This window comes from Enemella evansiae (assembly GCF_004362375.1).
In the GTDB taxonomy this organism is placed as follows: Bacteria; Actinomycetota; Actinomycetes; order Propionibacteriales; family Propionibacteriaceae; genus Enemella; species Enemella evansiae.
Genome location: NZ_SNXA01000013.1, coordinates 221354 through 278053, shown reverse-complemented (window position 1 = coordinate 278053; position 56700 = coordinate 221354). Strand labels below are relative to the sequence as shown.

Annotated in this window: 53 protein-coding genes and 2 tRNA genes (2 of these 55 only partly in view); 31 read left to right on the top strand and 24 right to left on the bottom strand. The window is 70.3% G+C overall.

The annotated features are described in order from the left end of the window. Window positions 1-107, top strand: partial view of a DEAD/DEAH box helicase gene (locus tag C8D81_RS18960; protein ID WP_094405650.1) — the 3' end only. 2437 nt of this gene lie to the left of the window's left edge; 107 of the gene's 2544 nt are visible here — the last part of the coding sequence; the start codon falls outside the window, past its left edge; the stop codon is at window positions 105-107. Here the strand turns inward: C8D81_RS18960 and C8D81_RS18955 are convergent. Continuing rightward, window positions 59-1306, bottom strand: a complete 1248-nt coding sequence (locus C8D81_RS18955) for a trans-sulfuration enzyme family protein (protein WP_133626611.1) — start codon at window positions 1304-1306, stop codon at window positions 59-61. The two genes, C8D81_RS18960 and C8D81_RS18955, sit on opposite strands and share 49 nt — an antisense overlap. A 108-nt stretch (window positions 1307-1414) precedes the next feature. On the opposite strand from C8D81_RS18955, the gene C8D81_RS18950 reads away from it, so the two are divergent. From C8D81_RS18950 to rsmA, 4 genes are read left to right on the top strand one after another with little or no spacing between them, the layout of a single operon-like run. Beyond that, on the top strand, window positions 1415-1930 hold the full coding sequence (locus C8D81_RS18950) for an Lrp/AsnC family transcriptional regulator (protein WP_094355971.1): 516 nt from the start codon (window positions 1415-1417) through the stop codon (window positions 1928-1930). Window positions 1931-1954: 24 nt separating this feature from the next. Then, on the top strand, window positions 1955-2788 hold the full coding sequence (locus C8D81_RS18945; protein ID WP_407644081.1) for a TatD family hydrolase: 834 nt from the start codon (window positions 1955-1957) through the stop codon (window positions 2786-2788). Continuing rightward, complete coding sequence (locus tag C8D81_RS18940) at window positions 2785-3387, top strand: nitroreductase family protein (protein ID WP_229119868.1); 603 nt, start codon at window positions 2785-2787, stop codon at window positions 3385-3387. Before C8D81_RS18945 ends, C8D81_RS18940 begins: the two co-directional genes overlap by 4 nt. Beyond that, window positions 3384-4238 (top strand): 16S rRNA (adenine(1518)-N(6)/adenine(1519)-N(6))-dimethyltransferase RsmA, encoded by an 855-nt coding sequence (gene rsmA, locus C8D81_RS18935; protein ID WP_094355973.1) that lies wholly within the window; start codon window positions 3384-3386, stop codon window positions 4236-4238. The genes C8D81_RS18940 and rsmA overlap by 4 nt, the downstream gene beginning before the upstream one ends. A gap of 70 nt (window positions 4239-4308) precedes the next feature. On the opposite strand, the gene C8D81_RS18930 is transcribed toward rsmA, so the two are convergent. From C8D81_RS18930 to C8D81_RS18915, 4 genes are all read right to left on the bottom strand, one after another. After that, entirely contained in the window at window positions 4309-6831 is a 2523-nt protein-coding gene (locus C8D81_RS18930) for an HYR domain-containing protein (protein WP_133626609.1), read from the bottom strand. A 163-nt stretch (window positions 6832-6994) separates the two neighbouring features. Further along, the gene (locus C8D81_RS18925) at window positions 6995-7438 is read right to left on the bottom strand and encodes an OsmC family peroxiredoxin (RefSeq protein ID WP_094355975.1); all 444 of its coding nucleotides are present in this window, start codon (window positions 7436-7438) and stop codon (window positions 6995-6997) included. Window positions 7439-7479: 41 nt separating this feature from the next. Then, complete coding sequence (locus C8D81_RS18920; RefSeq protein WP_133626608.1) at window positions 7480-9486, bottom strand: vWA domain-containing protein; 2007 nt, start codon at window positions 9484-9486, stop codon at window positions 7480-7482. Next, window positions 9486-10898, bottom strand: a complete 1413-nt coding sequence (locus C8D81_RS18915) for a sigma 54-interacting transcriptional regulator (protein ID WP_133626607.1) — start codon at window positions 10896-10898, stop codon at window positions 9486-9488. Before C8D81_RS18915 ends, C8D81_RS18920 begins: the two co-directional genes overlap by 1 nt. 42 nt (window positions 10899-10940) lie before the next feature. Between C8D81_RS18915 and C8D81_RS18910 the strand changes: the two genes are divergently transcribed. Together C8D81_RS18910 and C8D81_RS18905 are read left to right on the top strand one after the other, a co-directional pair. Further along, window positions 10941-11870, top strand: coding sequence for a 4-(cytidine 5'-diphospho)-2-C-methyl-D-erythritol kinase (locus C8D81_RS18910; protein WP_133626606.1), 930 nt, complete (start codon window positions 10941-10943; stop codon window positions 11868-11870). Between the two features lie 40 nt (window positions 11871-11910). Next, window positions 11911-12714 (top strand): LLM class F420-dependent oxidoreductase, encoded by an 804-nt coding sequence (locus C8D81_RS18905; protein WP_094355979.1) that lies wholly within the window; start codon window positions 11911-11913, stop codon window positions 12712-12714. On the opposite strand, the gene C8D81_RS18900 is transcribed toward C8D81_RS18905, so the two are convergent. After that, the gene (locus C8D81_RS18900; RefSeq protein ID WP_133626605.1) at window positions 12704-13492 is read right to left on the bottom strand and encodes a methyltransferase domain-containing protein; all 789 of its coding nucleotides are present in this window, start codon (window positions 13490-13492) and stop codon (window positions 12704-12706) included. The genes C8D81_RS18905 and C8D81_RS18900 overlap by 11 nt on opposite strands. Window positions 13493-13585: 93 nt before the next feature. On the opposite strand from C8D81_RS18900, the gene C8D81_RS18895 reads away from it, so the two are divergent. Continuing rightward, complete coding sequence (locus C8D81_RS18895; protein WP_133626604.1) at window positions 13586-14116, top strand: MarR family winged helix-turn-helix transcriptional regulator; 531 nt, start codon at window positions 13586-13588, stop codon at window positions 14114-14116. Between the two features lie 174 nt (window positions 14117-14290). On the opposite strand, the gene C8D81_RS18890 is transcribed toward C8D81_RS18895, so the two are convergent. From C8D81_RS18890 to C8D81_RS18875, 4 genes are all read right to left on the bottom strand, one after another. Beyond that, entirely contained in the window at window positions 14291-15673 is a 1383-nt protein-coding gene (locus tag C8D81_RS18890) for an MFS transporter (protein WP_094402073.1), read from the bottom strand. Window positions 15674-15685: 12 nt separating this feature from the next. Then, a complete protein-coding gene (locus tag C8D81_RS18885; RefSeq protein WP_094459346.1) occupies window positions 15686-16540 on the bottom strand; it encodes an SDR family NAD(P)-dependent oxidoreductase in 855 nt (284 codons plus the stop codon). 134 nt (window positions 16541-16674) lie between these two features. Beyond that, window positions 16675-17859: an MFS transporter gene (locus tag C8D81_RS18880; RefSeq protein ID WP_133626603.1), complete on the bottom strand. Its 1185-nt coding sequence runs from the start codon at window positions 17857-17859 to the stop codon at window positions 16675-16677. Between the two features lie 111 nt (window positions 17860-17970). Beyond that, complete coding sequence (locus C8D81_RS18875; protein ID WP_094356110.1) at window positions 17971-18576, bottom strand: TetR/AcrR family transcriptional regulator; 606 nt, start codon at window positions 18574-18576, stop codon at window positions 17971-17973. Between the two features lie 115 nt (window positions 18577-18691). On the opposite strand from C8D81_RS18875, the gene C8D81_RS18870 reads away from it, so the two are divergent. The 4 genes from C8D81_RS18870 (at window position 18692) to C8D81_RS18855 (ending at window position 21866) form a co-directional block, all read left to right on the top strand. Next, window positions 18692-18771: transfer RNA gene (locus C8D81_RS18870), tRNA-Gln, on the top strand. 33 nt (window positions 18772-18804) lie between these two features. Next, window positions 18805-20304 (top strand): bifunctional UDP-N-acetylglucosamine diphosphorylase/glucosamine-1-phosphate N-acetyltransferase GlmU, encoded by a 1500-nt coding sequence (gene glmU / locus C8D81_RS18865; RefSeq protein WP_267873220.1) that lies wholly within the window; start codon window positions 18805-18807, stop codon window positions 20302-20304. Next, the gene (locus tag C8D81_RS18860; RefSeq protein ID WP_094355986.1) at window positions 20301-21278 is read left to right on the top strand and encodes a ribose-phosphate diphosphokinase; all 978 of its coding nucleotides are present in this window, start codon (window positions 20301-20303) and stop codon (window positions 21276-21278) included. Before glmU ends, C8D81_RS18860 begins: the two co-directional genes overlap by 4 nt. Window positions 21279-21281: 3 nt before the next feature. Next, a complete protein-coding gene (locus C8D81_RS18855) occupies window positions 21282-21866 on the top strand; it encodes a hypothetical protein (protein WP_094355987.1) in 585 nt (194 codons plus the stop codon). 46 nt (window positions 21867-21912) lie between these two features. Here the strand turns inward: C8D81_RS18855 and C8D81_RS18850 are convergent, their stop codons facing one another. Further along, the gene (locus C8D81_RS18850) at window positions 21913-22509 is read right to left on the bottom strand and encodes an NADPH-dependent FMN reductase (RefSeq protein ID WP_133626602.1); all 597 of its coding nucleotides are present in this window, start codon (window positions 22507-22509) and stop codon (window positions 21913-21915) included. Between the two features lie 168 nt (window positions 22510-22677). On the opposite strand from C8D81_RS18850, the gene C8D81_RS18845 reads away from it, so the two are divergent. The 3 genes from C8D81_RS18845 (at window position 22678) to C8D81_RS18835 (ending at window position 24457) form a co-directional block, all read left to right on the top strand. Continuing rightward, window positions 22678-23367 (top strand): 50S ribosomal protein L25/general stress protein Ctc, encoded by a 690-nt coding sequence (locus C8D81_RS18845; RefSeq protein ID WP_094355989.1) that lies wholly within the window; start codon window positions 22678-22680, stop codon window positions 23365-23367. A gap of 16 nt (window positions 23368-23383) precedes the next feature. Beyond that, window positions 23384-24007, top strand: coding sequence for an aminoacyl-tRNA hydrolase (gene pth, locus C8D81_RS18840; protein WP_133626601.1), 624 nt, complete (start codon window positions 23384-23386; stop codon window positions 24005-24007). 93 nt (window positions 24008-24100) lie between these two features. Next, window positions 24101-24457: an ArsC/Spx/MgsR family protein gene (locus C8D81_RS18835; RefSeq protein WP_133626600.1), complete on the top strand. Its 357-nt coding sequence runs from the start codon at window positions 24101-24103 to the stop codon at window positions 24455-24457. Window positions 24458-24554: 97 nt separating this feature from the next. Here C8D81_RS18835 and mnhG read toward each other — a convergent pair whose 3' ends face one another. Genes mnhG through C8D81_RS18805 form a run of 6 tightly spaced genes read right to left on the bottom strand, consistent with a single transcriptional unit; the run spans window position 24555 to window position 30648 of the window. After that, complete coding sequence (gene mnhG / locus C8D81_RS18830) at window positions 24555-24887, bottom strand: monovalent cation/H(+) antiporter subunit G (protein WP_094355991.1); 333 nt, start codon at window positions 24885-24887, stop codon at window positions 24555-24557. Beyond that, on the bottom strand, window positions 24884-25231 hold the full coding sequence (locus C8D81_RS18825; protein WP_094355992.1) for a monovalent cation/H+ antiporter complex subunit F: 348 nt from the start codon (window positions 25229-25231) through the stop codon (window positions 24884-24886). The genes mnhG and C8D81_RS18825 overlap by 4 nt, the downstream gene beginning before the upstream one ends. Next, window positions 25231-25782 (bottom strand): Na+/H+ antiporter subunit E, encoded by a 552-nt coding sequence (locus C8D81_RS18820; protein WP_133626599.1) that lies wholly within the window; start codon window positions 25780-25782, stop codon window positions 25231-25233. The genes C8D81_RS18825 and C8D81_RS18820 overlap by 1 nt, the downstream gene beginning before the upstream one ends. Beyond that, complete coding sequence (locus tag C8D81_RS18815; RefSeq protein ID WP_094355994.1) at window positions 25782-27308, bottom strand: Na+/H+ antiporter subunit D; 1527 nt, start codon at window positions 27306-27308, stop codon at window positions 25782-25784. Before C8D81_RS18815 ends, C8D81_RS18820 begins: the two co-directional genes overlap by 1 nt. Then, complete coding sequence (locus C8D81_RS18810) at window positions 27305-27748, bottom strand: Na(+)/H(+) antiporter subunit C (protein WP_094355995.1); 444 nt, start codon at window positions 27746-27748, stop codon at window positions 27305-27307. The genes C8D81_RS18815 and C8D81_RS18810 overlap by 4 nt, the downstream gene beginning before the upstream one ends. After that, window positions 27745-30648: a Na+/H+ antiporter subunit A gene (locus tag C8D81_RS18805; RefSeq protein ID WP_133626598.1), complete on the bottom strand. Its 2904-nt coding sequence runs from the start codon at window positions 30646-30648 to the stop codon at window positions 27745-27747. Before C8D81_RS18805 ends, C8D81_RS18810 begins: the two co-directional genes overlap by 4 nt. 101 nt (window positions 30649-30749) lie before the next feature. On the opposite strand from C8D81_RS18805, the gene C8D81_RS18800 reads away from it, so the two are divergent. The 5 genes from C8D81_RS18800 to C8D81_RS18780 all read left to right on the top strand — a co-directional run bounded on the left by C8D81_RS18800 (window position 30750) and on the right by C8D81_RS18780 (window position 38777). Continuing rightward, complete coding sequence (locus C8D81_RS18800; protein ID WP_133626597.1) at window positions 30750-31331, top strand: TetR/AcrR family transcriptional regulator; 582 nt, start codon at window positions 30750-30752, stop codon at window positions 31329-31331. A gap of 79 nt (window positions 31332-31410) precedes the next feature. Further along, entirely contained in the window at window positions 31411-35016 is a 3606-nt protein-coding gene (gene mfd, locus C8D81_RS18795) for a transcription-repair coupling factor (RefSeq protein ID WP_133626596.1), read from the top strand. A gap of 320 nt (window positions 35017-35336) precedes the next feature. Beyond that, on the top strand, window positions 35337-37508 hold the full coding sequence (locus C8D81_RS18790) for a catalase (protein WP_133626595.1): 2172 nt from the start codon (window positions 35337-35339) through the stop codon (window positions 37506-37508). A gap of 100 nt (window positions 37509-37608) precedes the next feature. Further along, window positions 37609-38136, top strand: coding sequence for a hypothetical protein (locus C8D81_RS18785; protein WP_133626594.1), 528 nt, complete (start codon window positions 37609-37611; stop codon window positions 38134-38136). A gap of 2 nt (window positions 38137-38138) precedes the next feature. Next, window positions 38139-38777, top strand: a complete 639-nt coding sequence (locus C8D81_RS18780; RefSeq protein ID WP_094356001.1) for a MazG family protein — start codon at window positions 38139-38141, stop codon at window positions 38775-38777. A gap of 6 nt (window positions 38778-38783) precedes the next feature. Here the strand turns inward: C8D81_RS18780 and C8D81_RS18775 are convergent, their stop codons facing one another. From C8D81_RS18775 to C8D81_RS18760, 4 genes are read right to left on the bottom strand one after another with little or no spacing between them, the layout of a single operon-like run. Further along, window positions 38784-40595: an HlyD family efflux transporter periplasmic adaptor subunit gene (locus C8D81_RS18775; RefSeq protein WP_166646896.1), complete on the bottom strand. Its 1812-nt coding sequence runs from the start codon at window positions 40593-40595 to the stop codon at window positions 38784-38786. After that, window positions 40595-41824 (bottom strand): ABC transporter permease, encoded by a 1230-nt coding sequence (locus C8D81_RS18770; RefSeq protein WP_094432601.1) that lies wholly within the window; start codon window positions 41822-41824, stop codon window positions 40595-40597. The genes C8D81_RS18775 and C8D81_RS18770 overlap by 1 nt, the downstream gene beginning before the upstream one ends. Further along, a complete protein-coding gene (locus C8D81_RS18765) occupies window positions 41821-42561 on the bottom strand; it encodes an ABC transporter ATP-binding protein (RefSeq protein ID WP_098477275.1) in 741 nt (246 codons plus the stop codon). Before C8D81_RS18765 ends, C8D81_RS18770 begins: the two co-directional genes overlap by 4 nt. Further along, on the bottom strand, window positions 42558-43835 hold the full coding sequence (locus C8D81_RS18760; RefSeq protein ID WP_166646895.1) for an efflux RND transporter periplasmic adaptor subunit: 1278 nt from the start codon (window positions 43833-43835) through the stop codon (window positions 42558-42560). Before C8D81_RS18760 ends, C8D81_RS18765 begins: the two co-directional genes overlap by 4 nt. 121 nt (window positions 43836-43956) lie before the next feature. Here C8D81_RS18760 and eno point away from each other — a divergent pair, with 121 nt between their 5' ends. The 6 genes from eno (at window position 43957) to C8D81_RS18730 (ending at window position 47927) form a co-directional block, all read left to right on the top strand. After that, complete coding sequence (eno, locus tag C8D81_RS18755; RefSeq protein WP_133626592.1) at window positions 43957-45240, top strand: phosphopyruvate hydratase; 1284 nt, start codon at window positions 43957-43959, stop codon at window positions 45238-45240. 26 nt (window positions 45241-45266) lie between these two features. Further along, the gene (locus tag C8D81_RS18750; RefSeq protein ID WP_229117883.1) at window positions 45267-45929 is read left to right on the top strand and encodes an FtsB family cell division protein; all 663 of its coding nucleotides are present in this window, start codon (window positions 45267-45269) and stop codon (window positions 45927-45929) included. Continuing rightward, the gene (locus tag C8D81_RS18745) at window positions 45926-46444 is read left to right on the top strand and encodes a DUF501 domain-containing protein (RefSeq protein ID WP_094356006.1); all 519 of its coding nucleotides are present in this window, start codon (window positions 45926-45928) and stop codon (window positions 46442-46444) included. Before C8D81_RS18750 ends, C8D81_RS18745 begins: the two co-directional genes overlap by 4 nt. Before the next feature lie 208 nt (window positions 46445-46652). Then, complete coding sequence (locus C8D81_RS18740) at window positions 46653-46967, top strand: hypothetical protein (protein WP_098477273.1); 315 nt, start codon at window positions 46653-46655, stop codon at window positions 46965-46967. Between the two features lie 32 nt (window positions 46968-46999). Further along, window positions 47000-47072: transfer RNA gene (locus C8D81_RS18735), tRNA-Leu, on the top strand. 87 nt (window positions 47073-47159) lie between these two features. Continuing rightward, on the top strand, window positions 47160-47927 hold the full coding sequence (locus C8D81_RS18730; protein ID WP_094356008.1) for a Bax inhibitor-1/YccA family protein: 768 nt from the start codon (window positions 47160-47162) through the stop codon (window positions 47925-47927). 104 nt (window positions 47928-48031) lie between these two features. Here C8D81_RS18730 and C8D81_RS18725 read toward each other — a convergent pair whose 3' ends face one another. Next, window positions 48032-48706: an NUDIX hydrolase gene (locus C8D81_RS18725; protein WP_094356009.1), complete on the bottom strand. Its 675-nt coding sequence runs from the start codon at window positions 48704-48706 to the stop codon at window positions 48032-48034. Between the two features lie 85 nt (window positions 48707-48791). Here C8D81_RS18725 and ypfJ point away from each other — a divergent pair, with 85 nt between their 5' ends. Then, window positions 48792-49673, top strand: coding sequence for a KPN_02809 family neutral zinc metallopeptidase (gene ypfJ, locus C8D81_RS18720; protein ID WP_094356010.1), 882 nt, complete (start codon window positions 48792-48794; stop codon window positions 49671-49673). Window positions 49674-49689: 16 nt separating this feature from the next. Here the strand turns inward: ypfJ and C8D81_RS18715 are convergent, their stop codons facing one another. After that, window positions 49690-51354 (bottom strand): hypothetical protein, encoded by a 1665-nt coding sequence (locus tag C8D81_RS18715; protein ID WP_094356011.1) that lies wholly within the window; start codon window positions 51352-51354, stop codon window positions 49690-49692. Between the two features lie 80 nt (window positions 51355-51434). On the opposite strand from C8D81_RS18715, the gene C8D81_RS18710 reads away from it, so the two are divergent. The 3 genes from C8D81_RS18710 to C8D81_RS18700 are packed head-to-tail and all read left to right on the top strand — an operon-like array spanning window position 51435 to window position 54100. Continuing rightward, entirely contained in the window at window positions 51435-52526 is a 1092-nt protein-coding gene (locus C8D81_RS18710) for a DNA adenine methylase (protein WP_133626591.1), read from the top strand. After that, window positions 52523-53128 carry a DNA-3-methyladenine glycosylase gene (locus C8D81_RS18705; protein WP_133626590.1) on the top strand — a complete coding sequence of 202 codons (606 nt, stop codon included), beginning with the start codon at window positions 52523-52525 and terminating at the stop codon, window positions 53126-53128. Before C8D81_RS18710 ends, C8D81_RS18705 begins: the two co-directional genes overlap by 4 nt. Window positions 53129-53188: 60 nt before the next feature. Further along, window positions 53189-54100, top strand: coding sequence for a DUF2510 domain-containing protein (locus C8D81_RS18700; protein WP_166646894.1), 912 nt, complete (start codon window positions 53189-53191; stop codon window positions 54098-54100). Window positions 54101-54115: 15 nt separating this feature from the next. Here C8D81_RS18700 and C8D81_RS18695 read toward each other — a convergent pair whose 3' ends face one another. Then, entirely contained in the window at window positions 54116-55549 is a 1434-nt protein-coding gene (locus tag C8D81_RS18695; RefSeq protein WP_133626588.1) for a hypothetical protein, read from the bottom strand. A 90-nt stretch (window positions 55550-55639) separates the two neighbouring features. Between C8D81_RS18695 and C8D81_RS18690 the strand changes: the two genes are divergently transcribed. Beyond that, window positions 55640-56700, top strand: partial view of a DUF7847 domain-containing protein gene (locus tag C8D81_RS18690; protein ID WP_166646893.1) — the 5' portion only. 121 nt of this gene lie beyond the right edge of the window; only the first 1061 of its 1182 coding nucleotides appear in the window; it begins with the start codon at window positions 55640-55642; its stop codon lies off the right edge, out of view.

The window sequence follows — 56700 nt, the reverse complement described above, 5'->3', positions numbered from 1 at the left end:
ACCCCGAGGGCAACCACGACTGGCGGATCCTGGCCGAGGTCGACCTGCCCGCCAGCGATCAGGTCGGTACCGCGGTGGTGCGCACCCTCGCATTCGAACGGCTCTGAGCACCGGACGCACCCATCGCCTGCGCCAGATCGGCGATCAGATCGCTCGGATCCTCAAGCCCCACGGACAATCGGAGCAGATCGGCATGCGGCCGGGCCTCCGGTGCGACCGGGCGGTGGGTCAGCGATGCCGGATGCTGGATCAGCGAATCGACCCCGCCCAGGGACACCGCATGGGTGATCAATCGGAGCCCGGTCACCAACCCGGAAGCGGCCTCGAACCCACCGGTCATGGAGAACGCGATCATCGCCCCAGGTCCGCGCAACTGCCTGCCCAGCAGGGATTGCGGGTCCTGGCCTGCCAGTCCCGGATAGCAGACCCGGTCCACCTGTGGCTGCCCGGCCAACCACTGCGCGATGACCTGGGCATTGTCCTGCTGGGCCCGCATCCGTACCGGCAGGGTCTGCAACCCGCGATGCAGCTGGTACGCCGCCAGCGGATACAGCAGCGCCCCGGTCAGCGCGCGTACCCCGCGCAACCGCGTCGCCCACTCGGCATCGCAGGCCACCACACCACCGAGCAGATCACCGTGGCCGCCGAGATACTTGGTCGCCGAGTGCAGCACCAGGCGCACCCCCTGTCGGCGCGGCTGCTGCAGCACCGGGGTGGCGAAGGTGTTGTCGGCCAGCACCGGTACCGAACCGGCCTGCGCGACGATCGCGGCCAGATCGACCAGTTCCAACGACGGATTGGCCGGGGTCTCCACGATCACCAGCCCGGTCTGCGGGGTGATCGACTCGGCGACGGTGTCCGGCTCCGCCCAGGTCACCGTCGTGCCCAGCAGCCCGGTGGCCAGCACATGATCGGTGCCACCGTAGAGCGGCCGGACCGCCACCACATGGGGCGTACCGGCCTGCACCAGTGCCAACAGCACGGCCGACAGCGCCGCCATCCCGGAGGCGTACGCCACCGCCTCCTCGGTGCCCTCCAGGGCTGCCAACCCGCGCTCGAACCGATCCACGTTCGGGTTCCAGAGCCGCTGATAGACTAGGCTCTGCCCGGACCCGGGCCGGCCACCGCCGGCCAGCGTCTCGTAGGCCTCTCCACCGCTGTCCAGATCGCTCACCGGATAGGTGCTGGACAGGTCGATCGGGGACACGTGCACCCCGCGCGCGGTGAGGTCCTCGCGTCCCGCATGGACCGCCATCGTGTCCGGCAGGGAACTGTCCAGCTGGTAGGAATCATCATCGAAACGCATTCCCTCATGGTGCGGAATACGCGGCAGCACGACCAGAGTTCCGTGATATCCACGGCTCGAGATCGCCCAATCATGGATTCTGCGAAACCGGCCCGTTAGGCTGGCCGGGTGCCGAAGAAGCCGCAACGTCGCCGCCTCGACCCCGGTCCGGCCCCGCGGGAACGCCCCAGGTTGGACGAGATCGATGCCGCCCTGGTCCGGGAGCTGACCGCCGACGCCCGGATCTCCAACGCGGCCCTGGCCGCCGCCGTCGGGATCGCCGAATCCACCTGCAGCGCCCGCGTCCGCGCTCTGGTGCAGCGCGGCATCATCGAGGGCTTCACCACGGTCCTCGATCCGGTACGCCTCGGCGCCCCGGTCCGGGCGATGGTCGCGGTCCGGCTGGCGGGTCACGATATGGCGCAGGTCGACGCCTTCGGGATCGAGGTGGCCGAACTGCCCGGGGTGATCGAGGTCTGGAATGTCTCCGGCGCCGAGGACTTCGTGGTGCACGTCGCCTGCGCCACCCCCGACGAGCTGCGCGATTTCGTGCTCACCCACCTCACCGCCCGGGCGGGGGTGGTGCACGCGCAGACCTCGCTGATCTTCCGCAACCACCGGGGTCGCGGCGTCGCGGTGAACTGAGCGCGGCTCACTACACTGACGCGGGTGAAGGACGAACTGCCGCCGAGCCCGGACCCGCTGCCGCGACCGGTGATCGACTCGCACTGCCATCTGGACACCGCCGAGCAGGTCACCGGACTCGACCCGGCCGACGCGCTGGAGCGCGCGGCCGCGGTGAACATCACCCGGATCGTGCAGGTCGGCACCGATGTCGAGGGCTCCCGGTGGGCGGTCGAGGCGGCCCGACGCTTCGACACGGTGGTGGCGACGGTGTCCATCCACCCCAACGATGCGGCCCGCCTGGGGCGTACCGGACTGCCCGACGCGCTCGCCGAGATCGACCGGTTGGCCGGTGAGGACCGGGTACGCGGGGTGGGGGAGACCGGCCTGGACTACTTCCGCACCACCGAAACCGAGCTGCAACAACTGCAGCAGGAATCCTTCGCCGCCCACATCGCGATGGCCACCCGCCACGACCGCACCCTGGTGATCCACGACCGCGACGCCCACGACGACATCCTCGCGGTGCTGGACGCCGAAGGAGTGCCGGAGCGGGTCGTGATGCACTGCTTCTCCGGGGACGCGGATTTCGCCCGCGCCTGCCTGGACCGCGGGGCGTGGCTCTCCTTCCCCGGACCCGTGACCTACAAGGCGAATTCGGCGCTGCGGGAGGCGCTGCGGATCACCCCGGCGGACCGGTTGCTCACCGAGACCGACGCCCCCTTTCTGGTGCCGGTGCCGTGGCGCGGTTATCCGAACGCCTCCTACCTGATCCCGCACACCGTGCGTTTCATGGCAGCAGAACGCGGTGACGATCTGGACGAGCTCTGCGATTCCCTGACCAGCAACGCCTTTGCGGCGTTCGGGGGCGCGTGGTGAACCTCGACACCGCGATCCGGCGGCGGCGGATGGTGCGGGAGTACGCCGACGCGCCCGTCCCGCGCGCGCTGGTCGAGGAGCTGCTCGATCTCGGTGTCCGCGCCCCCTCGGCCGGATTCAGTCAGGGCGTCAGCCTGCAGACCCTCGACGGTGCCGCGGTGGACCGCTTCTGGGAGCTGACCGTGGACGCCGGAAGTCGTTGGTTGGAACGGATGCGGACCGCCCGGGTGCTGATCCTGGTCTGGGCCAGCAAGGCGGCCTATCTGGACCGGTACGCCGAACCCGACAAGGGCTGGACCGACCGCGACGAGACCCGCTGGACCGCGCCCTACTGGTATGTGGACGCCGGCATGGCCGCGGAGAACATCCTGCTCGGCGTGGTGGATCGCGGCCTGGGCGCCTGCTTCTTCGGTATCCCGCCGGGCAAGGTGGACGCGGTCCGCGCCGGTTTCGGCGTACCGGCCGAGCAGCTCAGCGTCGGGGTGATCAGTCTCGGTTGGCCCCGCCCGGGTGAGACCCGGTCGGGCTCGCCGCGTCGGCGCCAACGGGTCCCGCGGGAGCAGCAGGTGCACTGGGGGCAGTGGGGAGAACCGGGGTGAGCGGCCTGCTCGATGCGCGCACCGTGCGGGAGCTCGCGGCGAAGCTGGAGCTTCGACCGACCAAGCAGCGCGGTCAGAATTTCGTCATCGACGGCAACACGGTCCGTCGGATCGTCAAGGCTGCCGAGTTGTCCGGCGATGATGTCGCCCTGGAGATCGGGCCCGGGCTCGGTTCGCTGACCCTCGGGCTGCTGGAGGTGGCCCGGCACGTCACGGTGGTGGAGATCGAGGACTCGCTCGCCGCCCAGTTGCCGCTGACGGTCCGGACACGGATGCCGGACCGCGCCGACCGGCTGGACGTGGTGCACGCCGATGCGCTGCGGGTCACCGAGCTGCCCGGACCGGCGCCGACGACGGTGGTCGCCAATCTGCCCTACAACGTGAGTGTCCCGGTGCTGCTGCATCTGCTGGCGACTTTCCCTTCCCTGCAACGGGGTCTGGTGATGGTGCAGCTCGAGGTGGCGGACCGGTTGGTCGCCGCACCGGGGTCGAAGATCTACGGCGTGCCGTCGGTGAAGCTGGCCTGGTGGTGCGAGGCGCGTCGCGTCGGCACGGTGCCGCCGTCGGTGTTCTGGCCGGTGCCCAATGTCGACTCCGGCCTGGTCCGGATGGTCCGCCGGGAGCCGCCGCCCACCACCGCCACCCGGGAGCAGGTCTTCACCGTCATCGACCTGGCCTTCGCCCAGCGCCGCAAGATGCTGCGCTCCGCCCTGTCCGGGATCTGCGGTTCCTCGGCGGCGGCCACCGAGGCCCTGGAGCGGGCCGGGGTGGATCCGCAGGCTCGCGGTGAATCCCTGCTGGTGCAGGATTTCGCGCGGATCGCCGAGCAGGTCTTCGACACCACCGGCTGAACATCCGAAGGCCCGGCCCCCGCGGGGGACCGGGCCTTCGGGTGGTGGTTCAGCAGTCAGTCGACCGGCGTCACTTCACCAGCTGGACCGTGACGGTCCTGGTCTGGCCGTCGGCCAGCGTCGCGGTGAGCTGGTAGCTGCCGGTGCTGTAACCGGACTTCGTGCTCAGGTTGAAGATGTACTGCGGATCGCTGTAGCGGAACAGGTTCCCGGTGGTGGCGGCCGAGGTCGAGACGGCCTCCTGCTCCCCGGCACTGGTGCTGTCGCTCAGCTTCTGCACGGTCAGCTTGACCACCGCATCGGTGACCGGTTTGCCATCACAGGTCACCTGGATCTTCACCGGGATGGTGCTGCCCAGCTTGAACCGGCTGGACCCGTCGGCATTGATGGGTTGGGAGAAGGCGCTCATCGTGGCCGGCTTGGTCGCCACGGTGAAGCGGCGGGTCTGCTCGGCCCGGTTGCCGGCGTTGTCGATCGCCCAGGCGGTGTAGGTGTAGCTGCCCACCACACCGCTGGCCGGCGTGGTCCAGTTGTCACCCTGGTCGGCCACCCCGGAGAGTGCGTCGGTCGCGGTGAACGTCGGCCGCGCCGGCGCGGTCGGGGTGCAGGAGCTGATCGTGCTGCCGTTCTCCGGGCCGTTGACGGTCAGCACCGGGGCGGTCTTGTCGATGTTGATGCCGGACACGGTGTTGCTGGCGCTGTTGCCGGACTTGTCGGTGCAGGTGCCCGTCACCGACTGGTTGGCACCCTCGGTGCTCACCGTCTCGGTCACCGTCGAGGCGCCGGAAACGCTGTCGGTGCAGGTCCAGGTCACCGTCACCGCACCGTTGTTCCACCCGGCGGCATTCGGTGCCGGGGTGACACCGGTCAGTTCGATCACCGGGGCGGCGGTGTCGACGACGGTCACGGTGAAGCTGGCCGAGGTCTTGTTGCCGGAGGCGTCGGTGGCGGTGCAGGTGACCGTGGTCTTCCCGAGCGGATAGAAGGCCGAGTCGCCCGGTTCGCAGGTGACGCCGGGGTTGGCATCGACGACATCGGTCGCGGTCGGGGCGACGTAGGACCAGTTGGCGCCACCGAGGGTGTTGCCCTCGACGGTGGCGTCCTGCGGCATCCCGGTCAGCACCGGTGCGGTGCTGTCGGTCACGGTCACGGTGAAGGTGGCGGTGGCCTGGTTGCCGGACCTGTCCACGCTGGTGCAGGTGACGGTGTTCTCGCCCAGGTCGAAGAAGTCGCCGGAGTTCTTGCTGCAGCTGACGGTGGTCGCGCCGTCGACGATGTCGGTGGCGGTCGGCTGGTCGAAGGTGACGGTGGCGCCGCCGGTGGTGTTGCCCTCGACCGTGAGGTTCTTGGCCGAGATCACCGGGGCGGTGGTGTCGGTGACGCGCACCACGAAAGCCGCGGTGGCCAGGTTGCCCGCGCTGTCGGTGCTGGTGCAGGTGACGGTGGTGTCACCGACCGGGAAGAGGTCGCCGGAGCTCTTGTCGCAGGTCACGACGGTGCTGCCGTCGACCGTGTCGGTGGCGGTCGGCAGGGTGAAATCGACCGTGGCGCCGCCGCGGGTGTTGCCCTCGGCGGTCACATCGGAGACCGTGATCACCGGCGCGGTGGTGTCGACGACGTTGACCACGAAGCTGCCCGAACCGACCTGGCCGGAGCCGTCGGTGGCGGTGCAGGTGATGGTGGTCGAACCGACCGGGAAGGTGCCGCCGGAGGCCGGCGTACAGCTGACCGGGACGTCGCCCCAGACCACGTCCTGCGCCTTCGGAGTCTGATAGGTGTACGCCGCCCCCGCGGCCGAGGTGGCCTCGATGGTTGCGCTGGCGGGCAGCTCGGTGAGCACGGGTGCCGCGGTGTCGACCACGGTGACGGTGCCGGTGGCGGTCGCGGTCAGGCCGGCGCTGTCGGTGGCGGTGCAGCTGACCCGGTTGGCACCGAGCGGCAGCACCGAGCCGGTGGCCGGCATGCAGCTGACCGCGGGAGCGTTCTGATCCTCGGCGTCGGTCGCGCTGCCGATCTCACCGAAGACCAGCGTGCGCCCGCCGAGGGTGTTGCCCTCGAGGGTGACGTCGTTGACGATGATGGTCGGCGCGGTGTTGCAGTTCCTGGCGGTGCCGGTGACCGCGAGGGTCGCGGACCGGGTGATCGTGCCCTTGTCGGTGCTCGCTCCGGTCGCGTCGAAGGCGACGCTGCCGCTGAAGGCCCCGGCCGTGGTCGGGCTGAGCGTCAGAGCGGCCGAGACGGTCCCGGACTGGGTCCGGTTGGCCAGCTTCTCCCAGTTGGCCGGGAGCTTGATGGTGTTGGACCCGAGTGCGGCGGTGAGGCCGGTTCCGGTGGCGCTGGCGGTCACGGTGACCGTGCTGCCGTTGGCGAAGACCTGGCCCTGACCCTGGCGGGTCACCGAGACCAGGACATCCTTGGTGACCGACCCGCCGACACAGACGGTGCCGAGGTCGATGGTTGAGCCGCCGCTGACGGGGGTGACCCCGTCGCCGGTGAGGGTGGTGTCGTCCGCCATCGCCCTGATGGGCGCCAGTAACAGCATGGAGGCGGCGGTGAGCGCGACAAAACGGCTCACCACAAGGGTGCGTTGCATTGATTGATCCCCGATAGGAGCCCCCGTTGGCTCCACGGCGGAACTATGTCATGCCCGACACGTCCAGCACAGCATTTTCGAAAAACTTTATTGCGGTCAAATAATGAGACACGCCCCGCAGCCGGGTGGCGACGGGGCGTGTGACGGTGGTAATGCCGCCGAATCAGCTCTCCAGCGTGGACTCCATCGTGATGTCGACGCCGGTCAGCGCCTTGCTCACCGGGCAGTTGGCCTTGGCGAAGTTGGCCGCCTGATCGAACCCCGCGGCATCAAGACCGTCGACCTCGCCGCTGACCTTCAGGGTGATGCCGGTGAGCTTGAAGCCGCCGTTCTCCTTGTCCGGTCCGAGGGAGACGTCGGCGGTCACCTCGAGCGACTGCGGCGTACCGCCCTGCTCGGCGATCGCCGCCGACAGCTGCATGGCGAAGCAGGCGGAGTGCGCCGCGGCGATCAGCTCCTCGGGGCTGGTGGTGCCGTCGGCCTCGTCGGCGGCGCGCTTGGGGAAGGACATCTCGAAGGTGCCGAGGCCCGAGCTGGTCAGCTCGACCTGTCCGGACCCCTCCTGCAGGGTTCCGTTCCAGGCGGTACGTGCGGTGCGAGTGGGCATTGAGCGACTCCTGTCCGTGGTTCTGCTCTGGGAGCCCCACTCTAGAACTCGCGGTCGCGGCCGCCCAGATAGGACCCGACGACGGCGGCCCCGAGGTCGTCCAGATCCGGGGCGACGACCTCGCCCTCGACCCGGCGGACCAGTCCCTCGATGAAGCGGGTCAGCCCGGGATCGCTGCCCAGGCGGAAAAAGGTCACGTTGGCACCGAGCCGTCGGGAGGCGTCCAGTTCCTGCACGGTGAGCGCGATCGTGTAGGGCGACGGGGGATAGCCGAAGATCGCCTCGCCGTCCGGTTCCAGGTGCGCGGTCGGCTCACCGTCGGTGACGACCAGCAGCACCGGCTGGCCCGAGGGATGCCTGCGGAAGAAGCGGTTCGCGAGCAGCAACCCGTGGTGCAGGTTGGTGCCTTGGATGCCCCAGTTGGACTCCATCGCGGTGAGCTCACCGATGTCGAGGCGTTCGGCGTGGCGGCCGAACCCGATGAGTTCCAGCGAGTCCCCGCGGAACCGGGTGCTGATCAGCTGGTGCAGCGCCAGCGCGGTCTGCTTCATCGGCACCCAGCGTCCCTCGATCGCCATCGAGAACGAGGTGTCCACCAGCAGCGCCACCGCAGCCTGGGTGCGGTCCTCGGTCTCGGCGACCTCGATGTCGTCCATCTGCAGGCGGACACCACCGCCGGCGCGTGCGCTGCGCGCCTCGGCGCCACCTTCGGAGGCGGCGCGCAGCACGGCGTTCTGGACCGACCGGGTGACGTCCCACGGTTCGCTGTCACCGAACTCCCAGGCGCGGGCGGCGCCGGTGCGATCACCGGCCGCACCGGCCCGCCGGGTCTCCCGGGCCCCGGTACGCCCCGAGAGTCGCCGCGCGACCTGCCGCAGCAGCGCCCGGCCCAGGTGCCGCATCGCCTTCGGCGACAACCGCAGCGCCTGATCCGGGCCGCGGGTCAGATAGCCCGAATTCTTCAACGCTCGTTCGAGTTCTGCCAGGGTGCGGGCATCGACGGCGGCCTCCGGTCCGAGCTGGCCGGCCAGCTTCTCCAGATCCACATCGTCCAGCGACGCCCCGGCGTGCTGCTGGGCGAGCTGCTCGGCCAGCGCGTCCAGATCGGCCAGGTCCTGCATCATCCCAGCGGCCTCACCCAGCCCGACCCCCTGCTCGCCGCCGAACTCCTCCGATGAGCCCCAGTCCTCACCGGGGCGCAGCCCGCGCAGCGTGCTGTCCAACTGGGACAGGGATTGCATCAACTGCGGGGATCCGAACGCCTGTTGCGCCAGTGCGTCCAGCTCGGCCCGCTGCTCGGGGGAGAGCGAGTTGCGCATCCGCTGTGCGGCGGCCGCCCGCTGGGCGAGGGTGTCCAGCAGCTCGTCGATGGTCTGCGGGTTCTCCGGGAAGAATTCGCCGTGCCTGGCCATGAACTCGTCGAAGTCGGCCTGGGTGTCCTCACCGCGGGAATGCTTCTGCAGCAGGGAGTTCAGGTCATCGACCATCTCCTGCACCCGCGCTCGATCCTCATCGGTGGCATTCTCCAGGGCCTGCTTCATGCCGGCGAAACGCTGGTCGAGCTGCTCTCGGCCGAGCAGATCGGAGATCTTCTGGTACGCCTCCCGGGCCTCACTCGAGCGCCACTGGTAATCACGCAGTTCGTTCACCGCGGCGGCGGTCGAGGGCGGCAGATTCTCCAACTGCAGTTCGGAGAATCGGGCATCGTCGTCCAGGTCACGGGCCAGCTGCTTGCGTTCGGCGAGCACCGCCTGGTCGAGCAGCTCGCGTACCTCGTCGAGGGTGCCGTCGAGGCGATGCCGCTGCAGCAGCTGCTGCCGCTTCTCCGCGACCCGGCGGGCCAACTCGTCCAGGCCGGTACGGTTCCGATCGCCACGCCGCAGGAACTCCTGCATCGCCCGCTGCGGAGAGGTGCCCTCCATCACGTCGCGACCGATCTGCTCCAGTGCCTCGGCCAGATCCACCGGCGGGGCCAGCGGGTCCGGCCCGTCGTGATAGGGCCCGTACGCCGAACGGTGCGGGTCCGGACGCCTCCCGAAGCCGGCCATCAGCCGTACACCGCTCCCTGGTCGCCGCTCTCCTTGCTGATCCGTCGGGCCAGGTAGAGGCCCTCCAGTGCCAGCTCGGCCGCCCCGGCGCGGGCCCCGACACCGTCGGCCTGGACACGTTCGGAGATCCGGTCATAGAGGTCGGAATCCAGGCTGGGCAGGGAATCCAGCAGCTCGGTGGCGGTCACCCGGTCACCGGTGGTGACCAGCCGGGAGCCGTCCATCGCCGCCACCAGTTCGGCCAGATCCAGTCCGCGGAGCTTCTCCCGGACCGTGGCCGCGGTCGCCTGACGCAGCAGGTGGGTGAGGATCTCGGTCTCGCGACCCTCCTCGCCGACCTCGAACTCGATCTTGCCCGTCAGCACGTCGACCGCGGCCGACAGGTCGACCAACCGGGCCACCGCCTCCTGCTCGCCGCGCACCGTGGCGCGGTGCAGCGCGGCCGCCGCGACGGTCTCGGCACCGGCGATCGCGAAGCGGGCCGAGACACCGGAGCGCTGGTCGACCGCGGAGGAGGAACGCAGTTCGCGGGTGAAGCGGGCGAGCACCTCCAGCAGCACATCGGGCACCTCGGCGACCAGTTCCGCCTCCTGCCGGATCACCGCGATCTCGTCGGCGATCTCCAGCGGGTAGTGGGTGCGGATCTCGGCGCCGAAGCGGTCCTTCAGCGGGGTGATGATCCGGCCGCGGTTGGTGTAGTCCTCCGGGTTCGCCGAGGCCACCACCAACACATCCAGCGGCAACCGCAGCAGATAACCGCGGATCTGGATGTCGCGTTCCTCCATCACATTGAGCAGCGCCACCTGGATCCGTTCGGCCAGGTCCGGCAGCTCGTTGATCGCCACGATTCCGCGATGGGCCCGCGGCACCAGGCCGAAGTGGATGGTCTCCGGATCGCCCAGGCTGCGGCCCTCGGCCACCTTCATCGGGTCCACGTCGCCGACCAGGTCGCCGACGCTGGTGTCCGGGGTGGCGAGCTTCTCGGCGTACCGCTCGTCGCGGTGCCGCCAGGCGACCGGCAGGTCATCGCCCAGCTCGGCGGCGCGGCGCTGCGAGGCCGCGGTGATCGGCTCATAGGGGTGCTCGCTGAGTTCGGAACCCTCGATGACCGGGGTCCACTCATCGAGCAGACCGACCAGGCTGCGCAGCAACCGGGTCTTGCCCTGGCCGCGCTCACCGAGCAGCACGATGTCGTGGCCGGCGAGCAGGGCCCGCTCGACCTGGGGGATCACGGTGCCCTCGAATCCGTGCAGCCCGGGCCAGGGATCGGTGCCCGCGGCGAGTGCGGAGAGCAGGTTGGCGCGGAGCTCGGCACGCAGGCTCTGCTGCTGGTGGCCGCTGGCCCGGAGCTCGCCAACGGTACGGATCTCGGGCGCCCGATTCCGGGGCGTTTCGCGCGTCGTCGTCGTCACCCATTCGATGGTACGCGCGGGGTCCTGACTAGGGTGTGGCCCGTGGCGACACCTGTAGCTCCCGGACCTGCGACGATCCGCGTCCGCGTCCCGGCCAAGATCAATCTGGCGCTGGGTGTCGGCGGCGTGGACGCCGACGGCTACCACCGGCTGACCACGGTCTTCCAGGCGGTGTCGCTGCACGACGAGCTCACCGCCCAGTGGGACGAGCCCGGACTGTTCTCGATCGCGATGTCGGGGGAGGGCACCGATCTGGTCGCCGCCGACGACTCGAATCTGGCGATGCGGGCGGCCCGGCTGGTGGCCGAGCGGTTCGGCCCGGAGAGCGCCCTGGGTGTGCGGATGACGGTGAAGAAGTCGATCCCGGTCGCCGGGGGGATGGCGGGTGGTTCCGCGGATGCGGCCGCCGCGCTGCTGGCCTGTTCGGTGCTGTGGGATCTGGACGCCGATCTCGAGGAGCTGCGCGAACTCGGTGGAGAGCTGGGTGCCGATGTGCCGTTCTCGATGCTGGGCGGGACCGCGATCGGTACCGGCCGCGGCGATGAGCTGGTACCGGTGCTGACCCGGGGTGCACACCACTGGGTGCTCGCGGTCGCCGATGTCGGGCTCTCCACTCCGACGGTGTTCCGGCGCTTCGACGAACTCCAGCCCGGTGGCTGCGATCTGGCGATGCCGACCGAGCTGCTCAACGCACTGGCCTCCGGTGATTCGGTGGCACTCGGGCGGCATCTGCACAATGATCTGGCCGAGGCGGCCATCGACCTGCGCCCGCAGCTGCAGCAGACCCTCGACGCCGGGCTCGAGTTCGGGGCCCTGGGGGCCATCGTGTCCGGCTCCGGACCCACCTGTGCTTTCCTTTGTCGTAACGAGGAAGCGGCGGTCGCGCTGAGCGTACGCCTCGGCGCCGAAGGGGTGGCGCGGGCGGTACGCCGGGTGCGTGGGCCGGTGCCGGGGGCTCGGCTGATCAGCTGAACCCAGCAGTCGACGAGAAGCACTCAACGAGGAGAGCCAGATGGCCACAGACAACGGACAGGTTCGGATCGCGGTCCAGCTGCAACCGCAGCACGCCGACTACGCGGACATCCGCCGGGCGGTCGCCGCCGCCGAGGAGGCCGGGGTGGATGCGGTCTTCAACTGGGATCACTTCTTCCCGCTGTTCGGTGATCCGGACGGCAAGCACTTCGAGTGCTGGACGATGCTGGCCGCCTGGGCGGAGGCCACCGAACGGGTCCAGCTCGGTGCCCTGGTGACCTGCAACTCCTACCGCAACCCGCAATTGCTGGCCGACATGGCCCGCACCGTCGATCACATCTCGGCGCGCGACGGCGCGGTCGGGCGGTTGATCCTGGGCATCGGTTCGGGCTGGTTCAAGCGCGACTACGATGCCTACGGCTATGACTTCGGCACCGCCGGCGGCCGGTTGAACGCGCTCGCCCGGGATCTGCCGCTGATCAAGCAGCGGTGGGCCGAACTCAATCCGGCGCCGACCCGGGAGATCCCGGTGCTGATCGGTGGCGGCGGGGAGAAGAAGACGCTGCGGATCGTCGCCGAGCAGGCCCAGATCTGGCACAGCTTCGGCGATGTGGAGACCTTCACCCGCAAGAGCGGGATCCTCGACGAGCATTGCGCCGCGGTCGGTCGGGACTCCGCCGAGATCGAGCGCTCGATCGGGGTGGAGGCCGATGACCCGCAGGCCGACGCCGCCGCCAAGCACGCCGCCGGAGCCCGGTTGTTCACCCTCGGGGTGAACGGCCCCGACTACGACCTCGGCCCGGTACGCGACCTGGTCGCCTGGCGCGACGAGGTCAATCGCTGAGCGTCCCGGCCCGCCGGGCCACCACGAACGCGCGCGGGAAGCGCAGCACCGTCCCGAAGTCCTGTGCGGGGTAGGCGATCCGGAGCTTTTCCTTGTACGCCTGGCTGAACTCGGCACGCAGCGGTTCGGTCAGCCGGTCCAGGATCGGCCGCGCACCGGTGCCCGAGATCCACTCGAAGACCGGGTCGGGGCCCGGCAGAAGATGCAGATAGGTGGTCTCCCACGCGTCCACCGTGCACCCCAGCGCGGTGAGGACGGCGACCGCGTCGACGGTCGGATACTGCGCGGTCCGGGCGACACCCTCGACGTGGCCGGCGAAGCGCGGGTCGGCGGCGACCTCGCGGAGCAGCCGGTGGCTCGGCTCGTCGAAGTTGATCGGCACCTGGTAGGCGAGCCAGCCACCGGGGGCGAGCATCCCGACCAGCCTGGGCAGCAACCCCTGATGCTCCGGAATCCATTGCAGGGTGGCATTCGAGACGATCACATCGACCAGTTGTTCGGGCTGCCAGTCACGCAGATCGGCCCGCTGCCAGCGCAGTCGGTCGCTGTCGCCGTGGGTGGCGCGGGCGCGATCGATCATCGCCGCGGAGGAGTCGACGCCGAGCACCCTCGATCCCGGCCAGCGCTGCGCCAGGGTGCTGGTCAGGTTGCCCGGCCCGCACCCCAGGTCGACCACGGTGGCGGGATCGGTGGCACCGATCCGGGCGACCAGGTCGATGAACGGCCGGCCGCGCTGATCGGCGTACCGCAGATAGAGATCGGGATTCCAGTCACCCACGGCCGCTCCTCACCGAGCAGTTCCAAACTGTCTTGACATCAAGATACATGGGTCAAGATTCTCGATGTCAAGAGGTCGGCGTACGATGAGCGCATGAGCGCCCAGGACGACGTCGACCGGCTGCTCGCCGACTGGGGTCGCGAGCGGGCCGATCTCGACCTGTCGCCGATGGCGGTGCTGAGCCGGGTGACCCGGCTCAGCCGGCTCCTCGACCGGGCCCGCCAGGACGCCTTCGCAGCGCACGGGGTGGTCGCCTGGGAGTTCGACGTGCTGGCCGCGCTGCGCCGCGCGGGGGAGCCCTATCAGCTCTCCCCGGGCCGCTTGCTGCGCGAGACCTTGGTCACCTCCGGCACCATGACCAACCGCGTCGACCGGCTGGTCACCCGGGGTCTGGTGCGCCGCAGCCCCGACCCCAGCGACCGTCGCGGGGTGCTGGTCAGCCTCACCGATGCCGGCCGCGATGTCGTCGACGGGGCGCTGGAAACCCTGCTCAGACACGAATCCGAGCTGCTCGATGCGCTGGACCGGGGCGAGCGGGAACAGCTCTCCGGGCTGCTCCGGGCGCTGATGCTGCGCTTCGAGCAACCCGACGCCGGCTGGCCCCCACGTTCATCGAAGAGCTAGCTCAGCGAGCGTGTCGAGATGATCCCGCTCCGCCCGAGCCCGCGTTCGTGAAACCACCCTCCCTGGGGTGAAACCCCCACTGCAGCAGGGGTTTCGTGTCAGGAAGGGTGGTTTCAGGGACGTGGCTTCGACTCGCTGGCGCTCGCTCAGCCGACGTCAGTCTCGACCTGGGCGTCAGTGGGCGCCGTGGCCGCCCTTGACCATCCTGCTCGGATCGGGATCCTTGGGCGCCGGGGCGGCCTTCAGGATCAGGGTGATCACCGCGGCGATGATCATCGCGATGCCGATGGCGTACATGCCGGCCCGGTCGGTGCCGGTGAGGTCCTTCAGATAACCGGTGATGTAGGGGCCGGCGAATCCGGACAGGTTGCCGATCGAGTTCACCAGGGCGATGCCGGTGGCGGCCGATGCGCCGGTGAGGAAGGCGGTCGGCAGCGACCAGAAGGTCGGCAGGAACGCCATGATGCACATCGTCACCACACTGAGCAGTGCCATCTTCGACACCGGCCCCGGCATGTAACTGGTGATCGGGATCAGCAGCGCGCCGATGGTCAGCGGGATCACGTTGTGCCACACCCGTTCACCGGTGCGGTCGGATCTCCTTGACCAGAAGAGCATCGCGACCAGGCCGCAGACATAGGGGATCGCGGTCACCAACCCCTGCTCGACCACCGACCACTGCACCTGGTATTCGTTCTTGAACCCGGCGACGATGCTCGGCATGAAGAAACTCAATGAGTACAGGCCATACACGCCGCCGAAGTAGACGAAGGACAGCGCCCAGACCCGCGGCATCGCCAGCGCCTGACCCATCGTGACCTGATAGGTGCTCTCCTTCTCCTGGTGCTCCAGATCCAGCTGGGCCTGCAGCAGCTCCTGCTCGTTCGGCTTCAGCCACTTCGCCGCCCGCGGGTTGTCGGTGAGGAAGAACCAGCAGACCACACCGAGGATGACCGCCGGAATGCCTTCCAGCATGAACATCGAGCGCCAACCGGCCAGGCCGAAGATCTGCCCGTGGCTGTACTGGATGATCAACGACGAGACGGTCGCACCGAGGGCCGAGGAGATCGGGATCGCGGTCATGAACAGCGCGGTGTACTTCGCCCGGTCCCGCTGCGGGAACCAGTAGGTGAGGTAGAGGATGATGCCGGGGAAGAAACCGGCCTCGGCGATACCGAGCACCAGGCGCAGGATGTAGAGCCAGGTGGTGTTCGGTACGAACGCGAATGCCGTCGCGACGATGCCCCAGGACACCATGATCCGGGCGATCCAGCGCCGGGCCCCGACCTTGTGCAGCATGATGTTCGACGGCACCTCGAGGATCAGGTAGCCGATGAAGAACAGGCCGGAGGCGATGCCGAACTGGGTGGCGTTCAGCCCCAGGTCCCGGTTCATGCCGTTCGGGCCGGCGAAGGCGATGTTGGTGCGGTCGAGGTAGTTGATGAAATACAGCAGCCCCAGGAAGGGGATCAGCCGCTTGGCAGCCTTGCTCACCGTCGCGCGGAGCTCGGGCGAGTCCCCATCGGTGAGGTGGCCGGAGGATTGGGCCGTACTCATGGGCGTGCCTTTCTAGTGGATCGCACCGGAACCGGGCGAGGGGTCGGCTGGGGCCCGGGAATCGGGCGGGGTGGGCTCTGGGTTCTTCGGGGCGGGCAGCGGGGGAGTGAACCGGCCGTCGACCGCGGTCCAGCCGCCGTCGACGGTGAGCGCGGTCCCGCTGATGAAGCTGGCCGCGTCGCTGGTCAGGAAGACCACCGCGCCGGCGATCTCCTCGGGTTGCGCCCAGCGGCCCAGCGCACCCTTGGTGGCGTAGGCCTGGTACCAGTCGGGGGAGGCCTTGATCTGTTCGGTGAGCGGGGTCTCCACCACCCCGGGCAGCACCGCGTTCACGCGTACGCCCCGGGGGCCGAACTCGGCGGCGGCGGTCCGCACCAGTTGCACCGCACCCGCCTTCGCGGCGGCGTACGCCGACTGGCCCGGTTCGACGGTGAGCGCACGGACCGAGGAGAAGACCACGATGCTGCCCCGGCCCCGCTCGGCCATCCCCGGCGCGAACGCCTGGATCGCCCAGAAGGGGGCCTTCAGGTTGAGCGCGAGCACCTTGTCCAGATCGGCCTCGGTGTAGTCGGTGATCCGCTGCCGCACGTTCGCACCCACGGTCACCACCAGGGCGTCCACCGGCCCGATCTCGTCGGCCAGTGCCAGCACCGCGGCCCGGTCGGTGGCATCCAACCGGTACGCCGTCGCTCCCGGATGCTCGGCGGCGACCCGCTCCGCGGTCTCGGCGGACACGTCGGCGCAGAGCAGCTGGGCGCCCCTGCGGGCCAGCGCCTCCGCGACCTCGGCACCGATCCCGCCGACGCCGATCAGCAGGATGCGACGGTCCGCGAGTGAAAAGGCGTCGGAGCGGCCGGACTGCTCCATCGAGGCACCCCCTGGGCGTGCATCTGTGCACGCACGTGTCGTGTGGGGTAACTGTGCCCCCGGTGAATTGCGGCGGTCAAGAGTATGACGAATGACTGGACAGACTTCGTGGCAACCGGTTGGTCACCCGCCGCTCACCGGTTCAGGTCGCGGTCCTCCTTCGGCATCACCACGGCCAGGAACAGCAGGCCGGTGAGCAGTGCCGCGGGAACGAACATCGCGTGCTGGATCCCCAGCAGCTGGACCAGGCCGCCCATCACACCGGGGCCGGCGAGGAAGGTCGCGTACCCGAAGGTGACCACCATCGCCAGCACCCGGCCACCACCCATGTGCCCGGCGACGGCGTACACCTGCGGGGCGATCATGCCCATCCCCAGCCCGACCAGCGCCCAGCCGAGGACCAGCACCGGCAGCGGGGTCAAGGTGGCCACCAGCAGATAGCCGAGGGCGGCGCAGACGCCGCCGAAGCGGACGACGGTACGGCGGCCGAAGCGGGCCACCAGGGCGTCGCCGGTCAGCCGGATCAGGAACATCGCGCCCGCCACCGTGGTCAGGCCGAGGGCCCCGGTCGTCGGGGACACCTGCGCCACATCGGTGACGTGCACCGAGGACCAGTCGAAGGCGGTGCCCTCGCCGAGGCCGAAGGCGATCGCCATCAGGCCGAGCAGCCAGGCGGCCGCCGGGATCCTGGTGCGGCCGCCGGTCTGCTCGTCGTGGTGGGACAGCGGTGCGGCCGGCGGGGCGAGGCGGAGCAGCAGGACCAGCGCGACCAACGAGGACACCGCGGCGATCAGGCCGAGCCAGGGGAGGATGCCGGCACCGGCCAGTCCGGGGATCAGCGCCAGCAGCAGCACCAGCCCGGCGCCGGCGAAGTTGCCCAGCGACCACATCGCGTGCAGCCGGCTCATCACCGGCCGGTGCCGGGCCTGCTCGACCTGCACGCCGTAGGCGTTCATCGCCACGTCGAGGGCGCCGTTGCCGAGGCCGAGGACCGCCGCACCGATGATCGCGACCGGGTACGCCGGGCTCAGGCAGAGGATCAGGATGCCGGCCCCGAGCAGCGGCAGCGACCCGAGTGCCACCGCGCGGGCGCCGATCCGGTCGGCCAGCCGGCCACCGATCTGCATCGAGATGATGCCGAACACGCCGGCGGCGAACAGCACGCCCGGGAACTGCCAACCGGTCATCTGGTGCCGGTCGCGCAGCGTCGGGAGGGCTGCGGCGTACCCGCCGATCACCAGGCCGTTGACCAGGAACAGCAGGATCACCGAACCGAGGGCGGCGCGGCCCGCGAGACGGTTGGCGGTCAGGGTGGACACGGCGGCGCTCCCGGCGGTCGAAAGAGATGTGCTGTAACGATTCAGACGATGCGAACGAGTCTGCCGGTCACCGACTGGCGGTGTCAACCGATCGGTCAGATCTACCGTTGGTCACTTGTCGTGCTTGGCGCGCAGGCCCGGTTTCGGCTCCAGGTGCCGCAGTCCGTTCCAGGCCAGGTTCACCAGATGTGCGGCCACCGCCTGCTTGGACTGCTTGCGGTTGTCCAACCACCACTGGCCGGTCAGACCGACCATCCCGACCAGCATCTGGGCATAGATCGGGGCGGCCTTCGCGTCCAGCTTGCGGGTCTTGAACTCGCGGACCAGCAGATCGGTGACCTGGGAGGCGACATCGGAGAGGATGCTGGCGAAGGAGCCCGAGGTCTGGCCGACATTGGAGTCGCGGACCAGGATCCGGAAACCGTCGGTGTGGTTCTCCACGTAGTCGAGCAGCGCCACGGTGGCGTACTCGATCAGATCCCGCTGGCTGCCGGGGTGCTTCAGGGAGGAGCGGATCGACTCGAGCAGGGTGCGCACCTCGCGGTCGACGACGACCGCGTAGAGGCCCTCCTTGCCGCCGAAGTGTTCGTAGACGACCGGCTTGGAGACCTGTGCGCGGGCGGCGATCTCCTCGACCGAGGTGCCCTCGAAACCGCGGTCGGCGAACAGCGGACGCGCGATGCTGATCAGTTGCTCCCGGCGTTCCTGACCGGTCATCCGGACCCGGCGGCGGGTCGTCTCGCGTTCTGCTGCCACCCGGCCATCCTCGCAGAAAGGGCTGACTGAAGATCTGCCGACGGCACGCTAGTCTGGTGCGGCCGTAAGCGGTTGATCCCCGGTTGGTCTGTCGGCAGGGCCCGCCTGACTTTGAATCAGGATTGAGCGACGCAGGTTCGACTCCTGCCCGGGGAGCGAGAACGCCCGCCAGATGTGAGGGGAGCCCTCTTGTCAGACCCGTCCCAGCTGGAACAGCCCCAGCCGGTCGCCGCCGTGATCGTGCTGGCCGCCGGTGCCGGCACCCGGATGAAGTCGACCAGGTCGAAGCTGCTGCACGAGATCGGCGGCCGCTCGATGCTGTCCTACGCCGTGTCCGCGGCGGAGGCCTTGCAGCCCGAGCACCTGGTCGTGGTCGTCGGGCACCAGCGCGAGCAGGTGATCGAGCATCTCGCCGAGATCGCCCCCGAGGCGGTCACCGCGGTGCAGGACGAACAGCGCGGCACCGGGCATGCGGTGTCCTGCGGGCTGGGTGCGCCGGGCCTGGAGTCGCTGACCGGCGATGTGGTCGTCACCTACGGCGACGTGCCGCTGCTCAGCGGGGAGACGCTGCAGGAACTCGTCCTCGCGCACCGCGCCGCCGGGGCCGGGGCCAGCGTGCTCACCGGGCAGCTCGCCGATGCCGGCAACTACGGCCGAATCGTCCGCGACGCCACCGGCGGTTTCGAGCGGATCGTCGAGGCCCGCGACGCGAACGCCGAGGAACTCGCGATCACCGAGATCAACTCCGGCATCTACGTCTTCGACGCCCGGGTGCTCCGCGACGGCCTCTCCCGGCTGAACCCGTCGAATGCCCAGGGCGAGCTCTACGTCACCGACGTGCTCGGCATCGCCCGCGGCGACGGCCAGCGGATCGGCACCCTGACCATCGACGACCTGTGGCAGACCGAGGGCGTCAACGACCGGGTCCAGCTCGCCGCGATGAACGCCGAGCTGAACCGCCGGATCTGCGAACGCTGGATGCGCGAGGGCGTGACGATCATCGATCCGGCCAGCACCTGGATCCAGCCCGATGTCGACCTGGCCCGCGACGTCACCCTGCTGCCCGGCACATCGCTGGAGGGCGCGACCCTGGTCGGCGAGGGTGCGACCATCGGCCCCGACACCACGCTGCGCGATGTCGAGGTGGGCCCCGGAGCCAGCGTGGTGCGCTGCCACGGCGAGCTCGCGGTGATCGGTGAGCAGGCCAGCGTCGGACCGTTCGCCTATCTGCGCCCGGGCACCCGGATCGGGATGGGTGGCAAGGTCGGCACCTTCGTGGAGACCAAGAACACCACCGTCGGCGACGGCGCCAAGGTGCCGCACCTGTGCTACGCCGGCGACGCGGTCATCGATGCCGGCGCGAACATCGGTGCCGGCACCATCTTCGCCAACTATGACGGCGAGCAGAAGTGGCACACCCACGTCGGCCGGCAGGCCTTCATCGGTTCGAACTCGGTGCTGGTGGCGCCGGTCGACATCGGCGACGGTGCATTCGTGGCCGCCGGATCCGCGGTCACCGAGAACGTCCCGCCCGGGGACCTTGCGGTGGCGCGCGGTCGGCAGCATGATTCCGCGGACTGGGTACGCCGCCGCAAGCCGGACAGCAAGTTCGCCGCCGCCGTCGAGGCCGCTGCGGCGTACCGGGTGAACGAGAAGGTCGCCGACCAGCAGAAGGGCCAGGACCGGTGAGTGGGATCAAGGAGAACCGCGAGAAGCACCTGATGCTGTTCAGCGGCCGGGCCAACCCGGCGCTGGCCGAAGAGGTCGCCGAGCTGCTCGACGTCGAGCTCACCCCGACCCGCTCGGTGACCTACGCCAACTCCGAGATCTATGTGCGGTTCGAGGAGTCGGTGCGCGGCTGCGACGCGTTCGTCATCCAGGCCCACCCGGCCCCGGTGAACGAGTGGCTGATGGAGCAGCTGATCATGGTGGATGCGCTGAAACGCGCCTCCGCCGACCGGATCACCGTCGTCTCGCCGTTCTATCCCTACGCCCGCCAGGACAAGAAGCACCTCGGTCGCGAACCGATCTCGGCCCGGCTGATCGCCGACCTCTACAAGACCGCCGGCGCGGACCGGATCATGTCGGTGGACCTGCACGCCGCGCAGATCCAGGGCTTCTTCGACGGCCCGGTGGACCACCTGTGGGCGCTGCCGGTGCTCTCGGACTACATCGAGAGCAAATACGGCAAGGAGGACCTCGTCGTCGTCTCGCCGGACGCCGGCCGGGTCCGCTTGGCCGATCTGTGGACCGACAAGCTGAACTGCCCGCTGGCGATCATCCACAAGCGCCGCGACCCCGATGTCGCCAACCAGGTCGCGGTGCACGAGGTCGTCGGTGACGTCGAGGGCAAGGTGTGCCTGCTGGTCGACGACATGATCGACACCGCCGGCACCATCTGCCAGGCCGCCGACGCCCTGAAGGCGCGCGGCGCCCGGCAGGTGATCGCCGCCGCGACCCACCCGATCCTGTCCGGGCCAGCCGCCCAGCGGCTCAACGACTCGGCGTTCACCGAGGTGGTGGTCACCAACACCCTGCCGATCGCCGACGACGTCAAGGTCGACAAGCTGACCGTGCTCTCCATCGGCCCGCTGATCGCCCAGGCCATCCACGAGGTGTTCACCGACGGTTCGGTGACCTCGCTGTTCGGCGGCCAGAGCTGAACCGTGCCCGCTGCCGCCGCATCGCCCCGGATCCGCACCCGCACCCGGTTGGGGATCGGGTTGCTGGTCGTGGCGCTGATCGGGCTGACCGCCTGGGGGCTGTTCGCCGGTCGGCTGCCGCTGCCGGACAACCAGTTCCGTGCGCTCTCGGCCGGTGACTGCATCCGGCTGGTGGCGGTCGGCAACTCCGAACCGGCCCGCGACGGCTCGCTGACCGTCGGCCACGAGGAGGTCGCCTGCGATGCCGGGCCGACCCCGATGACCTACACGGTGGCGACCGTCGGGCCGGGGGAGCAGTCCTGCCCGACGACCGACTACGTGGAGTACTACCAGGTCGGCCAGACCTCGCGGGCCAATCCGACCGAGCAGCGGCAGTGGACCACCTGCCTGGTGCCGAACTACCGGCCCGACACCTGTTACGCCGACGACGACAGCACGCTGGGATACCAGGCGGTGCCCTGCGGGCAGGCCGCCTCGTTCCGGGTGGACTCGGTCACCGACCGGGCCGATGCGCAGTGTCCCGAGCCGGCCCGGGAGATGGTCTACCCCGAGCCGCCGCGCACCTTCTGCGTCCGCCCACCCGGCTGAGGTCGGCGTACGCGAGATTCGGGCGCGATCCAGGCGTACGCGAATCTCAGGCGTCGGCGGTGGCGGGCTCGCGACCCTCGACCTTGGTCAGCAGTTCGCCGAGGCCGCGGTCCAGGTCGGCGCCGTGCGAGCCGACGACGCCCGCCGGGTCGAGCAGTTGACCGTCGGGGCCGTAACCGTCGCGGGGGATGGTCAGCGCGACATTGGCGGCGACCGCGTCCGCCTGGGTGACCAGGAAGACATTCTTCAGTGCGTCGGCGGCCATCTGGCCACCGCGGCCGCCGTAGCTGACCACCAGGGTCGGCAGGCCGTTCCATTCGGCGTAGATCGTGTCGATCGCGTTCTTCAGCGGAGCGGGGATGCCGCCGTTGTACTGCGGGGTGAGCAGCACGACACCGTCGAGACGGTCGACCTGCTGCGCCCAGCGCCTGGTGTGATCGTGCTGGTAGTCGCCGAGGGCCGGCATCTTCGGTTCGTCGAGGAAGGGCAGATCCACCTCGCGCAGGTCGATGATCTCGACCTCGGCCCGCGGGTCGAGTGCGCTGATCCGGTTCGCCACCTGCTCGGCCAGCTGCGGGCCGATGCGGACGGGTCGGGTGCTGCCGATGATGACCCCGATGGTGTGCGTGTCGCTGTTGCTCATGGGTCATTGAACTCTCAACCACTTCGGGATATTCCCTGCGGGCCCGCGCGTTTGCTGGCCACGGGGGCGAGCGACTAGGATTCACAACCGTCTTGGCGAGGGACCGCTGGTCCGTGATCGACTGGAAACCTCCTCGTCCGTTCTGTGTCTCGACTTGAGGAGAAAATCGTGTCCCCGTCTTCCCAGACCAAGCTCAGCGGCGAACTGCGTACCGAGTTCGGCAAGGGCGCTGCCCGCCGGATCCGCCGCGCCGACAAGGTGCCCGCCGTGCTCTACGGCCACGGCATGGACCCGCTGCACGTCTCGCTGCCCGGCCACGAGACCCTGCTGGCGCTTCGCGTCAACAACGCGGTGCTGTCGATCAACATCGACGGCAAGGAGCACCTGGCGCTGGCCAAGCAGGTGCAGCGTGACCCGATCAAGGGCTTCATCGAGCACGTCGACTTCGTGATCGTCCGCCGTGGCGAGAAGGTCACCGTCGACGTCTGGGTCAACGTGACCGGTGAGGCCGGCCCGGAGACCGTCGTCGTGCTGGACGCCCAGACCGTGTCCATCGAGGCCCCGGCCACCAACATCCCCGAGAGCATCGAGGTCTCCGTCGAGGGCCTGGAGGCCGGTTCGCAGGTGCTGGCCAAGGACCTGGTGCTGCCCGAGGGCGCCACCTTCGCCGGTGACGAGGAGACCCTGATCGTCAACGTCACCCAGCAGCAGTCCGCCGAGGCGCTGGAGGCCGAGCTGGCCGAGGCCGAGGCCGAGGCCGGTATCGAGCGCGAGGAGACCGACGAGGAGAAGGCCGCCGCGGAGGCCGAGGGCGAAGACGGCGACGGCGAGTCCGACGAGGACAAGTCCGAGGAGTAAGGGTTTCATGCCGCCGATGGGCAGCGATCGAGGTATGCCCAGCGGCAGCTGGCTGGTGGTCGGGCTCGGGAATCCGGGCCCGACCTACCAGCGACACCGGCACAACATCGGCTATCTGGTGGTCGAGGAACTGGCCCGCCGGGCCGGGGGCCGGTTCGCCGCGCCGCGCGGGATGCGGGCCGAGGTGCTGCAGACCCGGATCGGACCGCTCGGGACCGGGGCGGTCGGTGCCGATGCCGAGCCGATGGTGCTGATGAAGTCCCGGACCTACATGAACGAGACCGGGGGACCGGTCGCCCAGCTCGCGGCGTACCACAAGGTGCCGCCCGAACGGGTGATCGCGATCCACGACGAGCTCGATCTCGAGCCCGGCGTACTCCGACTGAAACTCGGTGGTGGCGACAACGGCCACAACGGGCTGAAGTCGATCCGCAAAAGCCTCGGTACCGGGGACTTCCACCGGGTCCGCTTCGGCATCGGCCGCCCGCCCGGTCGGCAGGCCCCGGCCGACTTCGTGCTCTCCGACTTCCCGGCCGCACAACGGGCCGACCTGGCGGTCGACATCGACCGCGCCGCCGATGCCGTGGAGTCGCTGATCAACGACGGGCTCGCCGCCGCGCAGAACCGCTACAACGGTTGACGCGCGCTGACCTCACGCTGCCCGAGTAGCACCCATGCGCAGCGAAGCGGTGCAATGGGTGCGTGTCGAGGGCAACGCCCTAAGCTGGCCGGCATGGCCGATGTGACGCTCTATCACAACCAGAACTGCTCCACCTCCTGCGCCGCCAAGGAGGCGGTCGTCGACGCCGGCACCGAGGTGGAGATCGTGCAGTACCTGAAGAATCCGCTCGATGAGGCGGCCCTGCGCGAGCTGCTCGGCAAGCTGGAGGATCCGGCGACCGACCTGGTACGCCGGGACGGGCACTTCAAGGAGCTGGGTCTGACCGACGCCGATGTGGCCACCGAGGATCAGGTCGTCGAGGTGCTCACCGCCCACCCGAAGCTGATGCAGCGGCCCGTGCTGGTGAAGGGGAAGCGGGCGATCATCGGCCGCCCCAAGGACCGCGTACCGGCCTTCCTGGCGAGCTGACTCCTGCTCCCGCGATCCATCGAATCCACGGTCCATCCATCGCGTACTGCAGCGCGCGATGGATGCACCCAGGGATCGATGGATCGCGAGCGGCGGTTCAGTCCTTGATGTCCTCGCCGGTCTGCATGTCGATCTGATCGGTACGGGCGGCGGCCCGGCTCATCATCTGGGAGGCCACCGGGGCGGTGATCAGCTGGAACACCCCGGCCAGCGCGATCATCCCCAGCGCCGGTACCGAGCGCAGCCCGAGCGCGACACCGAAGAGCACCAGCAGCACCCCGAGCACCTGCGGCTTGGTCGCCGCATGCATCCGGGACAGCAGATCGGGGAAGCGCAGCAGGCCGATCGCGGCGAGCAGGCAGAGCAGGGCGCCGGCGAGCAGGCAGAGCAGCGCCAGCAGGTCGACGATCGCTGCCACGGTGGGACTCATCGCTCGGTGCTCCCTTCCTCGCTGCGGTCACCGGTCGACCGGCCACCCGGGTCCTCGCTGCGGTCGGTGTCGCGGGCCACGAACCGGGCGACCGACACCGACCCGACGAAGGCGACCAGCGCCAGCGTGACGATGATCGGCAGCGTGGTCTCGTGCCGGGCCAGGGTCGCCTCGGCTGCCACCGCGCAGATCAGGGTGGTCACCAGCACGTCGGTGGCCAGGGTCCGGTTCAGCACCGACGGCCCCCGGATGATCCGGATCACCGTCAGCACCGCGGAGGTGAACAGCAGCACCCCGACGATCCAACCGACGATCACCTGCGCCTGGTCGACGAACTCGATCATCACTGCACCTCCCGGGTCCAGGTGTCGTGGGCACCGCCGCAGCCCTCGGGAGCGGGCGCGCCGAACGCGCGGGCGACCTCGCGCTCGCGGCGGTGGATGTGCGCCACCTCGCGAGCCAGTCGCTCATCGTCGGTGTGGTCGATGAAGTGCACCAGCAGCTCGCTGCGTACCGGATCCAGATCCATCACCACCGAGCCGGGTACCAGCGAGGTGAGCTCGGCGACGACGGTGCGCCGGAAGTCGTCGTCATCGTGCAGATGCACCACCGCGATCCGGCCCGGCCGCAGCGGCGCCGGGCGGACGGCCAGCCAGGCGACGTGCACGCTGGCGATGGTCAGCTCGCGCAGGAAGTTGCCGACCAGCCACAGCAGCGCCAGCGGCCGGATCCTGATCCGGCTCGCCGCGCGCGGCATCGGGAAGACCGCCAGCACGGTCGCGGCAACGAACAACCCGAGGAAGAAGGTGCCCCAGCTGGGCCGCCCCCAGAGCAGCATCCAGACCGCGGTCAGCCCGAGCAGTGAGCCGAGCCGGATCTTGCGCAGGACCTTCATCACTGGCCCCCCGTCCCGAGGACGGCGGTCAGATACGGCGTACGCGCCAGCAGTTCCTGCGCGGCCCGGTCGGCGACCCCGTAGAGCGGACCGCCGAAGACGGTCAGCCCGAGACCGAACAGCACCAGCGCCAGGGTGGGCACGATGACACCCGGGGTGAGGCGCCGGGCGCCACCGGCCACCGCCGGTACCGGGGCCCGCCAGAACGCCCGCGACCAGACGCGGGAGACGGCGTACAGGGTGAGCAGGCTGGTCAGCACCGACCCGGCCATCAGCAGGTACGCCAACCAGCCGCCCTGTTCGGCGCCGGCCTGCAGCAGACCGACCTTGCCGATGAATCCCGACAGCGGCGGGATGCCGGCCAGATTCATCGCGGGCACGAAGAACAGCACCGCGACCACCGGGGCGGTGACCAGCAGGCCGCCGAGTTTCTGCAGCGAGGTGGTGCCACGTTTCATCTCGATCAACCCGACCACCAGGAACAGGGTCGTCTGGATGGTGATGTGGTGGGCGACGTAGTAGATCGCGGCGCCGAGGCCGATCACCGACCCCAGGGCGACACCGAAGAGCATGTAGCCGATGTGCGAGACCAGGGTGAAGGACAGCATCCGTTTGATGTCGTCCTGGGCGACCGCGCCCAGGATGCCGACCAGCATGGTCAGCAGCGCCGCCCACATCAGCAGCGAGTTCAGTCGGTCGTCGGGGAAGAGCAGGGTCCGGGTGCGGATGATCGCATAGACACCGACCTTGGTGAGCAGGCCGGCGAACACCGCGGTCACCGGTGCCGGGGCGGTCGGATAGGAATCCGGCAGCCAGCCGGACATCGGGAAGACCGCCGCCTTGATGCAGAAACCGAGCAGCAGCAGCGATTCCAGCAACAGCGTCGTCTGCGGCGAGAGGGTGTCCAACCGGCTCGCCACCCGCGCCAGGTTGACCGTGCCGGTGGCGCCGTAGACGAGCCCGATCGAGGTCAGGAAGACCAGCGAGGAGAGCAGGTTCACGATCACGTAGTTGATGCCGGCCCGGACCCGTTCCTCGGTGGCGCCCAGGGTGAGCAGCACGAAGCTCGCGAACAGCAGCATCTCGAAGCCCACATAGAGGTGGAACAGGTCACCGGAGATGAAGGTGGTGGAGACGCCGGCGGACAGCACCAGCAGGGTGGGGTGGAAGATCGGCAGTGGGGCGCCGCCGTCGAACTCGTCGTCGGAGCGCCGGCCCTGGCCGGAGGAATAGAGCATCACCGCGAAGGTGACGACGGTGGAGATCAGCAGCATCAGCCCGGACAGCCGGTCCACCACCAGGGTGATGCCCTCATCCAGCGGCCAACCGCCGACCCGCACCACCAGCGTACGCCGCTGATCGGCCGCCCAGAGCAGCGCCGCGGAGACCCCGACCACCGAGGCCAGCACGGTGCCGGAGATCCACCGCTGCAGGTGCTTGTGGGCGCCGGCGACCACGGTCGCACCGGCACCGCAGAGCGGCAGCACCACGACCAGCGGCACCAGGAACTCGAGGGTGAAGTTCACTTCTCGACCTCCTCGGTGTCCGGATCGGAGCTGTCGGTGAAGTCGGAGTCGGACATGTCATTGGCGACGGCCCGGTCGTGGGTGCGGACACCCTCGTCGTCGTCGGCCACCTCATCGGTGTTGCGCAGCTGCCAGGAGCGGTGCGCCAGCGCCAGGAAGTAGGCCGTCACCGCGAGGGTGATCACGATCGCGGTCAGCACCATCGCCTGCGGCAGCGGGTCGCTGATCCCACCGGGCCCGATCGGTGGATCGAGGTTGCTGCTGGACACGATCGGCGGCCGGCCGGGTGCCCCGGAGGCGACCATGAAGACCAGGTTGACGCCGTTGGAGACGAGCAGGACGCCGAGCAGCGAGCGGACCAGCGAGCGGGAGAGCAGCAGGGTGACACCGCAGGCGACGAGTACGCCGATCAGGATGCAGAGGGTGAGGTTCGCGATCATCGACCGCCCCGCTCTCCGGCCAGCGGATCGCTGACCACCTGTCCGGCGTGGGTCGGGGCGATCTCGGAGTCCAGCCCGGACCCCAGCGAGCGCAGGATGTCCAGCATCAGTCCGATCACCACCAGATAGACGCCGATGTCGAAGAACATCGAGGTGACGAGTTTGACCTCACCGATCAGCGGCACCTCGAAGATGAACGTCCAGGACTGCAGCACATCACCGCCGACCAGCATCGAGATCAACCCGAAACCGGCCGAGAGGAACAGGCCGATACCGAGCAGGGTGCCGGGCATCACCGGCAGCGCGGCGCGCAGCTCCTGGGCGCCACCGGCCAGATAGCGGATGGTCAGCGCCAGGCCGGCGACCAGACCGGCCGCGAAACCACCGCCGGGATCGTTGTGGCCGGTGAACAACAGGAACGCCGACCAGACCATCACGGTGTGGAAGATCAGCCGGGTGACCACCTCGAGCAGCAGTGAGCGGTGCTCGGCGGGGGTGGCCCGGATCGCGGAGAGCCAGCCGAGGTCACCGGTGGTCATGCCGCGCCGCTCCTTGCGCCGGGTGCGGCTGCGGCGCAGCCGCTGGCGCAGCTCCCGCATCCGATCGCTCTGCTGGAAGATCAGCGAGGCGATACCGGTCGCGGCGACCAGCACCACCGAGATCTCACCCATGGTGTCCCAGGCACGGATGTCGACCAGGATCACGTTGACGACGTTGTAGCCGCCGCCGAACTCGACCGAGCTGCGCGGCATCGTGACCGAGTCCGGGGTGGCGGTCCGGGCGGTGGCGGCGACCAGGCTGGCGCCGGCGACGACCACCCCGGCCCCGACGCCGAGCAGGATCCGGCGCGGCCGCCCGCGGCGCTCCTCGCGGGTGTCGCGGAAGCGGCCGGTGAAGCGGCGCAGCACCAGGATGAAGACGACCACCGAGACGGTCTCCACCAGCAGCTGGGTGAGGGCCAGGTCGGGGGAGCCCTGCAACAGGAACAGCAGCGCCACCCCGTAACCGGTGACCCCGACCAGGAAGACCGCCCGGAATCGGCGGCGGGAGCGTACCGCCGCGATCGCCGCGATCGAGATGACGATCGCCACCGCGACCTGGGCCGGGGTGTCGAACCAGCGCACCGGCCGATCGGGGCCGGACAGCGCGCCGTTGAGCGCGCGGACCATCGCCGCGCCCGGGCCGACCAGCAGCACCACCAGGATCAGTGAGAGCGACAGCGGCAGCGAGCCGCGGTGCAGCAGGCCGGTCACCTCGAGCGAGATCCGGTCCAGTCCGCGCATCACGAGCCGGTACGCCGACACCGCGGCCGGCGGATGGGGCAGCGCCTTCTGCACGGCCTCCACCCGGCTGCGCAGCGCGAACAGCCCGGCACCCAGTGCCAGGGTCACCAGCGACAGCAGCAGGCCGAGGTTGAGCCCGGGCCACAGCTCCAGATGCACGGTGTAGGCCGTGGGCGCGAGCAGGTCGACCCAGCCGGCGAACCAGGGCTCGGCCTCGGAGGCGAAGGGTGCGAGCACCAAGCTGGCGGCGCCGAGCAGCACCGGTACCGCGGTGACCACCCACGGGTTGGCATGCGGTTCGGCCATCTCGGTCGCACCCGCGCGCGCCGGGCCCCAGGCGCCCCAGACGAAGCGGGCGCTGTAGCCGAAGGTGAGCACCGATCCGGTCACCACCGCGATCAGCAGCGGCAGCGCCCACGGGCCGGGCTCGTTCAACAGGGCGGCGTAGGCGGCCTCCTTGGAGACGAAACCGAGCAGCGGCGGTACGCCGGCCATCGAGGCGGCGGCGAGGGTGGAGGCGACCGCGAGCACCGGCATCCGGCGGCGCAGGTTGTCCAGGATCCGCAGATCCCGGGTCCCGGTGGCGTGGTCGATGGCGCCGACGGTGAGGAACAGGCAGGCCTTGAAGATCGAGTGGGTGAGCAGCATCGCGATGCCGGCCAGCGCCAGATTCTTGGTGCCGCCGCCGACCAGCAGCACCAGGAAACCGAGCTGGCTGACCGTGCCGTAGGCGAGCAGCAGCTTCAGGTCGAACTGCCGCAGCGCGCGGTAGCCGCCGATCAGCATGGTCGCCGCGCCGAGCCCGAAGACCACCGGGTGCCAGACCGGCATGGTGGCGTAGCCGGGTGCGAGCCGGGCGACCAGATAGACACCGGCCTTCACCATCGCGGCGGCGTGCAGGTACGCCGAGACCGGCGTCGGGGCGGCCATCGCGCCCGGCAGCCAGAAGTGGAAGGGGACCAGCGCGGACTTGCTGATCGCGCCCACCAGCACGAGCACGATCGCGACCTGCACCACCGCGGTCGGCTCGGGCGGGCTGGCGAGCAGTTCGCTGAGCCGGTAGGAGCCGCCGGCGAGGCCGAGCAGGACCAGCCCGACGAGCATCGACAGGCCACCGAAGGTGGTCACCACCAGGGCCATGGTGGCCGCCCGGCGGGAGTCCTCCTGCTCGCTGAAATGGCCGACCAGCAGATAGGAGAGCACCGTGGTGAGCTCCCAGAAGAGGTAGAGCAGCAGCAGGTTGTCGCTCCAGACCAGGCCGAGCATCGCACCGGCGAAGGCGGCCAGGTGGACACCGAAGCGGTCCAGACCCGGTTCGTCGTCGGTGAAGTAACCCGCGCAGTAGGCCAGCACCAGCAGCCCGATCACCGAGATCACCAGGGTGAGCAGCCAGGACAGGGTGTCCATCCGCAGCTGGATCGTCAGGTCGATACCCGGGACCCAGGCGAAGGTCTGCTCCAGCGCACCCTCGCGTACCCGGCCCGCCTGCAGCAGGGCCCAACCGGCGGTCACCGCACTCGGCAGTGCCAACACCCAGAACGCCCGGCGGCCCAGCAGGCGCACCAGGGCCGGGGAGGACGCGGCCACTACGAAGTGGACGATCAGGAGTGTCAGCAAGGGCCCGCCTGGTCGATGGGTGAGATGGATGCGTGGTGGATCATCCGCATTCTACAGAATGTCGACAGCGCTTCTGAACCACTGGGGTGTACCATCAGTACATGCCGTTGCCGCGATTCTCCCGGCTGCCCGAGGCGAAGCGGGCCGCGATCCTCACCGTCGCCGCCCGACACTTCGCCACCGACGGGCCCGAGGCCGCCTCCTACAACGCGATCCTGGCCGAGGCCGGCATCTCCAAGGCCTCGGCGTATCAGTACTTCGACTCCCGCGCCGACCTGCTCGAGGCGGTGCTGCACGAGGTGGCCGGCGATCTGCTCGGGGTGCTCGGGGTGTGGCGGCCCAGCCGCGACGCCGCGGACTTCGCGGAGCAGTGGCGGGCCGGGGTGACCCGGTTGGCCGAGGCGCTGCGCGGCGATGAGGTGTTGCTGGCGCTGGCGCCGCACTGCCTGGCCCGCGGGGTGTCGGGGGAGGGGCCGCGGGTCTGGATGACCGCGCTGATCGCCGACGGCCAACGGATCGGGGTGGTCCGCGATGATCTGGACACCGGCCTGCTGATCGACGTCAGCCTGGCCGTGCTCACCGAGATCGACCGCTGGGCGTTGGCCGAGCTGGCCGCCGGCCGGGAACCGGATCCGGATGCGGCGTACGCCCTGCTGGATTCGCTGTGGCGGAATGGGGCCTGATCTCCGGCGACGCCGGCCCGCTGAGGGGGCCTGCCCGGTGCTGGAATTCCGGCTGGGGGTGAGCGAGTAGCCTGTTCCGGTGACCCTTCCGGGACTGGTCCAGCTCGTTGGCACCGACCCCGCCGTCGCTGAGGTCAGCGATGGCGCGCGCTCGCGTACCCTCTCGGCCGCCGATGTCACCGCCCCGCCCGCGCTGCGGCCCTTCCTCGCCGCGCTGCTGTCGGAGACCCGCACGGTGCTGCTGGTGACCGCCACCTATCGCGAGGCGGAGAACCTGACCACCGCCATCGGCGCGGTGCTCGGTGAGGACCAGGTCGCCTACTATCCGGCCTGGGAGACGCTGCCGCACGAGCGGCTCAGCCCGCGCTCGGACACCGTCGGGCGACGGTTGTCGGTGCTGCGTCGGCTGGTGGATCCGGATGCGCGGCCCCGGGTGGTGGTCGCCCCGGTCCGCGCGGTGCTGCAGCCGCAGGTGAAGGGGCTGGCCGAGCTCACCCCGGTCCGGATCGTGGCCGGTGAGGACTTCGATCTCGGCGACCTGGCGACGGCGCTGGTCGGCGCCGCCTACCACCGGGTCGACCTGGTGGAGCGGCGCGGCGAGTTCGCGGTCCGCGGCGGCATCGTCGATATTTTCCCACCCACGTTGGAACATCCGGTGCGGATCGACTTCTTCGGGGACACCGTCGAGGAGATCCGGCACTTCACCGTGGCCGACCAGCGCTCCACCGACCTGGTGCTGAGCGAGGTCGTCGCCGACCCCTGCCGGGAGCTGCTGCTCGACGACACGGTGCGTGCCAGGGCCGCGACGCTCGCGGAGCAGCATCCGGAGCTGGCCGAGATGCTCGAGCCGATGGCCCAGGGCCATGCGGTCGAGGGCATGGAGGCGCTCGCCCCGGTCCTGGTGGACGGGATGGAACTGCTCGTCGATGTGCTGCCCGCCGACGCCCTGATCGCGGTCTGCGATCCGGAACTCGTCCGCGGCCGGGCCGGCGACCTGGTCACCACCAGCGAGGAATTCCTGCAGGCCTCCTGGGCGGCGGCGGCCGGGGGCGGCCGCGCCCCGATCGATCTGGGCGCCTCGGCGTACCGGACCCTGGCCGATGTCCGCCATGCCGCGCTCGCCAACGGGCAGGCCTGGTGGTCGCTGTCCCAGTACAGCGCCGGGCCGGATGCCGGGCCGAGCGAGCCGATGCGGACTGAGGACGGCGAGATCATCGACCTCTCCTCGGCGCTGGACAATTCAACCCGGGCAGGGAATGCGACGATCCCGACCTTCACGGTCGCCGCCCATGCCACCGAGTCCTGGCGCGGGGACACCGAGGCCGCGGTGGCCGCGATCAAGCAGGCGATGGCCGACGGCTGGCGGGTGGTGCTGATCGCCGAGGGCAAGGGCATGGTCAAGCGGATGGTGGAGATCCTGCGCGAGCAGGAGATCGGCACCAAGGCGGTCCGGGTGCTGAACAAGCCGCCGGCTGCCGACCTGGTCACCGTCGCGCTGGCCGAGCTGCCGCACGGGTTCCGGCTGGATTCGGCGAAGCTGGCGGTCTGGACCTCCGGTGATCTGTCCGGTCGCGGTCCCGCGGACAAGTCGCTGCGCCGGATGCCGAGTCGCCGGAAGAACCAGATCGACCCGCTGGAGCTGACCGCCGGGGATCCGGTGGTGCACGAGCAGCACGGCGTGGGCCGCTATGTGGAGATGATCCAGCGGGCGGCGAAGGGCTCGGACTCGGTGCGGGAATATCTGGTCGTCGAGTACGCCCCCTCCAAGCGCGGGCAGCCGGGGGACCGGCTGTTCGTGCCGATGGACCAGCTGCATCTGTTGTCGCGTTACGTCGGTGGCGAGAATCCCAGCCTGGACAGGATGGGCGGCGCCGACTGGCATCGCCGCAAGGGCCGGGCGAAGAAGGCGGTCAAGGAGATCGCCGCGGAGCTGATCAAGTTGTACGCCGCCCGCCAGGCCTCCCGTGGGCATGCGTTCGCCACCGACACCCCGTGGCAGCGGGAACTCGAGGATGCCTTCGCCTATGTGGAGACCCCCGACCAGTTGGGCGCGATCTCCGAGGTCAAACACGACATGGAACAGGTCGTGCCGATGGACCGGCTGATCTGTGGGGACGTCGGTTATGGCAAGACCGAGATCGCGGTGCGGGCCGCGTTCAAGGCCGTCCAGGACGGCAAGCAGGTCGCGGTGCTGGTGCCGACCACGATCCTGGTGCAGCAGCATGCGAACACCTTCGCCGAGCGGTACGCGGGCTTCCCGATCCGGGTCGCGCAGTTGTCGCGATTCCAGTCGGAGAAGGAATCCCGCGAGGTGAAGGAGGCGGTGAAGGCCGGCAAGGTCGATGTCGTCGTCGGCACCCACCGGTTGCTGTCCGGTGAGGTCGAGTTCTCTGACGTCGGGCTGGTGATCATCGACGAGGAACAGCGGTTCGGGGTGGAGCACAAGGAGGCGCTGAAGAAGCTGCGGTTGAACGTCGATGTGCTGGCCATGTCGGCGACCCCGATCCCGCGGACCCTGGAGATGGCGGTCACCGGCATCCGGGAGATGTCCACCATCGCCACCCCGCCCGAGGAACGGCATCCGGTGCTCACCTTTGTCGGGCCCTACGACCGGGCCCAGGTCGGTGCGGCGATCCGCCGTGAGCTGATGCGCGAGGGCCAGGTCTTCTACATCCACAACCGGGTGCAGTCGATCGAGAAGGTGGCCGGCCAGTTGCGCGAACTGGTGCCGGAGGCCCGGGTGGTCACCGCACACGGTCAGATGGGGGAGCACAAGCTGGAGCAGGTGATGCTCGACTTCGCCGACCGCAAGGCCGATGTGCTGGTCTGCACCACGATCGTCGAGGCGGGACTGGACATCTCGAGTGCGAACACGCTGATCATCGAGCGGGCGGACCTGCTCGGGCTGTCCCAGCTGCACCAGTTGCGCGGCCGGGTCGGCCGGAGCCGGGAGCGCGGTTATGCGTACCTGCTGTATCCGCCGGAGAAGCCGCTCACCGAGACCGCCCACGACCGGTTGGCGACGATGGCGGCGAACGCCGAGCTGGGCGCCGGCATGCAGATCGCGATGCGTGACCTGGAGATCCGTGGCGCCGGGAATCTGTTGGGTGGTGAGCAGTCCGGGCACATCGCCGATGTCGGTTTCGACCTCTACATCCGATTGGTGGGGGAGGCGGTCACCGAGTTCCGCAGCGACGGCGAGGACGTGGTGGCCGAACCGGAGCTGCGGATCGAGCTGCCGGTGGATGCGCACCTGCCCGCGGACTATGTGGAGTCGGAGCGGTTGCGGCTGGAGATGTACAAGCGGCTCGCCGAGGTGCGGACCGCCGAGGATCTGGCCGAGGTGCGCGCCGAGCTGACCGATCGTTACGGTGCGCCGCCGGAGCCGGTCGAGGCGCTGCTCGCGGTGGCCGAGTTCCGCAACGCCGCCCGGGCGGTCGGGCTGACCGAGGTCGTCGCCCAGGGCAACTACATCCGCTTCGGGCCCTATGAGTTGCAGGAGTCGCGGATGCTGCGGTTGAAGCGGCTGCATCCGCGGACGGTGGTGAAGACCGGGCACCTGCTGATCCCGCGCCCGATGGCCGCCACCATCGGCGGGAAACCGCCCACCGACAGGGAATTGCTCGACTGGTGCAGCCAGGTCGTCGCCGACATCTTCGCTCTCGAACCCGCCCCCGTCGGCTGATCCTCCACGCTCATCGAGTAGGTCGCGCAGCGCCTCCGCCTCCACCCGCCATCCCCGTAACTTTTCTCGGTGGGTCGGGGTGGGGCAGGGCTGCCCGTAGAGGCTGACGAAGTGCTGCCAGGACGGCAGCACTTCGGTACACGTTCGCGGGGACATCTGAGATCTGACCGGCTCGCCCCGCGACGGATTCGCCCGATGCGCGGACAGCACCGTTTCCAGCTGCCCGGGGCTGGGTAGGAAGTCGTCGGGCGCGGTCTCGCCAGCCGGCGAGGCGACGGGGCGTACCCGTGAACTGCACAGATTTCGACCAGGAGGATGTCATGGCACGGCAGAAGGCCGATCGAAATGAAGCCGAACGAAGTGAGGCCGTAGAGTTGAACCCGCCGGCTGGTCCGACCTCGGAACCGCCCGCACTGGACGAGCCCACCAAGGCGCGCGATCCGCTGCCGCCCAAGCCGGATCAGGCCGGCCCGGCGAATGTGTCGCCGACCGGCGTCGACTACGGCTCGTCACCCGAGACCAACGCCCAGGCGGGGGCGTACCTGACCACGTCGACCGGAGTGCGGCTGCGCGACACCGATCACTCGCTGAAAGCCGGCCGCCGCGGCCCGGTCCTGCTGCAGGACCACCACCTGCGGGAGAAGATCACCCACTTCGACCACGAGCGGATCCCCGAGCGCGTCGTGCACGCGCGCGGAGCCGCGGCCCACGGCACCTTCGTCGCCAACGGCGCCGCCAGCAGGATCAGCCGCGCGGCCTTCCTCGCCGAGGGTGCGGAAACGCCGGTCTTCGTGCGCTTCTCCACCGTCCTCGGCTCCCGCGGGTCGGCCGACACGGTGCGCGACACCCGCGGGTTCGCGACGAAGTTCTACACCAGCGAGGGCAACTACGACCTGGTCGGCAACAACATCCCGGTCTTCTTCATCCAGGACGGGATCAAGTTCCCCGACGTGGTGCACGCGGCCAAACCGCAGCCGGATCGGGAGATCCCGCAGGCGCAGAGCGCGCACGACACCTTCTGGGATTTCGTCTCGCTGCACTCCGAGGCGCAGCACCACACGATCTGGAACATGTCCGACCGCGGCATCCCGCGCTCCTTCCGCACCATGGAGGGCTTCGGCATCCACACCTTCCGGATGGTGAACGCCGACGGTGGGACCAGCCTGGTGAAGTTCCACTGGAAGCCGCGCCAGGGGGTGCACTCCCAGGTCTGGGAGGAGGCCCTGCTGACCGCCGGCATGGACCCGGACTTCCACCGCCGCGACCTGGCCGACGCGATCGAGGCCGGGGCGTACCCGGTCTGGGACCTGGGCGTCCAGGTGATGCCGGACACCCCCGAGGAGACCTTCGAGGGCATCGACCTGCTCGACCCGACCAAGCTCGTGCCCGAGGAACTGTGCGAGGTGCAGATCATCGGCACGATGACGCTGAATCGGAACCCGATCAACTACTTCGCCGAGACCGAGCAGGTGATGTTCAATCCCGGCAACCTCGTCCCGGGTATCGACGTCACCAACGACCCGCTGCTGCAGGTCCGGCTGTTCTCCTACATCGACACCCAGCTCAGCCGGCTCGGCGGGCCGAACTTCTCCCAGATCCCGATCAACCGGCCGCATGCACCGGTCAACGATCTCCAGCGCGACGGCCACCACCAGGCCGCCGACCACGGGGGAGTCGCCCCGTACCGGCCGAACTCGCTCGACGGGGGTTGCCCCTTCACCGCCGGGACGGCCGAGGGGGCGTTCATCGACGTGCCGACCCCGGTGCAGGGCGAGAAGGTGCGGGAGCTCTCGGCCAGCTTCGAGGACCACTACAGCCAGGCCCGGTTGTTCTACACCTCGCTCACCGAGGTCGAACAGCAGCACGTGATCGACGCGTACACCTTCGAGCTCGGCAAGTGCTACGAGGAGGCCATCAAGACCCGCCAGCTGGGTTGCCTGGCCGCCATCGACACCGACCTGGCCGAAGCCGTCGCCACCGGCCTGGGTCTCTCGGTGCCGAAGGCCGACACCAAGCCGGCCAAGGTCGATCCGAGCCCGGCGCTCAGCCAGCTCGGCAGGAGCTGGCCGGTCACCGGCCGCAAGGTCGCGGTCATCGTCGCCGGGCCGGATGATGCCGCGGTCGCCGCGCAGACGGTCGAGGCGATCCGGGCCGCCGGCATGGTGCCCCTGCTGACCGCACCGAACGGCGGCACCCTGGGTGACCAGCCGATCGAGCGCAGCTACCCGACCGCGGCCTCGATCGAGTGGGACGGTGTCGTGGTGGCCGCCGACCCATCGGCCGGACCCAACCCCGCCGACGACGCCAAGATCATCCGGCTGCTGGATGAGGCGTACCGGCACGGCAAGGCGATCGCGGTTCTCGACGGCGTGGATCCCGCGACGCTCGGTCTCAACGCGGCGGCCACCGGTGTGGTCACCGGTGATCCCGCCACGGCGGTCACCGCGCTCGCCGAACTGCTCGCCGAGCATCGGGTGTGGGACCGGGGCTGACACCCCGGATCTCGGACCGGCAGTTGGCTCGACCATCGGAACCGACGCACTAGACTGACCGCGGCCCGGGACACCGGGGGTCGCGACAAGGAGTGGGTGCATGGCAGGGACAGGTTTCCGAGGTCGAGTGACTGCGGGGCTGGCCGCCGCGGCCGTCGTGGTCGCGATGGGGCTGGGTGGCTGCGCGAACAGCCCGTCCACCGCCGCAACGGTCGGGGACCGCACCATCACCACCAGCGAGGTCGCCGACACCTCCCGCGAGCTGACCGCGATCAACCCCAAGATCGCCGAGCCGGCCCTGGTGCTCAGCGTGAAGATGCGCGCCGCCGCCGCCGAACAGATCGCACAGTCCCGCAACATCAACCTGGACACCGAGACCCAGGCGCTGCTGCCGCAGCTGCAGATCCCGCCGGAGCTGATGGCCAACCCGGCCGGCAACCAGCTGGTGCGGGACCTGGTCAAGGTGGACGCGCTCGGGCAGAAGCTGGGCCAGGGTGAACTGGCCGCGGCGATGGGCTTCATCCCGGTCACCGTCAACCCGCGCTACGGGCTGCAGGGGCTGGAGGACGTCGCCAACGACCAGCAGGCGATCGGCAGCGGCTCGCTCTCCCAGCCGGCCGCCCGCTGACGATGAGCACCGGCGAGACCACACCGTCCGAGCTGGACCGGCTGGTCGCGGTGATGGCCCGGCTGCGGGTCGACTGCCCCTGGGATGCCCGGCAGACCCACCGCTCGCTGGTGCACTATCTGATCGAGGAGACCGGTGAGGTCGTCGACGCGATCGAGGCCGGTGACGACACCGATCTGCGCGAGGAGCTCGGGGATCTGTTGCTGCAGGTCGTCTTCCATGCCGCCATCGCCGCCGAGCAGCAGCGCTTCGACATCGATGACGTGGCCCGCGGGATCGGCGACAAGCTCGTCGGTCGGCACCCGTGGGTCTTCGCCGACACCGGCGTACCCGACGACCTGAACGCCACCTGGGAGGCCGGCAAGAAGGCCGAGAAGGGGCGCACCTCCAGCCTGGACGGCATCCCCACCGCACTGTCCGCGCTGGCCCGGGCGGACAAGGTGATGTCACGCAGCGCCAGTCACGGCGTACCGCTCGATCTGCCGGAGGAGCCGATCACCGCCGACGAGGTCGGCGCACAGGCGCTCGCCCTGGTCTCCCGGGCCCGGGCCAGCGGCATCGACGCCGAGCAGGCGGTCCGGGACGCGCTGCGCGGCCTGGAGGACGAGGTACGCCGCAGCGAGACCGATTCCGCGTCCTGACGCCGCTCAGCTCGGCTGGGCGCTCGGGGTCTGCTGCCCGCTCCCGTTCTGCCCGCTCCCGCTCTGGCCGCCGCGCAGGTTACGCAGCTGGGTCGTCGGCAGTGGCTGGGCGCCGTCGGCGAGCACGACCCGCTGCCCGGCGGTGAGCCCGCCGGTGATCTCGACCAGGCCCCCGCCGACCAGGCCTGTCGCGACGGTCGCATCGCGCACCCCGGTGCCGTCCAGCACCCGGACCGTGCCGGTACCGGTGGCCACCCGGGTCACCGCGGAGACCGGCACGGTGACCGCGTCGGCTACCCGCCCGACGACGATCCCGGTATCGGCCCGGCCGCCACTGGCCAACCCCGGTCCGGGGTCGGCGACCAGCACCGTGACGTTGTAGCTCGGGGTGCTCGCGGTCGCGCTGACCGGCAGCGGGGAGATCTCGGTGATCGTGCCCGGATCCGCGGTCAGGCTGCCGGGGGCGTTCACCCGGACCTCCTGGCCGAGCTGGACCTGCGGCCGGTTGGTCAGCGGCACCGGCACGGTCACCTCCGCGGCACCCCCGCCGACCACGGTGATCGCGGCATTCGGGGTGGCCGCGGTGCCGGCGGTGAAACCGATCGTGCCCACGGTGCCGGCGATCGGCGCCCTGAGGGTGGCGGCGTCGAGATTCGACCGGGCCTGTGCGATCGCCTGCTCGGCGGCGAGCACCGCGGCGCGGTCGGTGGCGACCTTCGCCTGGTCCACGGTCGGGGTGGCGGTCGGCAGCGCGGCGGAGGGTACGCCGGCGGGTACGCCGGCGGGCGGCTGGGGAACGGGCCGTTGCTGGGCCGGGGGCTGGGGTACGCCGGCGTTCACCGCGGGGGCGTTCAGCGCGGTGGCGGCCTCGGTGATCAGCGTCGCCGCCTGCTGCTGGCTGGCGACCAGCCGCTGCAGTGCGTCGCTGCAGGCGGTGAACTGCGCCGGATCGAGCCCGGGCGGGATCGGCGGCGGGTTGGTCAGTCGTTGCTCCCGGGGAGCGGCCGCCGAGGTGCTCGGGGTCGGGTCCGCGGTCGGTGCCGGCGTGGGGCTCGCGCTCGGGGCGGGGGAGGCGCTCGGGGCGGGGGACGCACTGCGGGTGGTGGGGGACGCGCTCGGGCCGGCCGACCGGCTCGGCGTCGGTGACCAGGTCCGGTTCGGGCTCGCGGGCGGCCGCTCGACCGGTGCCGGCCAGCCGTCGGTGACGGCGGTCAGGATCGGTCGGCAGGCGTCCTGCTGGGCGGCCAGCGCCTCGTGCACCGCGGTCATCGCGGCCGGCAGCCGGGTCACCGATTCCGGGGGCGTCGGCCGGGGCAGGTCGCTCGGTACCGGGACCTGCGGAACGCCCGCACCACCGGGTATGCCCGCACCATCGGGTACGCCCGGTGCGCCCGGGCGTACCGCCCCGGCACCCGGTTGGGGCAACCGGGGCGGGGCGGTCGGATTCTGGTCGCTGTCCAGCTGGGCCTGCGCCTGCGCGAGCTGTGCCCGGGCGTCCAGCAGCGCCGTCTGCAGCGGCAGCGGATCCATGGTGGCGAGCACGTCACCCTGCCGCACCTGATCGCCGACGGCGACGTTCACCCCGCTGATCGTGCCGGCCACCGGGAAGCTCGCCCGCACCTGATCGACGCGACGCACCGACCCGGTCAGCGGCAGCACCTGCTGCACCGTGCCCCGCGAGACCACCGCGGTCCGCAGCGACGCGTTCGGGTCCGCGGGCCGGGTGAGTGCCCGGGCCACGCCGACCCCACCCGCGGCGAGGACCGCCAGTCCGAGGACGGCGCCGCCGACGCGGATCGCGGTTCGTCGATCCTGCATCATTCGCTCCTCAGCGCGTCGATCGGGGCCAGCCGGGCGGCCCGCGAGGCCGGGTAGACCCCGGCGACCGTGCCGATCAGCAGCGACACCCCGAGTGCGATCGCGGTGGCCGGCAGGGACACCGCGACCGGTTGGTCGAGCAGCTTCGGCAGCGTCAGCGCACCGGCGATGCCGAGACCGACCCCGAGCATCCCGCCGATCAACCCGAGCAACCCGGCCTCGACCAGGAACTGCCGCAGGATCACCAGCGGGGTCGCACCCAGGGCCTTGCGCAGCCCGATCTCCCGGACCCGCTCGGAGACCGAGACCAGCATGATGTTCATCACCCCGATACCACCCACCAGCAGCGCGATCCCGGCGATGCTGGCCAGCAGCAGCGTCAACGTCGCGGCCGTGGACTGCACCGTGTCGACCAGCGACTGCTGGCTGCTGACCTGGAAGTCCTGGTCGGCGAGCGTCGTGCCGTGGGTGTTCAGCAGGGCGGTGGTGACCTCCTGGTACGCCGCCGAGAGACTGGCCTGGTCGCGGGCCTCCAGATAGATCGCCGACACCTGGCGGGTGTTGGCGCTGCTGGACAACCGGGTGGCGAAGGTGGTCCGCGGCACCACCAGCTGGTCGTCCTCGTCGGTGATCATCGAGGCGCCGACCGGGTCCAGCACGCCGAGCACGGTGAAGCTCTGCCCGTTCGCGGTGACCTGTTGGCCGATCGGATCCCGGCCGCCGAACAGCTGCCCGGCGGTGGTGGCGCCGAGCACCGCGACCAGCCGGCCGTTGTCCAGATCGTCGGTGGTGAAGAAGCGGCCCTGGCTGACCGTGCGATTGCGCACCCCCAGCCAGTCGGGGGTGGTGCCGACGACATTGCTGGTCCAGTTGGTGGTGCCGACGGTGAGGGAGAGCTGGGACTGGTTGACCGGGGCGACCCGCAGCACGTCGGGGGCGACCCGCGGATCGGCGAGCACCTGGGCGTCGTCGGCGGTCAGCGTGGTCGCCGACCCGCGGCCGCCGCGGAGCCCGGAACTGGTGGTGGCCGAGCCGGGGGTGACGATCAGCAGGTTGGTGCCCAGCTTGTTGATCTGATCGGTGATCTTGGCGGTGGCGCCCTGGCCGAGGCCGACCACCAGCATCACCGAGGCGATCCCGATCAGGATGCCCAGCATGGTGAGGATCGACCGCATCTTCCGTGCCCACAGGGATTCCACGGCGGTACGCAGGGTCTCGGCGAGATTCATCGGGGCGCCGATCCCGGGGCCTCGGTGAGCTCCCCGTCGCGGATGGTGACGACCCGGGAGGCGTGGTCGGCGACCTCGCGTTCGTGGGTGATCAGCACGATCGTGCGGTCGGCGGCGTGCAGTTCGGCGAACAGTGCGAGCACGTCCTCGGTGGAGTGCGAATCCAGATTGCCGGTGGGCTCGTCGGCCAGGATCAGGGTCGGATCGGTGACCAGGGCACGGGCCACCGAGACCCGCTGCTGCTGGCCGCCGGAGAGCTCACCGGGGCGATGGTCGACCCGGTCGGCCAGCCCGACCCGGTCCAGCGCGCGCAGCGCCCGGCGCCGGCGCTCGGTGCGGCCCAGACCGGCATAGATCAGCGGCAGCTCGACATTGCGCAGCGCCGACAGGCTGGGCAGCAGGTTGAACTGCTGGAAGACGAAACCGATCTCGTTGTTGCGGACCTCGGCGAGCTGCCGCTCCGACATCGCGGACACATCGGTGCCGGCCAGGTGGTAGCTGCCGCTGCTCACCACGTCGAGGCAGCCCAGAATGTGCATCAGGGTTGACTTTCCCGAACCCGAGGGGCCCATCACGGCCAGGTAGTCGCCGCGCTCCACCTCCAGATCGACATCGCGCAGGGCCTGCACCCGCAGCGCCCCGGAGGCGTAGGTCTTGGACACCTGGCGCAGGCTGATCAGACCCCGCGGTGCGGGGCCGTCGGTGTCCCGGCGGTCCGGGTCGATCACCTCGGTCATCCACCGCCCTGACCGTGGTTGCCGCCCAGGCCGCGGTTCGCGCTGGGGCTGGCGGAGCGCTGGAAGCTGCGACCGGTGACCTGGACCTCATCGCCGTTCTGCAGGCCACCGGTGATCTCGGAATCGGTGCCGAAGACCTGGCCGACGGTGACCTCGGTGGTCACCGGCTGGCCGCCGACCAGCTTGCGGACCACGGTCTTCCCGTTCTCGGTGAGGATCGCCGCGGTCGGCACCGTCAGGATGTCGTCGTACTGCCGGACCACGATCGACACGCTCGCCGAGCCGCCGGCGTACAGGCCCGCCGGGTTGCCGGCGACGGCCACGGTGACCGGGAAGGTGGCCGCCCCGCCGCTGCTGCTGGCGGCCATCACACCGACCTGGGCGACCGTGCCGGCGGCCTTCTGCGAGCTGCCCGCCGGGGTGATCTCGACCGGTTGATCGGTCTTGATCCGGGGCAGGTCGGCGGCGCTCACCTGCGCGTTCACCAGCCAGGCGTCGGTCGCGATCACCACCAGCTGGGCGGTGGACCCGGTGGCTCCCGACCCGGCCGATCCGGACACCCCGGACGATCCCGCGGAGCCTGCCTGACCGGCCGCACCCGCCTGACCCGCTGCACCTGCCTGCCCGGAACCGGACTGCCCGGAACCACCCGACCCGGTGGCGGAACCGGTGCCGGTGGCGGAGGTGCCGAGACCGCTCGAACTCGACTGGCCGGCGATCACCCGGTCCCCGGCGGCGATGGTGACCAGCGCGACCGTGCCGTCAATGGGGGAGACCAGGTCGGCGTCCCGCAGCGACTGCTGGGCCTGATCCCGCTTGGCGGTGGCCGAGGTGACCTGCGCATCGGCCGAACTCAGCTGGGCGCTGGTCGCGTTCCCCGAATCGCGCAGCTGGCTCGCGCTGGCCGAGGCCGCGTCCAACTGGGCCTGGGCGAGCTCGAGCGCGGCCTGCAGCTGGGTCCGATCGACCTGGGCCAGGATCGCCCCTCGGCTGACCTGCTGGCCCACCGACACCGGTACCGCGGTCACCGTGCCGGCGACCGCGAAGTTCAGATTCGCCTGGCTGCGCGGCGCGATCGTGCCGGTGGCCGAGACCGTCTGCCGCTGGGTGCTCAGCGTCGCGCGGACCGTCTGGGTGGTCGGGGTGGCGGCATCGGAGGCGGACCACCCACCGGTGCCCGGTCCGAACGCGAACCACGCCCCGACCCCGGCGGCGAGGACGACCAGCACCACCAGTACACCGAGCAGCACCCGGCTGCGACGAGGTGTCGCCATCAGTTCTCCGATCTGTGAATCGGGCCGTGGGCGAAGCGTACGCCGGAGGCCAATAGGGTGGGGTCGTGGTCGGGAAGCAAGCCGGCCCGACGGACGCACAGCTCTTTCGAAAGGCACGACCGTGGCAACCATCGAATTCGTCGACGCCCGCGAGATCCTCGACTCCCGCGGCAATCCCACCGTTGAAGTAGAGGTCCTCCTCGACGACGGCTCCCAGGGGCGGGCCGCCGTTCCCTCCGGTGCCTCCACCGGCGCCTTCGAGGCCGTCGAACTGCGCGACGGCGGCGAGCGGTACGGCGGCAAGGGCGTACGCAAGGCCGTGGAGAACGTGATCGAGCAGATCGGGCCCGAGGTGCTCGGCTTCGAGGCCAGCGAACAGCGCCTCGTCGACCAGGCGATGCTCGAGCTCGACGGCACCGACAACAAGGGCAAGCTCGGCGCCAACGCGATCCTCGGGGTCTCGCTGGCCACCGCGCACGCCGCCGCCGAGTCGGCCGAACTGCCGCTCTACCGCTATGTCGGCGGCCCGAACGCGCACGTGCTCCCGGTGCCGATGATGAACATCCTCAACGGCGGCTCGCACGCCGACTCCAATGTGGACATCCAGGAGTTCATGATCGCCCCGATCGGTGCGGCCAGCTTCGCCGAGGCGCTGGAGATGGGCACCGGGGTCTATCACGCGCTGAAGAAGGTGCTCAAGGACAAGGGCCTGTCCACCGGTCTGGGCGATGAGGGCGGTTTCGCGCCGAACCTGGACTCGAACGCCGAGGCCCTCGATCTGATCCTGGTCGCGATCAAGGCCGCCGGGTACGAGCCGGGCAGCCAGGTCGCGCTCGCCCTGGACGTCGCCGCCAGCGAGTTCTTCGAGAACGGCTCGTACGCCTTCGAGGGCAAGCAGCTCTCGGCCGCCGAGATGACCGACATCTACGCCGAGTGGGTCGGCAAGTACCCGCTGGTCTCGATCGAGGACCCGCTGAACGAGGATGACTGGGACGGTTGGAAGACCATCACCGACAAGCTCGGTGACAAGGTCCAGCTGGTCGGTGACGACCTGTTCGTGACCAACCCGGAGCGGCTGCAGCGCGGTATCGACACCGACACCGCCAACGCCCTGCTGGTCAAGGTGAACCAGATCGGTCCGCTCACCGAGACCCTGGATGCGGTCGAGCTGGCCCAGCGCAGCGGCTACCGCTGCATGATGTCGCACCGCTCCGGTGAGACCGAGGACGTCACCATCGCCGACCTGGCGGTGGCCACCAACTGCGGCCAGATCAAGACCGGTGCCCCGGCCCGGTCCGAGCGGGTCGCCAAGTACAACCAGCTGCTGCGGATCGAGGAGGACCTCGACGACGCCGCGACCTACGCCGGTGCGTCCGCGTTCCCGCGGTTCGCTGCCAGGGGCTGAGGGTCGGCGCCTCTAGACTGGAACCGATGCCGGACAAGCCACGTACACGACGCGCGGGAGCCGGTCCGGGGCGCGGTAAGCCGCGATCCCGGACCGGCTCCCGCGCGTCCCGTACCCGGGACACCGCGGCGCCGGTCACCGAACGGCTGGAGACGCGCACCGGTGCACCCGCCGAGCCCGCCGCCGAGGATGGCCGGCAGTTCCGCCGCTTCGGGTTGACCCGGCGCGCGGTCGCGCTGTTCGTGGTGCTCGCGGTGCTGGTGCTGTCCTACGCCTCCAGCCTGCGGATCTATCTGGACACCGAGCGGCAGAACGCGGAGAACCAGCAGGCGATCCAGCGCTCCCAGGCCCGCATCGACGACCTGAACAACCAGCTGCAGCGCTGGGACGATCCGGACTACGTCCGGGCCCAGGCCCGCGAGCGGCTCGGCTGGGTGGTGCCGGGGGAGACCGGTTACCGGGTGATCGGGCCCGACGGCCAGCCGGTCGGCACCCGGATCGAATCCCAGCCCCGGGACCCCAAGAAGCCGCCGGAGGCGACCTGGTGGCAGAAGATGTGGGGCTCGGTCGGTGCCGCGGACCAGCCGGCGCCGCCACCGGTCCCGCCCTCGGCCAAGCCGCCGATCACCGACGGCACCCGGACGCCGACCCCCTCGCGTACCCCGACTCCCAAGAAGACCACCCGATGAGCCGAGAGCCTTTCACCCCCGCCGACGAGCAGGCGGTGACCGAGCAGCTGCAGCGCACCCCGCGCGGGGTGGCCGCGGTCGCGTACCGCTGTCCCGAGGGCCACCCGGGGGTGCTGATGACCCGGCCACGGCTGCCGGACGGGACGCCGTTCCCGACCACCTACTACCTGACCTGCGCCCGGGCGATCTCCGCCTGCTCGACGCTGGAATCCGGCGGCCTGATGGCCGAGATGACCGAGCGGCTCGGTCAGGACCCCGAGCTCGCCGAGGCGTACGCCGCCGCCCACCGTGCCTATCTGGCCGACCGCCAGGAACTCGGTGAGGTGTCCGAGATCGAGGGCATCTCCGCCGGCGGGATGCCCGATCGGGTGAAGTGCCTGCACGTGCTGGTCGCCCACTCGCTCGCCGTCGGGCCGGGGGTCAACCCGCTCGGCGACGAGGCGGTCCTGGCGCTCGCGAGCGTCGGCGATCAGCCCTGCCTGACGCAGGCCGCCGCACGATTCAGCAAGAGCTGAAAAGCGGCTCAGGAAAAGTTCAGACCCCCGAGAAGGTGCGGAGTCATGCGAAAACATGACACCCTGACCTGAGAGAAGCTTGAGATTCCGGGATGGCCCTGACACGCATCTCCGGTACCATCCGGGGTGGAAATCGGTCCACGACGACCACCGAGCAGAGTTAGTCTGATGGGACTGACCCGCAGGACGCAGGAGGACACGAGCAGCAATGGCAACCTGGCAGTGGTTCGTGCTGGCCATTCCGGCGCTGGTGCTCGTCGTCTCCATCGTGATGATCATCCGCCTGTTGCTCGGGGCGACCCAGTCGCCCGCCGACGAGCAGGAGGCGGCAGCTCAGCCGGCGCGGGAACAACCGGCCGAGGAGTCCGATCCGGTGGAGCTCGGCGCCCCCTTCGATGCACTGTTCATCGGTGAGGACGAGGTGGCCCCGGAGCGGGCCGCCGACGATCAGTACCGTCGTCCGGTGAGCCCGGCCGAGCCGGAGACCGTGGTGCCGCGCCGGGTGACCGAGTCGCCGTCCTGAGCAGGCCGGGCCCGGCAGCAGGCCGGGCGTACGCCCCCGTAGCCCAACGGCAGAGGCAGGCGGCTTAAACCCGCCCCAGTATGGGTTCGACTCCCATCGGGGGCACCCCTGAGCCGACCCCGAGCAGGGGCGGATCGGTGGTCCGGTTGGCTACCATGGGGTACGCAACACTCCTGCGATCCGGAGGAATCCATGCGCACTTCGAACCCCGTTCTCTCCCGCGACGACGCCTTCTCGCCGTACCTGCAGCAGGGCGGAACCCGACAGGGCGCCCCGCAGCAGCAGGGTGGGCGGATGACGATCGACGACGTCATCGCCAAGACCGCGGTCACCATGGCCGTGGTCATGCTGGTGGCCGCCGCCACCTTCTTCATGATGCCGGATCAGCTGATCTTCCCGGCTGCCATCGGGGCCTCGCTGGCCACCATCGTGATCACCTTCATCGTCGCGGCCCGTCGGCACGTGCCGGTCGGGCTGGTCATGGTCTTCGCCGCGCTCGAGGGCGTGATGGTCGGTGGCATCTCCAAGATCTTCGAGACCATCTATCCCGGGATCGTCGTCCAGGCCGTCTTCGGCACCTTCGTCGCCGCCGCGGTGACCCTGGCGACCTACAAGTTCTTCAACATCAAGGTGAGCGGCCGGTTCGCCAAGATCGTCGGCATCGCGACGATCGCGATGGCGGTCGCCCTGCTCGCCAACTTCGGGCTGTCCTTCCTGGGCATCAACCTGGGTCTGCGCTCGGGTGTCACCGGCCCGGTCGGCCTGCTCCCCATCCTCATCTCCGCGATCGCGGTGGTGCTGGCGGTGCTGAACCTGATCCTGGACTTCGACTACATCGAGCGCGGCGTCGCGATGGGTGCGCCGGCCAACCAGTCCTGGAAGGCCGCCTTCGGCCTCACCGCGACCCTGGTCTGGCTCTACGTCGAGCTGCTGCGCATCATCAGCTACTTCCGGCGATAGTCGGAGGCCCCGCCCGAGCTTCGCGATCCAGCGAATCCACCGTGCACCCCGCGAGCCCTGCAGGGCTGGGGGTATGCACCCAGGATTCGCTGGATCGCTGGCGTTCAGAGGTTCTTGTCGAGCAGGGAGCGGGCGCCGGCGGTCCACCAGACGCGGCGCCAGGCGGCCAGGTCGACCCACTGGGCCGCTGAGGTCGTCCCGCCGACGTCGTGCACGACCGGATCGGTGGGTTCGGCGCAGGTGCCGGCATAGACCAGGCGCACCGCGTGAAAATCCTCCAGGGTGCCGTTCGGCGCCCGGCCGATCCAGTGGTCGGACTGCACCGCGACCAGGTCACCGATCTCGATCCGCTGCCCGGACTCCTCCCAGGCCTCCCGGACCACCGTCCGCGGCGGCTCCTCACCCGGATCCACCCCGCCGCCGGGCAGCCCCCACTGGCCGGGCACATGGGTCCGGTCGGAGAACTGGGTGGCCAGCAGGCCGCGGGGTGAGGTGACGATCCCGTACGCCGCCACCCGCTGCCGGACCTGGGGCACCTCACCCGGTTCGGTGTGCAGATCCGGATCCAGACCGCGCGGGCGGCGCAGCCGGACCTGACCGTGGGAATGCGGTGCGCCCTGCACGGTGAGCACGATCTCCTCACCGTCGCGGGTGGCCGACAGCGGGCGGGTCAGGCTGAGCCCGTGCTGCCAGACCGCGACGTGCGGATCCTCACCGTGGCCGAGGTCGCTGGCGAACAGCTCCCTCCCGCCAGGGGTCGACACGCACACGATCCGCATCCGTCCATCATGGCGCGTTGATCAAGGTGTAGCGAGCCGCCGGGCAGGCGACGCTACACTTTTGCCGATTCCCTCGGAGGTGCGGATGCAGTACAACGACAACGCTCGGCTCGATCCCGGACAGGTGTCCGGCGGTGGTGGCGGAGGCGGCGGCGGCCGGATCGCGGTCGGCGGTGGTATCGGCATGATGATCGTGCTGTTCCTGCTGTCCCAGTTGCTCGGGGTCGATCTGACCAGCATGGCCGGCGGCACCAGCAGCCAGCCGCAGGAGGATCCGAACGCGCCGAACCCCTACGCCAACTGCCGCACCGGTGGTGACATCCAGACCAACCGCGACTGCCGCTTCGTGGCGTACACCAACTCGATCCAGGGCTACTGGTCGCAGACCCTGCAGGGGTACCAGACCACCCAGACCCGAATCTTCACCGGCCAGATCTCCACCGGCTGCGGGACCGCGAGCTCGGCGGTCGGGCCGTTCTACTGCCCGGCCGACCAGTACATCTACCTGGACACCGGCTTCTTCGACCAGCTCTCCGGCCAGCTCGGCGCCCAGGGCGGCGACGGCGCCGAGGCGTACGTCATCGCCCACGAGTACGGCCACCACATCTCCAACCAGATCGGCACCATGCAGCAGGCCCAGTCGGCCGGCAACGTGACCGGTCCGGATTCCCCGCAGGTACGCCTGGAGCTGCAGGCCGACTGCTTCGCCGGGGTCTGGCTGAAGAACGCCACCGCCGACCCGCAGGGCCCGATCTCCGGGGTCACCCAGGACGACCTGAACCGTGCGGTGGATGCCGCGATCGCCGTCGGTGACGACCGGATCCAGCAGCAGACCCAGGGCCGGGTCGACCGGGAGTCCTGGACCCACGGCTCCTCGGCGATGCGCAAGCAGTGGCTGTCCACCGGCTACAACTCCGGCAATCCGAACAGCTGCGACACCTTCGCCAACAACGCCCGGGTGTCCTGAGCGGTACGCCCGGGGCTCAGCGGCGCGGGCAGATCACCAGGCCGTCGGCCGCCCAGATGCGGCGTTCGCAGTCGAAGTTGTTGGTCAGCGCGGCCGTGACCAGCGGGTTCGCCTTCTCCACGTCGAACCAGCTCTCCTCGATCACCACGTAGCGGGCCCGCGGATTGCTCAGACAGGCCAGGTTCTCGGCGAAGCTCTGGGTGGCCTCGATGGCCGCCGCCTGCTTGCCGGTGGCGCGTTGCAGGAAGGTGGGGGAGGCGTACCGGCAGGGCGTCGGGTTGCGCAGCACCCATTGGGTGTTGAAGGCCAGATAGATCACCTGGGAATCCGGCGGCAGCACGTGATGCACCCGCTCGGCGGTGGCGCCGGCGTACTTGGCCGCGGTCAGGTTGACCGCCGGGGTGACGGTGCGGTGCGCCAGCGAGAACGAGTAGGTCGCCCGCGGTGACAGCGTCACCACCAGCGGCAGCAGGCAGCACATCGCCATCCAGCCCCGGCCCGAGGAGATCCGTTCGGAGAAGATCTCCCGAAACGCCGACGGCTGCCAGTAGACCAGCAGCACCCCGACCGCGACCACGGCCAGCTCACCGGCGAGCGCCAGCCAGGAATTCCGGGTGCGGAAGCTGGTACCGGGCACGAACAGCAGGCAGGAGACGGCGAAGCCGAGCGCGGCGGTGATCGGCAGTGCGATCGGTACGCCGTCGCCGGCGCGGATCGCCCGGTGCGCGATGGTGGCGACCGAGACCGCCGAGAAGACCGGCAGCGCCGCCAGGTGGTAGAGGAAGTTCTGGTGCTGCACCAGGAACGGCACGGTCAGGATCGCCATCACCAGCAGGTTGCCGAGTGCCCAGCGGCGGTGACTGCCGCCGCGGTGCCACAACCAGACCTGGGCGACCAGGGCCACCACGATGATCGGCGAGACGACCAGCTCGTTCACCAGCCCCTTGCCGCTGGCGGCCAGTGCGGCGGCGGTGAGCGGCGGGTTGAGCGCCGGCATGTCCTGCAGCCATTGCCATTCGCGCGGTTCGACCGCGACCGTGATCCCGAACAGGGTGAGCGTGCCGACCGCGGTGACGACCGCGGTCCGCAGCGCCAGCCGGCGATCCAGCGCGGCCAGCAGCAGGATCGCGGCCAGCGCGGTCGCTGCCGTGGTGAACTTCAGCAGCACCACCACCGCGAGCAGCAACCCGGCCAGCAGCGGCCCGAGGAACCGGCTGCGGTCGCGGGCCAGCGCGACCCCGATCGCCAGCACCGCGAGCGCTGCGGCGTACCACTCGGGTTCGGCGAAGTCCCACCCGGGTGCCCAGGCCAGCGCGGCGGTGGCCGCCAACCCGATCCACTCGGCCCCGCGGACGCCCGCCCAGCGGCGCAGGCTGCGATACAGCAGCACCCCGGCACAGACCGCGAGCAGGATCGAGACGAGCCGGACCATGATCTCCTCGGTCCAGTACTCACCGGGGGAGAGGGCGCCGATCAGCGCCATCAGCCCGCGGCTGAGCAACGGCCGGTGCACCCAGGTCTCGCTCCAGCCCAGACCCGCACCGGCGGTCACCTGCAACCCGCCGAGCACGTAACGGACGTCCTGGTTGATGCCCGGCCGGACCACCTGGACCGCGGTGATCAGCACGGCGAGACCCACGAGCAGCGTCCGCCAGGTTCGGGGGAAGTGCCGCGTCTCCACGCGACGAACTTACCCTGCGTGGCCACCGTCCCCGCACACCCCCGAACCCGGCCGGGGCGACCGCGTAGGCTCGAAGGACGATGATCAAGTACCTGGGATCGAAGCGGACCCTGGTGCCGGTGCTCGGGGAACTGTTCGCCCGCTCCGGTGCCCGGACCGCGGTCGACCTGTTCACCGGGACCACCCGGGTCGCCCAGGAGTTCCTCCGCCGCGGCGGGTCGGTGCACGCCAACGACACCGCGGCGTACGCCGAGGTGCTGGCCCAGTGCTATGTCGAGACCGACCCGGAGACCGTCGACCCCGCCGAGCTCGCCGAGGCGCTGGCGGAGCTGGCGGCGCTGCCCGGCCGACGCGGTTACGTGACCGAGGTGTTCTGCGAACGGGCCCGCTATTTCCAGCCGCACAACGGAATGCGGATCGACGCGATCCGCGCCGGAATCGACGAGCGGTACGCCGATCATCGCTTGCGGCCGCTGCTGCTGACCGCGCTGCTGGAGGCCGCGGACCGTGTCGATTCGACCGTCGGGTTGCAGATGGCCTTCCTGAAGAGCTGGTCCACCCGCTCCCACCGCGCGCTGCAGCTGCGCGCCCCGGTGCCGGCGCCGGGGGTCGGCACGGCCTGGCGGTTGGACGCCTACGAGGCGGTACGCCGGCTGCCGCCGGTCGACCTGGCCTATCTCGACCCGCCCCACAACCAGCACCGCTACTTCACCAACTACCACGTCTGGGAGACCCTGGTCCGCGGTGACGAACCCGAGCACTACGGGATCGCCTGCAAGCGCATCGACGCCCGCGGCGCACACACCCACAGCCCCTGGAACAGCCGCCGGCGGATGCCCGCCGAGTTCGCCCGGGTGCTCACCGAGCTGCGCGCCGAGGTGCTGCTCGTCTCCTACAACAACGAGGGATTCCTGCCCCTGGAGACATTGCGGGAACTCTGCGGCACCGGTGGACGCAGCGTCGAGGTGCTGGAGTTCGACACCGCGCGGCATGTCGGCGCCCGGATCGGCATCCACAACCCGGCCGGGGTGAAGGTCGGCCGGGTCAGCCACACCCGCACCACCGAATATCTGCTGGTCTGCGGTGAACAGGCCCGGGTGGCGGCGATGGTCGAGGAGCTGCCGTCGGCGGGTGCCCCGGACGGGCCGCCCGCGGTGGAGGCGGCCGGGTGAGTCCGGCACACATCCCGCTGGGGCCGACCGCCGCCGAGACCGCGCCCCGGTTGCTCGGGGCGGTGCTGCGCCGCGGGCCGGTGGCGGTCCGGATCACCGAGGTGGAGGCGTACGAGGGGCAGGACGACCCGGCCTCGCACGCCTGGCGCGGGCCGAGCCGGCGGAACGCGGTGATGTTCGGCCCGGCGGGACATCTGTACACCTACCAGATGCACGGGCACGTCTGCTGCAATGTGGTCTCCTCCCCGGCCGGGGTGGCGAACGCCGTGCTGATCCGGGCCGGTCGGGTGATCGACGGCATCGAGGTGGCCCGGGAGCGCCGCGGGCCGTCGGTGCGCGACGCCTGGCTGGCGCGCGGCCCGGGCTGCCTGACCAGGGCACTCGGCATCACGATGGCGGACGGGGACACCGACCTGTTCGATCCGCGGTCGGCGGTACGCCTGGAGCCGGGCGACCCGGCGGGTCCCGACCCGATCCGGCTGCTGACCGGGCCCCGGGTCGGGGTGTCCCGGGCCGCGGAGGAGCCGCTGCGGTTCTGGCTCGCCGACGAACCCAGCGTCTCGGCGTACAAGAGAGTGGGGCGCAAGCCCCCGACGCGGTAGGAGCTGCGCGCGCCCTCGCACGAGAAGGGCTTCGCCCCTGGTGCGACTAGAATCCCGCCCGTGCAACCACCAGGCTGGTACCCCGATCCGTCCGGACAACCGCAGAGTTTCCGGTTCTGGGACGGTCAGGTCTGGACGCCGGTCACCACCCGCGATCCGAACACCCCGTGGCCGACGCCGGCCGAACTGGGCCGGTCCGGGCTGCAACCGCTCGGCCAGGGCGCCGACCGACCGGCCGGGCCGAGCCTCGGCGTACCTCCTGCCCCCACCGGTCCGGCACCCCAGCCGCCGCGCTCGAGGACCCCGCTGGTGATCGGCGGGGCGGTGTTCGTGCTGATCGCGGTGATCATCGGGGTCGCCCTGTGGCGGACCGGTGGCGGCCAGCCGAGCCCGGCGCCGTCCTCGTCGGCCGCACCGTCGGTCCCGAGCGCTGCCGGTACGCCGAGCGGACCGGTCCGGTTGCGCTGCGACAACGGCAACGGCAATGCCACCAATCTGCAGGCCGCGAGCTACTCCTCGACCGGGGCGCGCTACGACGCACCGTCGAATTTCGCCTTCCGCTACAGCAAGAGCTACTGGGAGTGGGCCGACGACTTCTCCGCCTTCGGGGTCTATTCCGGCGGGCAGGAGGCCGGCATCGTGCTCGGTGGGCTGAGCGCCGGCAACGGGTTCACCGATACCGCGACCGCGGGGGAGCAGGTGCTCTCCTGCATGGAGGGGACCCTCTCCAGCGACAAGCCGACGAAGGCCGAGGGCGCCCGCACCGAACCGATCGAGATCGGCGGGATGCAGGGCCACCGGACGACCGCCCGGATGAACTCGCCGAGCGAGGCCCGGCCGCTGCTGGTCACGATCACCGTGGTGGATTCCGGCCAGCCCGGCAAGCTCGCCCAGTTGATCACCTTCGTCCGCGAGGGCAACCCCGTCGCCGCCCAGGTCGAGCAGGCCGCGTCCACCCTCCGCCGCGGCTGACCGGCGGCCGAGTGGCTAGCGATACAGCGCGAGCTGCTCGGGGAGGGCGACCGCGTAGTGCCCCGGGATCGTCGGGTCGCGGTCGTTCAGCGGCCGGGTCGCCGCCACGGCGAGGATCCCGGCGATCGTGAACTGGGCCGGTTCGGCGGCGCTCCGGCCGGTGGCATTGCACGGAATCGACGTGGTGACACGGAAATCGACCATCGGTCGGGTCGGGTCGGACCGCTGCCGGGCCCGGAAGGTGCGCACCTGGTCACAGGCGAGCCACTGCTCGTCACCGAGTGTGGTCTGTTCCCCGGACTCCGGGTCCAGGGCGATCAACCGGCCGTTGCTGGCCAGCACCGGGGTGGCCGCGGGGGCACGGACGGGCAGCTTGCCGCTGGTCGGCGGCCCGGGATTCGCCACCTCGCGGCGCCACAGCTCCTCACCGGCGGCGTCGGCCGCCAGATAGGTCACCCCGGCACCACCGGGGCGTACCGCACCGCTCGGGCTGCGGGTGAAGCCGAGCTTGTCACCGGTGCAGGCCAGTGCGACGCCACCGGGGCACACCCAGGAGCGGCCCTCCTTCGACCAGAGCAGTTCACCGTCGACCAGGTTGACCGCCGCCTGGCTGACCTCGCCGACCCCGAACGCCGACCCCGGTGCGCCGAGCGGCTGCGGCCGGGCGGTCACCTGCAGCTGGGTGCTCTCCTGATCGACGGTGATCTCCAGCCAGCTCCTCGCCGGGTCCACATCGGTACCGAGCCAGTCGCTGACCGGTTTCTCCCACTGGCCCAGCTCGCCGGTCATCCCGACCATCGTGGCGCCGCCGCGGCGTACCAGATAACCGCCGTTGCCGAGCGGGCGGACCTGGTCCACCGGGCCACCGGGCAGTTGCAGCGGGGCCAGCGTGCCCCGGTCCGGATCGACCCGGAGCAGGGTGCGGCGACCGCCCTCGACCTTCTCCACGCAGATACCGCCGATCACCCGGCAGCTGCCCAGGTTGCCGCCGGTGCCGAGGGGGAGCTGGTACGCCGCCTCTCCGGTCCGGGGGTCGGCGAGCAGCAGGGTCTGGCCACCCGGATCGCCGCTCAGGTACGCCACCAGTTCCCGGCCGCCGACCTTCCCGGTGGTCAACCGGGGCTCGATCCCGTCGGCGACGGCGCCCAGGCTGGCCGGGCGACGCCACAGTTCGCGGCCGTCGGCCAGGTCGAGGGCGACCAGGTCGAACTGGCCCTCCCGCGCCGACTCGTAGGCGAGCACGGCCTGTTCGGTGACCGCCGGTCGGGAGGCGGGTCGGAAGGGCACCGCCCAACTGGGGGTGACGTGCCGGACCATCGCCTCGATCGGGGTGGTGGCGCGCAGCGACAGGTCGGCGAGCACCCGCGGCTGCTCCCGGGTGCAGCCGGCCAGCAGGATCAGGACCAGCAGCATCGCCCAGCACCACGGCCAGCGTCTCCTCGGTCCCACCGGGGCAGCCTAAGGGGTGTGCGGTCAGCCGGGCCGACGACGATGGCCGGAACCCGCCGGATGGGCCCACCGGCGGCTAGGGTGAGGGCCGTGAGCAACGCCGGATACAGCAGCACGCCCGGACAGGCCGGCGGGGTCGCCGTCCTTCCGCCCAGCCCCCTCGATCTCGGGAAGACCCTGTCGGGGGCGTTCCGGGTGATGAAGTCCCGGCTGGCGCAGTTGATCGTGCTGGCCCTGCTGCCGATCGCGGTCGGCATCCTGCTGATCGGCGCCGCCGCCGTGCCGCTGGTCATCGGGATGGTGCAATCGATCAGCTGGCAGGAGTTCAGCCCACTGATCGCGCTCGGCGGGGTGCTGGTCTTCGCCTGCCTGGTGATCACCGCGCTGATCAACGTCAAGGCCCAGGGCATGATGGCGCTCGCCGCTCATGATTCGGCCACGGGGCGGGCGGATGCCGGCCTGGCCGATCTGTCCGCCCGCACCCGCGGGCTGGTCGGTCGGGTGCTGCTGTTCTACCTGCTGGTGATCGGTGTGGTGGTGCTGGTGTACGCGGTGATCGTCGCGGTCATGCTCGGCACCATGTTCACCGCGATCAGCTCTTCGCGGACCGGCGGCGAGTCCGCGATCGCCGCCGTCGTCGGCGTCTGGCTGCTGATGATGGCGATCGTCGGCGCCATGGGTCTGCTGGCGTTCTACCTGCAGATCCGGTTCCTCTACTTCATGCCGGTGCTCGCGGTCGAGGGGGCCGGGGCCATCGACTCGCTGCGCCGTTCCTGGGGTCTGACGAGGAACAACGTGCTGCGCACCCTGGGTTACTACCTGGTCGCCTCGCTGATCGTCAGTGCGGCCAATGGGGCGGTGTCGATGCTCGGGCAGGTCGTCTCGGCCGCCATGGCCCCGAGCAGTTCGCAGATCAGCGGCTCCAGCGACCCGGCCCAGGTCCTCGCCGGGTTGGCGGCGATGGCGCCCGGGCTGATCATCGTCATGCTGTTCTCGATGCTGGTCAGCCTGCTGGCGGTGCCGTTCCTCACCTGCGTACTGACCGTGATGTACGCCGACCAGGTCCAGCGCGCGCAACTGCCGAACGGCGGCCGCGGCGCCTACGGTGCGGCGTGCGCCCAGCCCGCGCCGCCGGCGTACCCGAATCAGGG

Coding starts and splice junctions, on each gene's coding strand:
- C8D81_RS18955 (WP_133626611.1), bottom strand. CDS start 1,306: ATGCGTTTCGATGATGATTCCTACCAGCTGGACAGTTCCCTGCCGGAC.
- C8D81_RS18930 (WP_133626609.1), bottom strand. CDS start 6,831: ATGCAACGCACCCTTGTGGTGAGCCGTTTTGTCGCGCTCACCGCCGCC.
- C8D81_RS18925 (WP_094355975.1), bottom strand. CDS start 7,438: ATGCCCACTCGCACCGCACGTACCGCCTGGAACGGAACCCTGCAGGAG.
- C8D81_RS18920 (WP_133626608.1), bottom strand. CDS start 9,486: ATGGCCGGCTTCGGGAGGCGTCCGGACCCGCACCGTTCGGCGTACGGG.
- C8D81_RS18905 (WP_094355979.1), top strand. CDS start 11,911: ATGGCCACAGACAACGGACAGGTTCGGATCGCGGTCCAGCTGCAACCG.
- C8D81_RS18895 (WP_133626604.1), top strand. CDS start 13,586: ATGAGCGCCCAGGACGACGTCGACCGGCTGCTCGCCGACTGGGGTCGC.
- C8D81_RS18890 (WP_094402073.1), bottom strand. CDS start 15,673: ATGAGTACGGCCCAATCCTCCGGCCACCTCACCGATGGGGACTCGCCC.
- C8D81_RS18885 (WP_094459346.1), bottom strand. CDS start 16,540: ATGGAGCAGTCCGGCCGCTCCGACGCCTTTTCACTCGCGGACCGTCGC.
- C8D81_RS18875 (WP_094356110.1), bottom strand. CDS start 18,576: ATGACCGGTCAGGAACGCCGGGAGCAACTGATCAGCATCGCGCGTCCG.
- C8D81_RS18850 (WP_133626602.1), bottom strand. CDS start 22,509: ATGAGCAACAGCGACACGCACACCATCGGGGTCATCATCGGCAGCACC.
- pth (WP_133626601.1), top strand. CDS start 23,384: ATGGGCAGCGATCGAGGTATGCCCAGCGGCAGCTGGCTGGTGGTCGGG.
- C8D81_RS18835 (WP_133626600.1), top strand. CDS start 24,101: ATGGCCGATGTGACGCTCTATCACAACCAGAACTGCTCCACCTCCTGC.
- mnhG (WP_094355991.1), bottom strand. CDS start 24,887: ATGAGTCCCACCGTGGCAGCGATCGTCGACCTGCTGGCGCTGCTCTGC.
- C8D81_RS18825 (WP_094355992.1), bottom strand. CDS start 25,231: ATGATCGAGTTCGTCGACCAGGCGCAGGTGATCGTCGGTTGGATCGTC.
- C8D81_RS18820 (WP_133626599.1), bottom strand. CDS start 25,782: ATGAAGGTCCTGCGCAAGATCCGGCTCGGCTCACTGCTCGGGCTGACC.
- C8D81_RS18810 (WP_094355995.1), bottom strand. CDS start 27,748: ATGATCGCGAACCTCACCCTCTGCATCCTGATCGGCGTACTCGTCGCC.
- C8D81_RS18800 (WP_133626597.1), top strand. CDS start 30,750: ATGCCGTTGCCGCGATTCTCCCGGCTGCCCGAGGCGAAGCGGGCCGCG.
- C8D81_RS18790 (WP_133626595.1), top strand. CDS start 35,337: ATGGCACGGCAGAAGGCCGATCGAAATGAAGCCGAACGAAGTGAGGCC.
- C8D81_RS18785 (WP_133626594.1), top strand. CDS start 37,609: ATGGCAGGGACAGGTTTCCGAGGTCGAGTGACTGCGGGGCTGGCCGCC.
- C8D81_RS18780 (WP_094356001.1), top strand. CDS start 38,139: ATGAGCACCGGCGAGACCACACCGTCCGAGCTGGACCGGCTGGTCGCG.
- C8D81_RS18775 (WP_166646896.1), bottom strand. CDS start 40,595: ATGCAGGATCGACGAACCGCGATCCGCGTCGGCGGCGCCGTCCTCGGA.
- C8D81_RS18770 (WP_094432601.1), bottom strand. CDS start 41,824: ATGAATCTCGCCGAGACCCTGCGTACCGCCGTGGAATCCCTGTGGGCA.
- C8D81_RS18765 (WP_098477275.1), bottom strand. CDS start 42,561: ATGACCGAGGTGATCGACCCGGACCGCCGGGACACCGACGGCCCCGCA.
- C8D81_RS18760 (WP_166646895.1), bottom strand. CDS start 43,835: ATGGCGACACCTCGTCGCAGCCGGGTGCTGCTCGGTGTACTGGTGGTG.
- C8D81_RS18750 (WP_229117883.1), top strand. CDS start 45,267: ATGCCGGACAAGCCACGTACACGACGCGCGGGAGCCGGTCCGGGGCGC.
- C8D81_RS18745 (WP_094356006.1), top strand. CDS start 45,926: ATGAGCCGAGAGCCTTTCACCCCCGCCGACGAGCAGGCGGTGACCGAG.
- C8D81_RS18740 (WP_098477273.1), top strand. CDS start 46,653: ATGGCAACCTGGCAGTGGTTCGTGCTGGCCATTCCGGCGCTGGTGCTC.
- C8D81_RS18730 (WP_094356008.1), top strand. CDS start 47,160: ATGCGCACTTCGAACCCCGTTCTCTCCCGCGACGACGCCTTCTCGCCG.
- C8D81_RS18725 (WP_094356009.1), bottom strand. CDS start 48,706: ATGCGGATCGTGTGCGTGTCGACCCCTGGCGGGAGGGAGCTGTTCGCC.
- ypfJ (WP_094356010.1), top strand. CDS start 48,792: ATGCAGTACAACGACAACGCTCGGCTCGATCCCGGACAGGTGTCCGGC.
- C8D81_RS18710 (WP_133626591.1), top strand. CDS start 51,435: ATGATCAAGTACCTGGGATCGAAGCGGACCCTGGTGCCGGTGCTCGGG.